Here is a 56,284-nt window from a genome sequence, read left to right as displayed (position 1 = left end):
GCACGCGAGGGCCGCACCGTGGAGGACATGCGGTTGCGGCTGCTGCTCGACACCGTGCTGGACGCGGCGTCCGGGCTGCGCCGGGAGCTGGCGCTGCCGCCGCGCGACACCCTGGGCGTGCGCCCGGCCGACACCGTGGACGCGGTGGCGCCGGGGGCGATCAGCCCGAAGGACATCGCGCGCCGCGCGCTGTCGGAGGACGACCCGGCGCTGCTGGACCAGTTGCTCGCGCTGCCGCAGGCCCATCTGGTCATCGACGGCTACAACGTCACGAAGACCGGTTATCCCGCCCTGCCGTTGGAGAAGCAGCGGCTGCGGCTGCTGGGGGGTCTCGCGGTGCTGGCCGCGCAGAGCGGCGCCGAGGTCACCTGTGTCTTCGACGGCGCGGACCTGGACGCGCCGGTGCTGCTCGCCCCGCCGCGCGGGGTGCGGGTGCTGTTCAGCAAGGCCGGTGAGACGGCTGACGAGTTGATCCGGCGTCTGGTTCGGGCGGAACCTCCCGGTCGTCCGATTGTGGTGGTTTCGTCCGACCGCGAGGTGGCGGACGGGGTGGCCCGCGCCGGCGCCCGCCCGGTCGCATCCACCTTGTTGCTCAAGCGACTTGCCCGGGTGTGACCTGGAGCACACCGTGGGGCGGGTGGGGCGGTTTTTCGGAGCTCTGCGTCAACTCACCATCACTGCGCGTGCGATGTGTGTAAAGAAAACGCGAGTGAATGACTTTTTTCCTTCAGAGATTTGATCCGATCACAAGATGGTCACTAGGGTCAGGCCTCGAACCTCTGCGCAGTCGATCACCCAATCAGGGTGACAGCAGAGGTCCCGCCGATCCGAAGTGGCGTGCGTACGACGGGGGACGCCGACGCTCGGGGCCGGGGAACCGCGGTTCCCGATGCACGCGGCAGGCGGCTGGAGGAAGAAGGAGCTCGCCCGAGTGGCGTCCCACCGTCGACCCAAGCAGACCAGTCGCGCACGTGTCACTGTGCTCACCGCGACCGCCGCCGCAGCCGTGGCGCTCTCCGCCCAGGCCGCCCAGGCCGCGCCCGCCAAGCAGTCCGTCAAGAGCGTCAAGGCCAAGGTCGACGCCCTCTACGAGCAGGCCGAGCAGGCGACCGAGAAGTTCAACGGCGCCAAGGAGAAGCAGCAGCAGCTGCAGAAGCAGGTCGAGGACATCCAGGACGAGGTCGCCCGCGAGCAGGCCGGGCTCAACGACCTCCAGGACGAGCTCGGCACTCTCGCCAGCGCCCAGTACCGCAGCGGCGGCATCGACCCGACGTTGCAGCTCTTCCTCTCCGCCGACCCGGACAGCTACCTCGACAAGGCGTCCACCCTGGACCAGTTGAGCACCAAGCAGGCCGAGGGTCTCCAGCAGATCGCGGAGAAGAAGCGCACGCTCAACCAGCAGAAGGCGGAGGCGGCGAGCAAGCTCTCCGAGCTCGACGAGACCCGCACCGAACTGGGCAAGAAGAAGAAGGAAGTCCAGGGCAAGCTGGCCGAGGCGCAGCGGCTGCTCAACTCGCTGACCGCCGCCCAGCGCGCCGCGGTCGCCGCCGCGGACGCACGCGCCAGCCGCAGCAACGAGCGCGTCAACCTGGGCAACGACACGCCGGCCTCCGGCCGCGCCGCCGCCGCCCTCGCGGCCGCCCAGACCAAGCTCGGCTCGCCGTACGTCTACGGCGCCACCGGCCCGAGCTCCTTCGACTGCTCCGGCCTCACCTCCTGGGCCTACGCGCAGGCCGGTGTCGGCATACCCCGGACCTCGCAGTCCCAGGCGTACGCCGGCACGCACCTGTCGATGAGCCAGCTGCAGCCGGGCGACCTGGTGATCTTCTACGGCGACATGCACCACGTGGCCCTGTACGCGGGCAACGGCATGGTCCTGCACGCGCCGCGCACCGGCACGGTCGTCCGCTACGAGTCGATCAACAACATGCCGTTCCAGTTCGGCGTCCGCATCTGATCCGCACCCGAGCCGGATCAGAGTCCGGTCGAACCCGTCGGGTTGAACCTATCGGGTGATCTCGTACGGTGACGGCCGGGCGGTGACCTGCGCAAGTGGGGCGTCGCCCGGCCTTCGCGCGTCCCGCGGTCTTTGAACTCCGCGTGCACGGCTGACTACTGTCGGCCGACGTGCCTTCCCATCGACGCATTCCGCAGCCCGGCCAGGGCCCCCGTACCGCACGGGTCACGGTCCTGACCGCCGCTGCCGCCACCGCCGCGGCGGTGGCGGGCGCCGCCTCCGCGACGAGCGCGCAGGCCCGGCCCGCGGACACCGCGACCGACGTGGCCACCCGCATCGACCACCTCTACGAGCAGGCGGAGCGGGCGACCGAGCAGTTCAATGCTGCCAAGGAGCACTCGGAGCAACTGCGCGACCAGGTGGAGGTCCTGCAGGACCGCGCCGCACGCGGCCAGGAACGGGTCAACGGGCTCCGCAACGACCTCGGCATGCTCGCCGGCGCGCAGTACCGCAGCGGGGGAGTGGACCCCACCCTCGCCCTGCTGCTCTCGCCCGACCCCGGCACCTACCTCGACCGGGCCGCCACCCTGGACCGGATCAGCAGCCGCGGCAACGCCCGGCTCGGCGAACTGCGCGACGCCCAGCGGGTGCTGGACCAGGAGCGCACCCAGGCCGCCGGCCGGCTGGTGGAGCTGGAGCGGGCCCGCACCACGCTCAACGCGCGCAAGAAGACGGTGCAGCGCAAGCTGATGGCCGCCGCGCGCCTGGTCAACTCCCTGTCCGACGAGGAGCGGGCCCGGCTCGCCTCCCGCCTGGAGCAGCGCGCCTCCCGCTCCGGACGGATGATCGACATCCCGGACCTCGCGGCGTCCTCCGCACGCGCCGCCGCGGCCGTCGCGGCCGTGCGCTCCGTCGTCGGCGCCCCCTACGCCTGGGGCAGCACCGGCCCCGGCGCCTTCGACTGCTCCGGGCTCATGGTCTGGGCGTACCGGCAGGCCGGTGTCGGGCTGCCGCGCACCTCCCAGGCACAGATGCACGCCGGGCGGCAGGTGCCGCTCAGCCAGGCACGCCCCGGCGACCTGGTCGTCTACCGGGGCGACGCCAGCCATGTCGGCATGTACGTAGGGAGTGGCCAGGTCGTGCACGCCCCCTACCCTGGCGCACGCGTGCGCTACGACCCGATCGGGATGATGCCGGTCGCGGCGGTGACCCGGCCCGCGTGACCCGGCCCACGCGGCCCGGTGCACGTGACCGCGGGACCGTACGATCGGCGGCGTGGCCCGCATCCGTCGTCCCCTCGTCCGCCTCGCCGCCGCCGCGCTGTGCTGCGCGGCGGTGCTGGCGGGCTGCAGGCCCGTCGGCGCCTCCGGCGACCGCCTGGACCGTACGTCCGTGCAGCGACTGCTGGACGGACGGGCGGCGGCACTGCTGGACCGGGACGAGCGGGCCTATCTCGCCGGTGCGGTGCCCGCCCGGCGGGCCGCCGAACGCCAGGTCTTCCGCAACCTGGAGGACGTGCCGCTGGCCTCCTGGTCCTACCGGGTCCTCTCCGTGGACGGCGGCGACCGGCCGTCCGCCCGCGTCGAACTGGACTACCGCGTCAAGGGGTACGACAGCGCGCCCGTCGCCACCCAGGAGTCGGTGCGGCTGGGACGGGGCGGCGACGGCCGATGGCGCGTCGCCGCGGAGGGCGCGGACGGCGACCAGTTGTGGGAGCAGGGCCCGGTTCGGGTGGTGCGCGGCACCTACAGCCTCGTCCTCGGCACCGTGGGCACGGCCTCTCTGAAGTCGTACGCCGCCGACGCCGACCGGGCGGTCCCCGCGGTGCTGCGGGCGTGGGGGACCCGTGGCTGGAGCGGCAGGATCGTGGTCGAGGTCCCCGCGTCACTGCGGAGGATGGGCGAACTGCTCGACGCCCCCGCCGACGCCTACCAGGGCATCGCCGCGGTCACCACGGGCGAGGCCGGCGGCCCGGCCTCGCACGCCCCGGGCGGCCGCGTCATCGTCAACCCCGAGGCCTTCGGGGAGCTGTCCGCCTTCGGACGCCGCGTCGTGCTGACCCACGAGGCCACCCATGTGGCGACCCGCTCCGCCACGGCCCCCGGCACCCCGCTCTGGCTCTCCGAGGGCTTCGCCGACTGGGTCGCCTACCGCGGCACCGGCCGCTCCGCACCGGACGTCGCCCCCGAACTCGCCCGCGACGTCGCCGCGGGCCGCGTGCCCCGGGCGCTCCCCTCCGACGCGGACTTCGGCACGCGGGCCGCCGGGCTCGCGCAGGCCTACGAGGGCGCGTGGCTGGCCTGCCGGTTCATCGCGGAGCAATGGGGCGACGCCCGCCTCGTCGCCCTGTACCGTGCCGGTGCGGACACACGCCGTGTGCTGGGGATCGGCACGGACGAGCTCACCGCGCGCTGGCGCGCCTACGTCGAGCGGGAGTTGGGATGACCGAGGACTTCAGCCCCGCCGAGACCGCACGCGGCAGGGCGCTGCGCCGGGCCCAGTCGCCGCCCCTCATGGCCGGCCGCCTGGCCGGTCTCGCCCTCCTGCTGTCCCTCGGCCTCACCCCCGCGGGGGCCGCCCTGACCGGGGTGTTCGGCGGTGCGTGGGGGCTGCGCGTCCTGGCCGGCGGGCTCCTCCTGGTCCTGCTCCGACAGGCCGTCACGCTGCCCTTCTCGGCCCGCGTGAGGGTCGTCCGCCGCCGCTACGGCCTGGTGACCCAGGGCTGGGGCGGCTGGGCGGCCGACGTCGCGCGCGGCCTCCTGGTCTCCGTCCCGCTCGCCCTCGCCGCCCTGTACGGCTTCTACGGGCTCGGCTGGGCCTGGGCCGCCCTCGGCGCGGCCTGCGCGGCCGTGGCGCTGTCCTGGCTCGCCCCCGTCGTCCTCGAACCCCTCTTCAACCGCTTCCGGCCCATGGACGCCGGGCCGTTGCGCGACGCGCTGCTGGAACTGGCCGCACGCGACGGCGTCCCGGTGCGCGACGTCCTGGTCGCGGACGCCTCACGGCGCACGACCGCCCTCAACGCGTACGTCTCCGGCTTCGGCAGGACCCGGCGCATCGTCGCCTACGACACGCTCCTGACGACCGCCCCGGCCGGCGAGGTGGCGCTCGTCGTCGCCCACGAACTCGGCCACGTCAAGCACCGCGACGTCCTGCGCGGCACCCTCTTCGGTGCCCTCGGCGCGGCCGCGGGCGTCTGTGTCCTGGCCGCTTTCCTCGCCACCGCCTCCCCCTACGCCGCCGACGACCCCCGCGGCCTCTTCCTCCTCGCCGCGGCGGCCGCCGTCGGCTCCGCCCTGGCCGGCCCCCTCGGCTGCGCCGTCAGCCGCCGCGCCGAACGCCGCGCGGACCGGCACGCCCTCGAACTCACCCGCGACCCGGCCGAGTTCATTGCCATGCAACGCCGCCTCACGGTCGCCAACGTCTCCGACCCCGACCCCCCGCGCGCGCTCCACCTCCTGTTCGGCACCCACCCCACCGCCGTCCAACGCATCGCCGCCGCCCGCGCGTTCACCACGCCCACCCCCTGACCCGCTGAGCACGTGGCCTGCCGAGGCTCCGCGGCGGCCCTCGCCAGCGGGCCTGCGATTGGACCGCGCCCGCGCTTCGTGGGGCACCTGGTGACGCGTGCCCAGGCGGGCCCCCGCGGTTGCCGGGGCAGGGGTGCGGATGCACCAAGGGGTTCGCGGCCGGCGCCGTGCGGCGGTGCGTGCTCCGATGGGTGGAGCGGTCGCTCCGCGCGGCCCCGCGCCGTGGTCTCCTCGGCGCGAGTTCCTGCTCGCCTGGTGCTGCGCCAAGGCGGGTCGGCGTGGCCTGAGGGTGCGCGGCAGGCGCCGTGCTCCGTGCCAGCCCTGCCATTCGGCCGCGCCCGCGCTTCGTGGAGCGGGGGCGTCTGGTGACATGTGCCCGGGCGGGCTCCCGCGGTTGCCGGGCGGTGAGTCCCCGGGGCAGGGGTGCGGTGTCTCCCGGCGAGGGTTTCGCGGCCTGCGCCGCTCGGTGGACCCCTGGCCGGTGTGCGGATCGTGCTGCGGGGTCGCGCTGCGTGGCCCCGCACGCGGGGGGTCTCCTCGGCATGGCCGACTGGTGGGCGCTGGGGAGGGCTCCTGGCCTGCCCACGGGACTGCGTCCGCGTTTCGCGGAGCAGGAGGCGCCGGGTGCCGTGCGCCCAGGCGGGCCGGCGTGTTGCCTGAGCGCACATCGGCGGGGGTGATGAGCCCCGTCAGGGGTGCGGATTCGCCAGGTGAGGGGTTCGCGGCCGGCGCCGTGCGGCGATGCGTGCTCCGATGGGTGGAGCGGTCGCTCCGCGCGGCCCCGCGCCGTGGTCTCCTCGGCGCGAGTTCCTGCTCGCCTGGTGCTGCGCCAAGGCGGGTCGGCGTGGCCTGAGGTTGCGCGGCAGGCGCCGTGCGGTGGACCCGCTGGGCCGGTGTGCGGATCGTGCTCCGCTCGGACGAGGGGTCGCTCTGCGCGGCCCCGCGGGGGTGAACTCGGCACCGGGCGGGCTTGCTACTGGGCCGTGCCCGCGCCCGGGCGGGCCAGTGCGGCCCGTGGTCGCCGGGGCGGCGTCACCAGGTGAGGAGCCGACCGCCGTCGGGCTCCGGCTCCGCCTCCGAGGGGGAAGGGTCCGCCTGGGCGGCGGGGAAGGGGCCGGGGTCGCGGGCCGTGGCGGCCCACAGGCGCCGGCAGGCGATGAGGCAGGCGGCGACGAGCAGGCCGTTGCGGAGCACGAGGAGCGTGATCCCGAGCGGGCTGCTGCTGACGACGTCGCCGAAGCGGATCGGGAACTCGTACAGGGTGACCGCGGTGGCGACGACCACGAGCCCCGCGGGCAGGGCCATGACGCTCGCGCGCAGCGTGAGGCAGACGGCGGCCATGCCGATCAGCCAGATCATGTACTGGGGGCTGATGACGCGGCTGGTCGTGGTGAACAGCAGGACCGCCGTGAAGGCCGCGTCGAAGGGCGTCGCCGCTCCGAGGGCGCGGGCCCGCACCCGCCACAGCAGCAGCCAGGCGAAGGCCGTGACCGTGAGCGTGAGCGCGATGTCGCTGACCAGGCCGACGTAGGGGCCGAGGAACTCCACGGAGCCGTAGTTGAGCAGCACCTGGCCCTGCCAGCCGTGGTGCCGGGCGAAGTGGAAGACCAGCGAGCCCAGCGACTCGATCTCGGTGCCGCGCTCGCCCTGGAACCGCAGGAACGCGAAGGCCCCCGGCATCCACAGCCAGAAGCCCAGCGCGAGGACGCCCGCGCCGGCCACCGCGGCCGCCCACACCCGCCGGTCCCGAACCCCGGTGAGCAGCAGTACCGGCCAGACCTTGAGCATCGCGGCGAACGCGATGAGCGCGCCGGCGACCCTGGGGTGCCGCACCGTCGCCAGCATCGCGGCCACGGCGACGGCGGTGACCATGACGTCGTACCGGGCATAGGAGGTCGGTCCCAGCAGCGGCACGCCGACCACCCAGACGTAGACGCCCGCCTGCCTGCGCCCCTCGCCGCGCGAGCCGCGCAGCAGCACGGCGAAGGCGGCGGCGTCGGCCGCGCAGGCGAGCCAGAAGAAGGCGGTGGTGTAGTCGAGGAACGGCAGCAGCCCGGGGGAGAGCACCGCCAGCGCGGCGGCGGGCGGGTACTGCCAGGTGACGTCGTGGAGCGGGAAGGTGCCGGAGCGCAGCACCTCGTACCAGCCGTGGTAGATCGCCGTGACGTCGCTGGTGACGTCGAGCGGCGACACGCTGAACACCTTGAACACGCACAGCAGCAGCACGATCCGGGTGATCACCCAGGCGAGGACGGGTCCCACCGGGGACCTCCCGCCGTTACTGCCTGCCATGTCCACCTCGTCGTTTCGCTTCTGCAGAGATGATGCACGATGCCGGTCGCGCCTGTGGACGGGCCCCGGTTGTCAAGGACGCATTCGCGGCCGCGGTCGGTTGCCGGGGCCGGCAACCGCTACGCTCGGCGCCGTATGGACAAGACCCTGATCGTCACGAATGACTTCCCGCCCCGCCCCGGGGGCATCCAGGCCTTCGTGCACAGCATGGCGCTGCGCCTGGACCCCGGGCAGGTCGTGGTGTACGCCTCCACGTGGCGCGACGGCTCCGAGGTCGCCCGGTTCGACGCCGAGCAGCCCTTCCCCGTCGTCCGCGACCGCACGTCGATGCTGCTGCCGACCCCGCGGGTGACCGCGCGGGCCGCCGGGCTGCTGCGGGAGCACGGCTGCACGTCGGTGTGGTTCGGCGCGGCGGCGCCGCTGGGCCTGATGGCGCCCGCGCTGCGGAAGGCCGGGGCCCGGCGGATCGTGGCGACGACGCACGGCCATGAGGCGGGGTGGGCGCAGTTGCCCGCCAGCCGTCAATTGCTGCGGCGGATCGGCGAGGGCACCGACACGATCACCTATCTGGGTGAATACACCCGGTCGCGGATCGCCCCCGCGCTCACCCCGCGCGCCGCGGCCCGCATGGTGCAGTTGCCGCCGGGGGTCGACGAGAAGACCTTCCACCCCGCCTCCGGCGGCGACAAGGTCCGGGCCCGTCTCGGGCTGGCCGACCGGCCGGTGATCGTGTGCGTGTCCCGCCTGGTGCCGCGCAAGGGCCAGGACACCCTGATCCTCGGGCTGCCGCGCATCCTGGCCGTCCAGCCGGACGCGGTGCTCCTGGTCGTCGGCGGCGGCCCGTACGCGAACGAGCTGAAGCGGCTCGCGGCGCAGACCGGGGTGACCGACTCGGTCGTCTTCACGGGGGCGGTGCCCTGGGAGGAACTGCCCGCGCACTTCGGTGCGGGCGACGTCTTCGCCATGCCCTGCCGCACCCGGCGCCGCGGGCTGGACGTCGAGGGGCTCGGCATCGTCTACCTGGAGGCGTCCGCGACCGGGCTGCCGGTCGTGGCCGGCGACTCCGGCGGCGCTCCGGACGCGGTGCTGGACGGCGAGACCGGCTGGGTGGTGCGCGGCGGTGTGCCGGAGGACGCGGCGGACCGCATCCTGGCCCTGCTCGGCGACGCGGAACTGCGGCAGCGGATGGGCGAGCACGGGCGCAAGTGGGTCGAGGACGCCTGGCGTTGGGACCTGCTCGCCGACCGGCTGAAGGCGCTCCTGTAGAGGCTCCTCGGCGGCAGGCGGAGGCGCAGGCGCAGGCTCGGAGGCCCTCGGGCCCGCGAACGCCGCCGGCCGCCGCACGCGCGAGGCGTACGGCGGCCGTGGTCAGGTCACGAACGCGCGGGACTCACCTGGCGTAGATCGCGGCGACCTCGTCCGCGAACTCCCGCAGCACCACGTTGCGCTTCAGCTTCAGCGACGGCGTCACGTGCCCGGACTCCTCGGTGAACTGGGTCGCCAGGACGCGGAACTTCTTCACCGACTCGGCCTTGGACACCGCGGCGTTGCCGTCGTCGATCGCCGACTGCACCTCGGCCAGCAGCTCCGGGTCCTCGCGCAGCTCCGCGGCCGTGCGGCCGGCCTTGCCGTGCTGCTCGGCCCAGCGGGGCAGGAACTCCTCGTCCAGGGTCACCAGCGCGCCGATGAAGGGCTTGCCGTCACCGACCACCATGCACTCCGCGACCAGCGCGTGGGCGCGGATGCGGTCCTCGATCACCGCCGGGGCGACGTTCTTGCCGCCGGCCGTGACGATGATCTCCTTCTTGCGGCCGGTGATGGTGATGTAGCCGTCCTCGTCCAGCGCGCCGATGTCGCCGCTGTGGAACCAGCCGTCGGTGACGGCCTCCGCCGTCGCGGCCTCGTTGTTCCAGTAGCCGCTGAACAGGTGCTCGCCGTGGAGCAGCACTTCGCCGTCGTCGGCGATGCGGACCGTGGAGCCGGGCAGCGGCTGGCCGACGGTGCCGATCTTCGTACGGTCCCAGGGGTTGAAGGCCGTGGCGGCACAGGACTCCGTCAGGCCGTAGCCCTCCAGGACGGTGAAGCCGATGCCCCGGTAGAAGTGGCCGAGCCGCTCGCCGAGCGGCGCGCCGCCGGAGATGGAGTACTCGGCGCGGCCGCCGAGGACGGCGCGCAGCTTGCTGTAGACCAGCCGGTCGAAGACCTTGTGCTTGAACCGCAGGCCGAGCGAGGGTCCGTTCGCCGAGTCCAGCGCGCGGCTGAACTCGATCGCGACGTCGGACGCCTTGTCGAAGACCTTGCCCTTGCCGCCCGCCTGCGCCTGCGCGCGGGCGGAGTTGTAGACCTTCTCGAACACGCGCGGCACGCCCAGCAGCATCGTCGGCCGGAACGAGGAGAGCTCGCCGGTGAGGTTCTTGATGTCGCTGACGTGCCCGAGCTTGATCGGGGCCATCACACTGGCCACCTCGACCAGCCGGCCGAAGACGTGGGCCAGCGGCAGGAAGAGCAGCACCGAGGAGTCGCCGGTCCGGAAGAGCGGCTTGAGCCGTTCCACCACGTTGCCGCACTCGGCGAAGAAGGCGCGGTGGCTGAGCACGCAGCCCTTGGGGCGGCCGGTGGTGCCCGAGGTGTAGACGATCGTGGCGGGGGAGTCGGCCTTGGCGGACGCGCCGCGCTCGTCGACCGTCGCCTCGGCGATGTCGGTGCCGGTGGCGGTCAGCGTCTCCACGGCGCCGCCCTCGATGCGCCAGACGTGCTTCAGCTGCGGCAGGCGTTCCCGGACGGACTCCACCGACTTCTCGTGCGCCTCGCTCTCCACGACGACGGCGACGGCGCCGGAGTCGGAGAGGATCCACTCGATCTGCTCGGCCGAGGAGGTCTCGTACACCGGGACGGAGACCGCGCCCGCGCTCCAGACGGCGAAGTCGAACAGCGTCCACTCGTACCGGGTGCGGGAGATCAGGGCGACCCGGTCGCCGGGCTGCACGCCCGAGGCGATCAGGCCCTTGGCGACCGCGCGGACCTCGGCGAGGAAGGCGGTGGCGGTGACGTCCGCCCAGTCCCCGGCGGCGGTCTTGCGGGCGATGACGGCAACGTCCGGGTGCTGAGCGGCGTTGCGGCGGATGAGATCCGTCAGATTGCCGTCCGCGGGGACCTCGTAAAGAGCCGGAAGGCTGAACTCGCGCAAGACTGCTGCTCCTCATCGGCGCCGGCGGCGGTGCTGGCTGCGTCCACTGCGGGGGTTGAACAGTGGGGCGGACTGCCCGGACGTTACCCACCGGTAAAGCTCGAGCGGTAGGGGGTGCCGTGTAGATGTTTTGTGTGTCACACCGTCGTCACACACCGGCGGTCCGCCGCGGCGCAGCGCGTATCCACTGGTTGGGAGCCTAGTCGAGGCCCTTGATGACCCGCAGGTAACAAGCGTCCCGGCACGAGCGGCCCGCGGCGGGGCCCGGCGTCCTAGAGTGATCGTCATGCGGGTCCATGTCGTCAGTGATGTCCACGGCGCCGCCGAGGCGCTCGCCAAGGCCGGGGACGGGGCCGACGCCCTGATCTGTCTCGGCGACCTCGTCCTCTTCCTGGACTACGCGGACCACTCGCGCGGCATCTTCTCCGACCTGTTCGGGGCCGAGAACGCCTCCCGCATGGTCGCCCTGCGCACCGCCCTGCGCTGGGACGAGGCCCGCGCCCTGGACCGCGAGCTGTGGGACGGCCTCGGCACCGACCGCCGCACCGCCATCGAGGCCGCCGTGCGCCGCCAGTACGCCGAATTGTTCGCCGCCTTCCCCACACCGACGTACGCCACCTACGGGAACGTCGACATCCCCGCGCTGTGGGAGGAGTACGCCGGACCCGGCACGACCGTGCTGGACGGCACCACCGCCGAGATCGGCGGCCTGGTCTTCGGGTTCGTCGGCGGCGGCCTGCGTACGGCCTACCGCACCCCGTACGAGATCGACGACGAGACCTACGCCGCCAAGGTGGCCGCCCTCGGCGAGGTCGACGTGCTGTGCTCGCACATCCCGCCCGCCGTGCCCGAGCTCTGCTACGACACCGTCGCCCGCCGTTTCGAACGCGGCAGCGAGGCCCTGCTCGACGCGATCCGCAGCATCCGGCCCAAGTACGCGCTCTTCGGGCACGTCCACCAGCCGCTGGTGCCCCGGATGCGGATCGGCACGACCGAATGCGTGAACGTCGGCCACTTCAACTCCAGGAGAACGCCGTGGGCGCTGCAATGGTGACCGCCCCGGAGGTCTGCGGGCGCCCGACCAGGCGGTAGCCTTCACCGGCAGGCACACGACAGCAGGCACAGGCAGCGACGTCCCGGAGGGGCCACGGAGATGGCGGAACACACGAGGTCCAGCATCACGATCGACGCGGCCCCGGCCGATGTCATGGGTGTCATCTCCGACTTCGCCCGCTACCCGGAGTGGACCGGGGAGGTGAAGGAGGCCGAGATCCTCACCGCCGACGCCCAGGGCCGCGCCGAGCAGGTCCGCCTCCTCCTCGACGCCGGTGCGATCAAGGACGACCACACGCTCGCCTACACCTGGGTCGGCACCAGCGAGGTGCACTGGACGCTGGTCAAGTCCCAGATGCTGCGCGTCCTGGACGGCGCCTACATCCTCGCCCCGGTCGAGGACGGCAAGCGCACCGAGGTCACCTACCAGCTGACCGTCGACGTCAAGATCCCCATGCTCGGCATGATCAAGCGCAAGGCCGAGAAGGTCATCATCGACCGGGCGCTGGCCGGCCTGAAGAAGCGCGTCGAGTCCCAGGGCTGACGTGCGCACGGTCCTGGTCACCGGCGCGGGCGGCGCGGGCCGCACCACCGTCGCGGCCGCCACCGCCGTGTCCGCGGCCGCCCCGGGGCGCCGGGTGCTGGTGCTGTCCGCGGACCGCGGCGGGGCGCTGGAGCGAGTCCTCGGCACCGCCACCGGAGCCGCCGCCGTCCCCGGCGGGTCCGTCCCGAGCGCCGACCGCGCCGTCTTCGCGGCCCCTGTCCCCTCCGCGCCGGGGCTGTGGGCCGGCCGGATCGACCCGGCCGCCTCCTTCCGCGCCGACGCCATCGAGCTCCAGGGCCGGGTCGGCGCGCTGCTCGAACTGCTCGGCGCCGCGCCGCTGGACCCCGAGGAACTCACCGAACTCCCCGGCGCGGAACCGCTCGCCCTGCTGCGCGCCCTGCGCGACACCGCCGGCCGCTGGGACCTGGTCGTGGTCGACCTCCCGCCGGTGGGCGACGCCCTCGCCGCCCTCGCCCTGCCGGAGCAACTGCGCCGCTACCTCGCCCGGCTGCTGCCCGAGCAGCGCCAGGCCGCCCGCGCCCTGCGCCCGATGCTCGCCCAGCTGGCGGGCGTCCCCGCGCCCGGCCCCTGGGCGTACGAGGCCGCCGCTCGCGCCGACCGCGAACTGGCCGCCGCCCAGGCCGTGGTGGAGGACGCGGCGACGACCGTACGGCTGGTGGTCGAGCCCGGCGCGCACGCCGCCGAGGCGGTGCGCCACGCCCGGGCCGGTCTCGCCCTGTACGGCCACCGGCTGGAGGCGGTCGTGGCCAACCGGCTGCTGCCCGCGCACTCGCCCGACCCGTGGCTGGCCGAGCTGTCCGGCCTGCAGCGCAAGGAACTGCGCGCCCTGCGCGCCGAGATCGCGGGTAGTGGGACAGGCCTGCACGAACTGCCGCACCTGGGACGCGAACCGCGCGGCACCGGGGACCTGGCGCGGCTCGCGGCCGAGCCGCCCGCCGCGGCCGCCGAGGGTCCCGCCGCGCCGCCCTGGACCACCGAGGACCGGCTCGCCGCCGAGGGCCACTTCCGGTGGCTGCTGCCGCTGCCCGGCGCGCTGCGGCACACCGTGGACCTCGTCCGTCGCGGCGACGAACTCGTCGTGGACGCCGAGGGCCACCGGCGTGTCCTGCCGCTGCCCTCCGCGCTGCGCCGCTGCACCGTGGAGGGCGCCGCGCTGCGCGACGGTGTGCTGCAGGTCCGGTTCGTCCCCGATCCCGCCGTCTGGCCCCGATGACGGCGATCGCCCCCTGAACGCACCGGCTTCGTTCGGGTAACGTCGTAGTCAAAAGCCGGAGCGCCCTACGGAGCCCACCATGAGCGAATCCACGGACCGTACCGACCGCCCCGAGGCCGATCACGACGCCTGGGCCAAGGCGAGCGCGGAGGACATCGCCGCGGAGAAGGCCCGCCGCCGGCAGCAGTCAGGACAGGAGCCGGGCAGCGCCGCGGAGGAACTGCGACGACTCGCCGAGGCCGTCGCCGAGCGGATCTCCCTGCTCCGCAGCCCCGCGGCCGAGATGGCCGCCCAGGGGATCATCGCCCAGGTGAAGCAGGCCGTCGAGCCCGTCGTCGAACGCAACCCCGAGGTCTTCGACCACCTCGCCGCGGCCGGCGCCGAACTGCTTGCCGCCTATCGAGCCGCCGTCAGCCGCCAGGAACGGCGCTGGACCTCAGGCGACGGCGGGCCCTCCAGCGAGCGCATTGACCTGGACTGAACGCGAACTGAACAAAGGGCCGAACGGGGCGCACCTCGCCCTCCGGTACGGTTGGACGCAGCGGGGATCGACCGAATACTGAGGGACACATGGGACTCACCATCGGCGTCGACATCGGCGGCACGAAGATCGCGGCCGGCGTGGTCGACGAGGAAGGCTCGATTCTCGAAATCGTCAAGGTGCCGACTCCGTCGACCTCCGAAGGCGTCGTCGACGCCATCGCCGCCGCCGTCCACGACGTCAGCACGAGCCACACGGTCGAGGCCGTCGGCATCGGCGCCGCCGGCTACGTCGACGACAAGCGGGCCACCGTGCTCTTCGCGCCCAACATCCGCTGGCGGCACGAGCCGCTGAAGGACAAGGTCGAGCAGCGCGTCGGCCTCCCCGTCGTGGTGGAGAACGACGCCAACGCCGCGGCCTGGGGCGAGTACCGCTTCGGCGCCGGCCAGGGCCACGACGACGTCATCTGCATCACGCTCGGCACCGGCCTCGGTGGCGGCATCATCATCGGCAACAAGCTGCGCCGCGGCCGCTTCGGCGTAGCCGGCGAGTTCGGCCACATCCGCATGGTGCCGGACGGCCTGCTGTGCGGCTGCGGCAGCCAGGGCTGCTGGGAGCAGTACGCCTCTGGCCGCGCCCTGGTGCGCTACGCCAAGCAGCGCGCCGTGGCCCAGCCCGAGAACGCGGCACTGCTGCTCTCGCTCGGCGACGGCACCCCCGACGGCATCCAGGGCCAGCACATCAGCCAGGCCGCACGCGGCGGCGACAGCGTGGCGGTGGACTCGTTCCGCGAGCTCGCCCGCTGGGCCGGCGCGGGACTCGCCGACCTCGCGTCGCTGTTCGACCCCTCCGCCTTCATCGTCGGCGGCGGTGTCTCGGACGAGGGCGAACTCGTCCTCGACCCCATCCGCAAGTCCTTCCGCCGCTGGCTGGTCGGCGGTCAGCTGCGGCCGCACGCCCAGGTCCTCGCCGCCCAACTCGGCGGCAAGGCGGGACTGGTCGGCGCCGCCGACCTGGCCCGCCAGGGCTAGCGCGGCCGGCCGCCGCCTGCCGGTGCCCCCGTACCCCGCTTCGCCGGAGTACGGGGGCACCGGCGTTCCGGCCGGGTAGGGTGACGGCGTGAGCGAGGTCCCGCGGCCGGATCTGCCGGCATCCCGCACGGAGCCGGACGGCTCCGCCGTCATCCGCGTCCTGAGCTACAACATCCGCTCGATGAGGGACGACGAGGCCGCCCTCGCCCGGGTCGTCCGCGCCTGCGCACCCGACATCGCGCTCATCCAGGAGGCTCCCCGCTTCTTCCGCTGGCGCAAGGCCGTCGCCCGGCTCGCCCGCGACGCGGGGATGGTGACCGTCACCGGAGGAGCGACCGCCGCCGGCCCGCTCGTCCTGTCCTCGCTGCGGGTCCATGTGGAGCGCACGGAGGACGTCCTGCTGCCGCGCACCCCCGGACTGCACCAGCGCGGCTTCGCGACCGCCGTGGTCCGCGTCGGCGGCGCCCGGCTGTCCGTGCTGAGCTGCCATCTGTCGTTGCGGGCCGACGAGCGCTACGAGCAGGGCGGGATGCTGCTGGACCGGCTCGCCGCGATGGGCGAGACCCACGCGGTGGCCGGCGGCGACCTGAACGACCGCCCGCAGGGCCGCACTTTCCGCCGGCTCGCCGGCGCGCTGCAGGACGCCCGGGCGGTACGGCCCTGGGGCGGCGAGTACACCTCCACGCCCGGCGACCCCCACCAGCGCATCGACGCCGTCTTCGCCACGTCCGGCATCGAGGTCCTCGGTTGCGGCGTCCCGGAGCCGCTGCCCGGCATCACCCGGAACGACCTGAGGGCGGCCACGGACCATCTTCCGGTCCTGGCCGCCCTCAGGGTGCCGTCGGTGCCGTGACCGCGGTCAGACGACCGCGCCGCCGCCCGGCAGGTCGTCGTCCTCGTCGCCGCCCGGCCGCATCCGCGTGACCAGGGTGGCGAAGCCGCCGAGGAAACCGCCGACGCCGACCGTGACGGCCCACCACGGCATCTCCTCCTGGAAGAGGATGAACGCGAAGATCAGCAGCGGACCGCCCAGCGCCGCCAGCCAGGCGAACTTCGTGGTGACGTCGGCGTTCGGCAGCGGCGGCGGCTCCGGCGGCACGAAATGGCCCTCGTCCTCGTCCTCGTCGAGTTCGTAGTCGCGGGGGCCGGAGATGACGGGGTGGATCACGATGGAGGTCGTCTCGGGGGTCGTCGGCACGACCAGGGGGCCGGGCTTCGAGGAGCCCTCGGCGACGTCCTCGGCCTCGGGCCAGGACGCCGTGCCGGGCTCCGGGTCGGCGTCGTACCCCGCCACGATCTGCGCCCAGGCCTCGGCCTCGTCGACCGGCTTGGGCTCGGGCTCGCCGCCCTCGGGCAGCGGACGGCGGTCGTCCTCGGGCTCAGCCACGTGCGGCGTCCTCCTTCTCGTTGCTCTCGTCGTCGCCCGCGGCCGGCCCGGTGCCGGTGAGCCGGCCCACGAACGCGTACGACTGCTCGAAGATCGTCTCGGCGTCGTGGTCGAGGGTGGCCACGTGGTAGCTGCGCTCCAGCACGGTCTCCGTCACGTCCGTCGACGAGACACGGCCGAGCACGAGCGCCGAGTTGGACGGGTGGACGACGTGGTCGACCCGGCTGCGCAGGAGCAGCAGCGGCTGGGTCACCTGGGGCAGGTCGCGCCGCACCAGGTTCCACAAGCGGCTCAGGGAGTGCACCGCGTGCAGCGGGGTGCGGTCGTAGCCCACCTCCACGGAACCCTCCTTCGCGATGTCGCTGGCGATGCCGGGCACCGAGGGCACGAAGTGCCTCAGCACCGGCACGGCCTTGAGTTGATGGCTGTCGGCCTTGACCGAGGGGTTCACGAGGGCGATGCCGCCGACCGCCGCGCCGTGCCGGGCGGCGAGGCGCAGTGCCAGCGCACCGCCCATGGACATTCCGAAGACAAACACGCGGTCACAGCGTCCGGACAGCGCGCGGAATTCCCGGTCCACCTCGGCGTACCAGTCCTGCCAGCCGGTGACCTGCATGTCCTGCCAGCGCGTCCCGTGCCCGGGCAGCAGCGGTGCCGACACGCTCAGACCGCGCCCGGCCAGGTACTCGCCCCAGGGCCGCATGGACTGCGGAGTGCCGGTGAAGCCGTGGCACAGCAGGACGCCGATGTCGCCGCCGTCGTGGCGATAGGGCTCGGCCCCGGGCATGAGCGGCACCGTAGGTCTCCTGTTCGGTGGAATGCGCGGAAAGCGATACCTCACAGTACGCGGACGGCTCACACCGGGGGAGAGCCCTGCCCGATCTGGCGTTAAGGTCTTCCCGTCAGACACAGGAGGTCATCGGTTGTTGTACGGCGTGATGAAGATCGCGATCGGCCACCCCCTGCGAGCCGCCTTCCGGCCGTGGGTGGAGGGCATGGAGAACATCCCCAAGCAGGGACCCGCGATACTGGCGAGCAACCATCTGTCCTTCTCCGACTCCTTCTTCCTGCCCGCCGTGCTCGACCGCAAGGTCACCTTCATCGCCAAGGCCGAGTACTTCACCACCCCGGGCGTCAAGGGCAAGCTCACCGCGGCCTTCTTCAAGGGCGTCGGCCAGCTGCCGGTGGACCGCTCGGGCGCGCGTGGCGCCGGCGAGGCGGCCATCCGCAGCGGGATAAAGGTCATCGAGTCCGGCGAGCTCTTCGGCATCTACCCCGAGGGCACCCGCTCGCCCGACGGGCGCCTCTACCGCGGCAAGCCCGGCGGCCTGGCCCGGATCGCGCTCGCGACGGGCGCCCCGGTGATCCCGGTCGCCATGATCGACACCGAGAAGATCCAGCCGCCCGGCAAGGTCGTGCCCAAGCTCATGCGGCCCGGCATCCGGATCGGCAAGCCGCTCGACTTCAGCCGGTACCAGGGCATGGAGCAGGACCGTTTCATCCTGCGCTCGGTCACCGACGAGGTGATGTACGAGATCATGAAGCTCTCCGGCCAGGAGTACGTGGACGTCTACGCCTCGGCCGCCAAGCGCCAGATCGCCGAGGCGGCGAAGAAGCAGCAGGCAGAACCCGGGGCGTAGCCCCGGGCAGGGGGAACGGGGAGGGCCCATGGCCAGGGACACGGCCGGCGGGCCGGACGCGCGCACGGCCGCCGGGACGGCCGGGCGCCCGCCGGGGCGCGTCGTGCGCATGTCCGTCGAGCAGCCGCTGTGGCGCGCGCTGACGGGCTACCGGGTGCTCACCGCCGGCTACGCCGTCGCGCTGTTCGTCGTCGGCTACGAGGACCATGTCCGTCCGGTGCCCGGCATGGCCTTCATGGCGGTGCTCGTGGTGTGGACGCTGGCCACGCTCGGCAAGGTCACCTCGCCCCAGCGGTGCACCCGGGGCTTCCTCTTCGTGGACCTCGGTATCGCGCTCACCGGCATCCTCCTCACCCCGGTCGTCGAGACGCACCAGCGCATCGTCGACGGCGGGCCCACGCTGCCGTCGATATGGACGGCGGGCTCGGTCCTCGCCTTCGCCATCAAGGGCGGCTGGCGCTGGGCGGCGGCCGCGTCCTGCCTGGTCGGCGGCGCCAACATGGTCGAGCGCGGGGAACTCGCCCGCGACACCGTCCACAATGTGCTGCTGGTGGCCATCGCCAGCATCGCGATCGGCTACGTCGTCGAGGTCGCCCGCGCCAGTGAGCGCACCCTCGCCCGCGCGCTGCAGATCGAGGCCGCCACCCGTGAGCGGGAGCGGCTGGCCCGCGACATCCACGACAACGTGCTCCAGGTGCTCGCCATGGTGCAGCGGCGCGGCACCGAGATCGGCGGCGAGGCCGGAGCGCTGGGCACGATGGCCGGCGAGCAGGAGGCCGCGCTGCGCGCCCTGATCAGCGGCGGACCCACGGCGCCGGCCTGGGTTCCCGGCCCGCGCGGCGCGGACGGGGACCCGGACCCGGACGTCCCCCGCGACCTGCGGGTCCTGCTCACCCCCTTCAGCGGCACCCGGGTCACCGTGGCCGCCCCCGGCACCCCCGTGCTGCTGCCCGCGCACGCGGCCGCGGAACTCGCCGCCGCGGTGGGCGCCGCCCTGGAGAACGTGCGCAAGCACGCGGGGGAGCGGGCGCACGCCTGGATCCTGGTGGAGGACGCGCCCGACGCGGTCCTCGTCAGCGTCCGCGACGACGGCCCCGGCATTCCCGAGGGCCGGCTCGCCGACGCCGAGGCGGAGGGGCGGCTCGGCGTCGCCCAGTCCATCCAGGGGCGGCTGCGCGACCTCGGCGGCACGGCCGAGCTGGTGTCGGTGCCGGGACAGGGGACAGAAGTCGAGTTGAGGCTCGGCAAATGAGAGAGGAGATTGGGCTCATGGCCGTAAAGGTGATGGTGGTGGACGACCACCCCATGTGGCGGGACGCGGTCGCGCGCGACCTCACCGAAGCCGGGTACGTCGTGGTGGCGACCGCCGGCGACGGCCCGGAGGCGGTGCGCCGCGCCAAGGCCGCCCTCCCGGAGGTGCTGGTCCTCGACCTCAACCTGCCGGGTCTGTCCGGCGTCCAGGTCTGCAAGGACGTCATCGCGGAGAACCCGGCCCTGCGGGTGCTGGTGCTGTCGGCCAGCGGCGAGCACGAGGACGTCCTGGAGGCGGTGAAGTCCGGGGCCACCGGCTATCTCCTGAAGTCCGCCGGCCGGGACGAACTCCTCGACGCCGTGAGCCGCACCGCCGTCGGCGACCCCGTCTTCACCCCGGGCCTGGCCGGCCTCGTCCTCGGCGAGTACCGCCGGCTGGCCTCGGACCCCGCGCCCGCGGCGGCCGACCGGCCCGAGGCGCCGCGGCTCACCGACCGGGAGACCGAGGTACTGCGCCTGGTGGCCAAGGGCCTGAGCTACAAGCAGATCGCCGAACGGCTCGTCATCTCGCACCGCACCGTGCAGAACCACGTGCAGAACACCCTCGGCAAGCTCCAGTTGCACAACCGTGTCGAGCTGGTCCGCTACGCCATCGAGCGCGGACTGGACGAGGAATAACCCGTCGGCGCGATCACGGCATTGGTCCGCCTGCCGCACTCGGACGAGTGAATCCGGAGCTCCAACCCGCCCGCACGCCAAGGGATTTCACCGAACGGCCCATCCCACATGTGACGCCGGTCACGCTAGCGTCGTTGGCGCAGGCAAATGGTGCGAACGGGAAGGGGAAGGATCATGCGAGTTGGCGTGCTGACCGGCGGCGGTGACTGCCCCGGGCTCAACGCGGTCATCCGTGCCATCGTGCGCAAGGGTGTCCAGGAGTACGCGTACGAGTTCGTCGGATTCAGGGACGGCTGGCGCGGGCCGCTGGAAGGGGACACCGTGCCCCTCGACATCCCCGCCGTCCGTGGCATCCTGCCGCGCGGCGGCACGATCCTCGGCTCCTCGCGCACGAATCCGCTCAAGGTGGACAACGGTGTGCGCCGGGTCAAGGAGAACCTCGCCAAGTTCGAGGTGGAGGCGCTCGTCGCGATCGGGGGCGAGGACACGCTCGGTGTCGCGACCGCCCTGTCGGACGAGTACGGGATCCCCTGCGTCGGCGTACCGAAGACCATTGACAACGACCTCGCCGCCACCGACTACACCTTCGGCTTCGACACGGCCGTCAACATCGCCACCGAGGCGATCGACCGTCTCCACACCACCGCCGAGTCGCACATGCGGGTCCTGGTGGTCGAGGTCATGGGCCGGCACGCGGGCTGGATCGCCCTGCACTCGGGCCTGGCCGGCGGCGCCAACGTCATCCTGGTGCCCGAGCAGCGCTTCGACGTGGACCAGGTCTGCGCCTGGGTGGAGAGCCGTTTCAAGATCCGGTACGCGCCCATCGTGGTGATCGCCGAGGGCGCCATGCCCAAGGACGGCGACATGGTGCTGAAGGACGGCACCCTGGACTCCTTCGGCCACGTCCGCCTGTCCGGCGTCGGCGAGTGGCTGGCCAAGGAGATCGAGAGCCGCACCGGCAAGGAGGCCCGCACCACGGTGCTCGGCCATGTCCAGCGCGGCGGCACCCCCAGTGCCTTCGACCGCTGGCTGGCCACCCGCTTCGGCCTGCACGCCATCGACGCGGTCCGCGACCGCGACTTCGGCAAGATGGTGGCGCTGCGCGGCACGGACATCGTCCGGGTCCCGCTGGCGGACGCGACCAAGCAGCTCAAGACGGTCGACCCGAAGCTCTACGCCGAGGCCGGCGTCTTCTTCGGGTAAACACCTCGTTTCCCTGCCGTCTCCTGGGCTTTCCCCGCTTGCCATGGGCGATCACGCGGCCGTACATTCCCTCCACCCGGCTTGTCCGGCCGCTTCGTTTATCCCCCTTGAGCACATGAGGAGCGCCCGGCATGACGGGTGTACTGGCGGTCGCAGGCGGCACCGCATCCGGTAAGTCCACGCTTGCCGAAGCGCTGTCGCTGACGTGTCCCGAGACCATCGCACTGATCCACCTGGACGACCACTACGTGCCCGCGCACGACCCGCTGAGGGGCGTGTGGACGGTGAGCGCCGGCGGGCACGCGGTCCTGGACTGGAACCACCCCGGCTCCATCGACGAGACCGCTGTCGGCGAGGCCATCGACGCGGCGCGGCTGCGCCCCGGGGTGCGCCTGGTCGTCGTCGAGGGGCTGTTCGCGCTCACCCTCCCGGCCGTCCTGTCACGGGCGGCCTGGCGGGTGTACGTGGACGCCCCCGACGACGTCCGGCTGGCGCGCAAGATCCTGCGGAAGATCGAGGTCCAGCGGCAGGACCCGCGGCTGTCGCTGCGGAACTACCTGCAGACCGGCCGGGACCGCCATGCCGCCCATGTGGCCCCCTCCCGGGCCCGGGCCGACCTGGTGGTCGACGGCACCGCCGACGGCCCCGAGATGCTGGCCGCCGTCCTCGGCCTGGTCGGCCCCGTCCTGACTCCCGCCCCGGAGCCGGTCCCGTCCGTCCGCCCCCGGCGGTCCCGCGCGGCCGCCCGGACGCACCAGTTGCCCGCGGCTGCCGTCTGAGGGTCCTCACACGTTGCAGGCCTCGATGTGCACGTCGGCCGTGCCGTCGCCCGGTGCGTCACGGTGACGCCCGTGGACCGGGACAGCGCGCGGTCCCTTCACCGGTCGTCGTGGCCGCCCTCCGCGCCGGTCAGCCGGGGATACGCCGTGGTCAGGGTCCGCCGAGTGGTCGCGTTCCACGACTCCGCCGTCGTCCCGGCACCTGATGTCCGTGGCCTCGGCGGGGATGGCGCCGCCGAGGAAGGAGCCGGTCTCCTCGCAGTCCACCGGATGCGGTCGCCCCGCCGCCCGGAGGAAGAAGGCGGCATGGGAGGGGCCGTCCGTGCGGGACGGGGCGGGTGTGCGCGGACTCGGTGTGCCGTTCGACGTCCCCACCCACCCCGTCCGTGCGGCCGCCCCGGCCGGGCGGAAGCTGCCACGCCCGCTGCCGGGCCCACGGCCGCGGGCCTCCCGGCCGTCAGCCGGCGACCACCACCGACGCCAGCAGCTCCGTCACGATCGCCGTGCCGTTCAAGGTGAGCACCGACTCGGGGTGGAACTGCACCCCGGCGAAGCCAGGACCGCGCATCGCGTGCACGTCGCCCGTGGCCGGGTCGCGGCTCAGCTCGACGCGGTGCATGGCCAGCTCCTCCGCCGTCCTGGAGTCGCAGCGCGCGGTGAAGGAGTTGTAGAAGCCGACCGTCTCGGTGCGCCCGAACAGGTCGACCGCCGTCTGCGCCCCCTGGAACGGCACGTCCTTGCGCTCGATGGCGAGCCCCAGTTCGGCGGCGATCAGCTCGTGGCCGAGGCAGACGCCCAGCAGCCCGTGCCGGTGGTCGCGCACCAGGCGCGCGGCGAGGGCGCGCAGGAACGCCATCTTGGGGTCCGTGGTGTCCGCCGGATTGCCCGGGCCCGGGCCGAGCACGACCGGGCCGCGGTGGGCGAGGACGGCCTCGCGCAGACCGGGCTCGTCGTAGCGGCGCACCGTCACCTCCAGCCCCGACGAGCGCAGGACGTGCGCCAGCATCGCGGTGAAGGTGTCCTCGCCGTCGACCACGAAGGCGTGCCGGCCGGCGAGCGGCCCCGGTCGCTCCTGCTCACCCGCGGGGGTCTGCATCCGCAGCCAGAACGGCGCGAGGTTGCGGCGGCGTCCCGTGAGCGCGGCCTGCACACGCGTGTCGTCGCCGAGCCGGCGCCGCGGCCCGCCGGGCCCGCGCGCCGCGCCCGGCCGGACCCCCAGTGCCGCCAGTACGCCCGCCGCCTTCGCGTGCGTCTCGGCGACCTCGCCGTACGGGTCCGAGCGGCGTACCAGCGTCGCCCCGACCGGCACCTTCAGCCCGCCCGCGGCGTCGACGTCCACGGTGCGGATCAGGATCGGGGAGTCCAGGGTCTGGACCCCGCCGCCGTCCCGTCCGATCAGCGCCAGCGCGCCGGCGTAGTACCCGCGGCCCCCGGGCTCGTACCGCTCGATGACCCGGCAGGCGTTCTGCACCGGCGAACCGGTGACCGTCGCGGCGAACATCGTCTCGCGCAGCACGTCGCGGACGTCCATGGTGCTGCGGCCGCGCAGCTCGTACTCGGTGTGCGCCAGGTGCGCCATCTCCTTCAGGCGGGGGCCGACCACCACACCGCCGAGGTCGCCGACGGTGCACATCATCTTCAGCTCCTCGTCGACCACCATGGTCAGCTCCTCCATCTCCTTCACGTCGCGGAGGAAGCGGAGCAGCCCGTCCATGTCCGGTCCCTGCGCCGGATAGCGGTAGGTGCCGCTGATCGGGTTCATCACGACCGTGCCGCCCGCCATGCGCACGTGCACCTCGGGGCTCGCCCCGACCAGCGTCCGCTCCGGTGTGCGCACCACGAACGTCCAGTACGCGCCCCGCTCGCCGTCCAGCAGCCGCCGGAACAGCGCGAGCGCGTCCGCCGCGGAGAAGTCCGGGATCCGCCCGCGGAAGGTCCGGCGGATGACGAAGTTCGCGCCCTCGCCGCGGCCGATCTCGTCCTCGATGACCCGGTCCACGATCCCGGCGTAGGTGTCGTCGTCCACGTCGAAGCCGCCGTGCTCCACGTGCACCCCGTGGCCGGGCAGCGCCCGCTCCAGGTCCGGCAGGGGGAACTCGTACGCCTCCCGCGGGTGCAGGACCGCCAGCGGCGTCCCGTCGTCCCGCGCCTCGAAGCCGCGCTCCCTGATCTGCCGGAACGGCACCAGGGCCAGCGCGTCGGCGACCGGCCGTCCGCCCTCCGGCGCACCCTTCGGCAGTGCGATGTCCGTCAGGCGCTCCACCGTGGACACCGGGCCGAGCAGCACGTCGACCGTGTCCGTGTCGCGCCCCGGCGTCCTGCGCCGGATCAGCGCGAACGGCGGGCATGCCGGGTCCAGCAGCCGTTCCACGAGCGCTGCGGCGGAAAGCGGGTTCTTCTCGTCGTCCACGGCGGATCCTTCCGATCGGGGGAAGGGACGGCCGCGCAAACACCGAAGGCCGCCCCTGGGGCGGCCTTCGCGTCAGTCAGTGCGTACGCGTCACGAGTGGGCCGCCGGATCCGCGGTCCACCACCACTGCAGGTGCGTCTGCTGTGCGTACATGCTCTGCACGATAACGCATTCCGCCGCCGCGCACGGCCCTCACCTCCGGTCGGCCCCCGGCGCGGCGAGCTCCCACAGCGAAGCCCATTGCTGTGCCGTGAGGTGCTTGGGCAGCGCGGCCGGCGCCGGGTGCTCGGCGCGCAGCCAGGCGTGCAGTTCCCGGCGGTCGAAGTGGCCGGTCCGCGCCAGGACTTCGCGCACACCGCGCCCCGGCCCGGTGAAGACCCGCCGGACGAACTCCTGGTAGGGGCCCCGGCGGTCCGGCGCGACGAGCGGGTCCTGACGCCGGACGACCGTCAGCAGGCCGCCGTCGACGGACGGCGCCGGGCGGAAGGCCCGCGCGGGTACCCGGGAGTGCAGGACGAAGTCGTACCAGGGCCACCAGGCGGCGGTCAGCATGCTGGCTCCGCCGACGCCCGCGCGGCGGCGGGCGACCTCCCACTGGACGAGCAGCACGGCGGACTGCCAGCCGCCGGCGGACAGCAGCCGCCGCAGGATCGGGGTGGTGAGGTGGAAGGGGAGGTTGCCGACGACGACGTGCGGCTCGCTCGGCAGGCGGTAGCGCAGGACGTCGGCGTTGACGACCCGCGCGCCCGGCGGCAGCCGCCGGGCCAGGCGCCGTGCGCGCCGGGGATCGATCTCGACGGCCGTCAGGTGACGGCCGGTCCGGCTGAGGGGGACGGTCAGTGCGCCGTCGCCGGGCCCGATCTCGACGATGGGGCCGCTGGTGCGGGCGACGAGGGCCTCGATGGAGGCGATGACCGTGCGGTCGGTGAGGAAGTTCTGGCCGAGCTCGTGCCGGCCGCCCACCAGGGAATGGTGGTCAGACATGGGTGTGTACTCCGCGACATGTGGACTGGCTCCGACGGTGGACCCGATGCCGCGGCGGTGTGCGCCGCGGGTTATGCCCGGCGCATCCGGATGTAGTACGTGCAACCCATGGGCGGCACGCTAGCGGGGGCCGGCGCCGCGGCGCACCCGGTTTTTCACAGACGTCGTGTGGACGCTCGCGTATGGGAACGAGCCTCCCGGCCATGTCCCGTCTCGCCGTGCCGGACCTTCACTGGTGCCATGACATCCCGAGACGCAGTCCTCGCGGCGGCCGCGGTCGCCACCGGTCTGATGGCCGGTCTCTTCTTCGCCTTCTCCGTCGCCGTCATGCCCGGCCTCGCCCGGACCGGTGACCGCACCCTGGTCGACGCCATGCAGCGGATCAACGCGGCCATCCAGAACGGGTGGTTCCTGCTCGTTTTCGCGGGCGCCCTCCTGCTCGGCGCCGCCGCAGTGGTGCTCTGCGTCCGCGACGGCGCCCGGACCGTCCTGCCCTGGGTCGTCGCGGGCACGGTCTGCTACCTGCTCGTCCTCGTCGTCACCTTCGCCGTCAACATCCCGCTCAACGACCGGCTGGACGCCGCCGGACCACCGGACGCCGTCGCCGATCCCGCCGCGGTGCGCGAACGCTTCGAAGCCGCCTGGGTCCGGTGGAACCTGGTGCGCACCCTGCTGTGCACCGGCGCCCTGGCGTGCCTCGGCTGGGCTCTGGTGCTCAGCGGGCGGGCCGGTGCGGCCGGATCGTGACCCGGACCCGCCGGCCGCCGACCGGCTGTACGCGATGTGGAATCGCCGTCTCATTCACTGGTCCGGTGCGCCGGGCACCGGACACAACCACGTAATGTGGGGTGCGTGACCGTGAACGCTGATTCTCTCGCCGGGCGCAACACCTGGCGCTCTCTGCCCGCGGCCCAGCAGCCCGAGTACCCCGACACCGAGGCGCTGAGCCGAGTGATCGCGGAACTCGAGTCGTATCCCCCCCTCGTCTTCGCCGGCGAGTGCGATCAGCTGCGCGACCGTATGGGGGCCGTGGCGCGCGGTGAGGCGTTCCTGCTCCAGGGCGGCGACTGCGCCGAGGCCTTCGACCACGTCGGCGCCGACCAGATCCGCAGCAAGCTCAAGACGCTGCTGCAGATGGGCGCGGTGCTCACCTACGCCGCCTCCGTGCCGGTGGTGAAGGTGGGCCGGATCGCCGGCCAGTACAGCAAGCCGCGCTCCAAGCCGACGGAGACCCGCGACGGGGTGACCCTGCCCACCTACCGCGGTGACTCGGTCAACGGCTTCGACTTCACCGAGGCGTCCCGGGTGCCGGACCCGGACCGGCTGAAGCGGATGTACCACGCGTCCTCCGCCACGCTGAACCTGGTGCGCGCCTTCACCACCGGCGGCTACGCGGACCTGCGCCAGGTGCACGCCTGGAACCAGGACTTCGTCAAGTCCTCGCCGTCCGGGCAGCGTTACGAGGCGCTGGCCCGTGAGATCGACCGCGCGCTGAACTTCATGCACGCCTGCGGCGCGGACCCGGAGGAGTTCAAGACCGTCGAGTTCTACTCCTCCCACGAGGCGCTGCTGCTCGACTACGAGAGCGCGCTGACCCGCGTCGACTCGCGGACCGGGCGGTTGTACGACGTCTCCGCGCACATGGTGTGGGTGGGCGAGCGCACCCGGCAGATGGACCACGCGCACATCGAGTTCGCGTCCCGGATCCGCAACCCGCTCGGGGTGAAGCTCGGCCCGACGACCACGCCCGAGGAAGCGCTGGCGCTGATCGACCGGCTGGACCCGGACCGCGAGCCGGGACGGCTGACCTTCATCACGCGCATGGGCGCGGGCAAGGTGCGCGACCTGCTGCCGAACCTGGTGGAGAAGGTCACCGCCTCCGGCGCCCAGGTGGCGTGGGTGTGCGACCCGATGCACGGCAACACCTTCGAGGCGGCCTCCGGGCACAAGACCCGTCGCTTCGACGACGTCCTGGACGAGGTCAAGGGCTTCTTCGAGGTGCACCACGCCCTCGGCACCCACCCCGGGGGCATCCACGTCGAGCTGACCGGCGAGGACGTCACCGAGTGCGTCGGCGGCGGCGACGAGATCTTCGTCGACGACCTGCACCAGCGCTACGAGACGGCCTGCGACCCGCGGCTCAACCGTAGCCAGTCGCTGGACCTGGCCTTCCTCGTGGCGGAGATGTACCGCGGGCAGTGACCCGCCGGCCCACGGCGGTGGGCACCCAGGCGAAGGGGCGCGGATCACACCGATCCGCGCCCCTCGGCGGTTTCCAGCCACGCGATGGCCGGGTAAGGTTAGGGTAACCTCAGCCGGAACCGAGACGTGGGGGTGAGTCCGCGTGTACGTCTGCTCATGCTTCGGCATCACAGAAGAGCAGGTCAAGCAGCATGCGGACGCCGGCCGCTGCACCCCGCGCCAGATAGCCTCCGCCTGCAAGGCGGGCACCGACTGCGGTTCGTGCGTGCGCCGCATCCAGGCGCTTCTCGGCCGCGGCGAGAGCTGGGCCGGCCGTACCGTGCCCGCCGCCGGGAGTTCCGCGCCGGAGCCCGTGTCGCGCCCCGCCGCCCTGCCGGCCGTGTCGCCCGCGCCCGCGGCGGTACCGGCCGCGGCGAGCGCCGCCTGACCGGACGGCTCAGCTGTCCGGCTGCTCGATGACCTGGGCGATGTACAGCGGCTCGCCGAGCTTCTCGATGAGTTCGAGCTGCGTGTCGAGGTAGTCGATGTGGTGCTCCTCGTCCGCGAGGATGTCCTCGAAGATGTTGGCCGAGGTGATGTCCCCCTTGGCCCGCATGACCTCGATGCCGCGCCGGAGCCGGTCGATCGCCTCCACCTCGACCTGGCGGTCGGCCTGGAACATCTCGGTGACGGTCTGTCCCACCCGTACATGGAAGAGCCGCTGGTAGTTCGGCAGGCCTTCGAGGAAGAGGATGCGGTCCGTCAGCACCTCGGCGTGCTTCATCTCGTCGAACGACTCGTGCCGCGTGTACGTGGCGAGCTTCGTCCAGCCGAAGTTCTCCTGCATCTTGGCGTGCAGGAAGTACTGGTTGATGGCGGTGAGCTCGCCCGTCAGCTGCTCGTTCAGGAACTCGATGACCTCGGGGTCGCCTTGCATGGCAAACCCGTCCTTTCGGGAGTAATCGACGCGATGCGGGCATCCTCCCACCGCCGGGTGAGGGTGATCCAGTAAGTCGACACTTACTCCGATGGCCCGGGCCCGGTTGTCGGTGCCCGACCCGTGGCTGGTCGGTAGCACTGCATCCGGTCTGTCACCATGGACGTATGGGTCGGTCCGAACGCCACGAAGGAGCGCTTCCTCCGGGGCAGCGGCTCCAGCGGGGCTGGCCGGTGACCCACTACGGTCCGGTGCCGCGGTTCAAGCCCGACCGTTGGGACTTCCAGGTTTTCGGTGCCACGGCCGACGGCGGCAAGCACGCCTGGAACCACGAGGAGTTCTCGGCGCTGCCGTACACGACGGTCATGGCCGATTTCCACTGCGTGACCAAGTTCAGCATGCTCGGTGTCGAGTGGGGCGGCGTCGCCGCCGCCGAGCTGCTGCGGCTCGCGCCGCCCGCGCCCGAGGTCAGCCATGTGATGGTGTGGGCCGAGTACGGCTTCAGCTCCAACCTGCGGCTGTCCGACTTCGCCGCCGGTACCTCCATATTCGCGACCCACCGCGGCGGCGAGCCGCTGACCGCCGAGCACGGGTTCCCGGCCCGGCTGGTCGTGCCCCATCTGTACGCCTGGAAGGGCCCCAAGTGGGTCCGGGGCGTGGAGTACATGACCGCCGACCGCCGCGGCTTCTGGGAGGAGCGCGGCTACCACAACCTCGGCGACCCCTGGTCGGAGCAGCGCTACTCGTACCAGGAGGAGCCCGGCGACGGGCCGGAGCTGTAGCCCCCGCCCCGGTGCTCAGTGGTACTGGTGGACGACCGCGTGACCCTTGCCGCGGCCGAGCATCCACTTGTTGACCGGCGTGGTGACCAGGAACGCCACCACGAAGGACAGCGCGAGGCTGACCCAGAACAGTGCGTCGGCGAGCGTCGCGTCCATGGCGCCCGGGAAGACCGCGATCGTCGCGTTGTCGGCGAGCTCCATGAAGACGATCGAGACGGTGTCGGCGGCGAGCGCCACCCGCACCGCGGTGCGGAAGTCCACGCCCGCCCGCAGGACCCCGCGCATCGTGAGCGAGTAGCCGAAGGCGAAGGCCAGCACGATGGCCAGGATCATGGTCGGCACGTTGTGCCAGCCGAGTGCGGTGCCCACGGCCATGCCGACGACCTCGCCGATGGCGCAGCCGGTCAGGCAGTGCAGCGTCGCCCGGACGGCGTCGGTCCAGCCGGCCGGCGGCGCGGGGTGGTGGTGCGCGGAAGAGGTGTGCGGCTCCTGCGGATGTTCGAGGTGCTGCATGGTGCATCTCCCTCACGTGCGGAGTCCGGAGGACGGGACCGTTGCCCAGCGCACCAACAAGATACCCCCACGGGGTATTTCGGCGCAGGCGGTCACCCGTCCCGGAGCGCCTGAAGCGCCGCCACGTCCCTGGCCATCCCCGTCCTGTCCGGGCCGTCCGGCGTCTCCACGATCAGCGGGACACCGGCGGCCGCGGGATGGCGGAACAGCTCCGCGAAGGCCGCGGCGCCGATGTGGCCGGCACCGATGTTCTCGTGACGGTCCTTGTGGGCGCCGACGACGTCCTTGGAGTCGTTGGCGTGGACCAGCCGCAGCCTGCCCGGTCCGACGGTGGCGACCAGTTCGTCCAGTACGGCCTTCACGCCGCCGGCCGCCGCGAGGTCGTGCCCGGCGGCGAAGACGTGGCAGGTGTCCAGGCAGACCCCGAGCCGCGGGTGGTGGTCGAGCGCCTCGAAGTACGGGCCCAGGTCCTCGACGAGCGAGCACAGCGAGAAGCCCTGCCCCGCCGTGGGCTCCAGCAGCAGCCAGGGGTCGTCCTCGTGCGTCAGCTCGTCCAACAGCGGCCGCATCCGCTCCCGCACCTGCGCCAGAGCGGTCTCCCGGGCGCGTCCGCCGGTCGCGGACCCGGTGTGCACCACCGTGCCGAGCGCCCCGATGTCCCTGCCCCGGCGCAGCGAGTGCCGCAGGGAGACCACCGAGTGGTCCGCGGTGGCCTCGGTGTGCGAACCGAAGTTGATCAGGTAGGGGGCGTGGACGTAGACCGGCATCCGCTCCGCGGCGCAGCGCTCGCGGAACAGCTCGTCCTGCCGCGGGTCGCCCGCCGGGGTGGCCCAGCCGCGCGGATTGGCGACGAAGACCTGCACGGCCTCCGCCCCCAGCCGCGTGGCGGCCGCGAGACCCGTGGCGGCCAGGCCCCCGGCGACGGGCACGTGGGCACCGACCGGATTGCGCACGACGGCGGGTGCACGGGACTCGCTCAGCGCACCCACAGCGTGATCGTGCTCCCCTTCGGTGCCTGGCTGCCGGCGGCCGGTGACTGGTTGCTGACCTCACCGGTGAAGAAGAAGCGGATCACGCGCACGTCGAACCCGGCGGCCTTGAGCTCCTGGCGGGCCGTCTCGACGTCCTTGCCCCCGACGTCCGGGACGTCGACCATCTGCTGGCCCTTGGACACGGTCAGGGTGACCGTGTCGCCGGCCGCCAGCTGCTGCCCCGCGTCCTTGCTCTGGGCGGCGACCCCGCCCTCGTCCGCCTGGTCGGAGAAGACCCGCTGCGGCGCGACCTTCACCCGCAGCCCGGCCTCCTGCAGCTCCCTGCGGGCGTCCTCCAGCGGGGCGCCGACGACGTCGGGCACGTCCACCGGCGCGCCCTTGCTGACCACGAGCGCCACCGCGGAGTCCGGCTTGCGGGTCGTCCCGCCGCCCGGGTCGGTGGAGATCACGTCGCCCTGGGGGACGTCGTCGCTGAACTCACGGGTCACCCGGCCCGCCGTCAGGCCGGCGGACGCCAGGTCCTGCCGGGCCCGGCCCAGCGACCTGCCCGTCACATCCGGCACCTTCACCTGCTCCGGGCCCTTGGAGACGGTGAGGGTGACCGTGCCGTCGTCGCGGATCCGCGTGCCCGGGCCGGGATCGGTGTCGCTGACCCTGCCCTTCGGCGTGGCCGCGTCGAACGCCTCGACCACCTCGACCTCGAGCCCGGCCGCGCGCACCTGCTTCTCGGCGTCCGCCCGCGCCAGGTTCAGCACCGCGGGGGTCCTGGTGAACTGGCCGTCGTTGATGTACCAGACGCTGCCGCCGATGCCGGCGACGAGCAGCAGGGCGACGACCACGGCGATCATGCCCGGCCGGGCCCGCAGCCGGGCGCCGTCGGGGGCCGCGTGCCCGGGGCCGGGGACGGGCCGGCGCCGCGCCGGCTCCGGCGGCATCTCCAGCCGTGCGGTGCGGTGCACAACAGCGGTCGCCTCCTCCGCCCCGGCCGGCCGCGGCGCCACCGGGGGCGCGGGCGCGTGCGCCGTGGGCGGTACGGCGTCCAGCTGGGCGGGGCTCAGAGCGGCGCGTGCCGTGTGCAACCGGGCCAGCAGTTCCACGGCGTCCGCGGGACGCAGCGCGGGCTCGCGGGCCGCCGCGCCCGCCACGAGGACGTCCAGCTGCGGCGCCAGTCCCGGCACGGTGGCCGACGGCGCGGGGATGTCCTCGTTCAGGTGCTGGTAGATCACCTGCATCGGCGTGCCGCCCGCGCGGGGCTTGCCGCCGGTGAGCATCTCGTAGAGCAGCACTCCGCAGGCGTACACGTCGCTGCGCGGATCGGTCGTGCCGCTCTCGATCTGCTCCGGTGCCATGTAGGACACGGTGCCCAGCACGACGCCGGTGGTCGAGGTCGTCGTGGTGTGCGCGTCCACGGCCCTGACCAGGCCGAAGTCCGCCACCTTCACCCGGCCGTCGTCGCCGATGAGGACGTTCTCCGGCTTCATGTCGCGGTGCACCAGGCCCGCGCGGTGCGCCGCGCCGAGGGCCGCCAGCACGGGCTCCAGGATGTCCAGCGCCGCGCGGGGCGGCAGCGCGCCCCGGTCGCGCAGCAGGTCGCGGAGCGTGCAGCCGGCGATGTACTCCATCGCCAGGTACACGTACGAGCCGTCCGCGCCCTGGTCGTAGATCTGCACCACATTGGCGTGGTCCAGCCGCGCCACGGACTTCGCCTCACGGATGAAGCGCTCCACGAAGCCGGGCTCGGCGGCCAGTGCCGGGTGCATCACCTTCAGCGCGAGCACACGGTCCAAACGGGTGTCCAGTGCTCGGTAGACCGTCGCCATCCCGCCGACCGCGATCCGGGCCTCCACCCGGTAGCGGCCGTCGAGCGTGCGCCCGACCAGCGGGTCTTGAAGGGTCATATCCACAAACGTGCAGTTTACGGTGTTCGCCTTACCCGCTTGGGCTAACGCGGCAACGTTGTGTCGCGGTCGTGCGGTACCGACACGGAACCGTGACGCGGTGCTCCGGCCGCCCGCCGGACCACCGCGCGGCACCTCAGGCGCCGAAGGCCGGCCGCTCGGGGTCGAAGGCCGCGACGCCCTCGGACGGCGAGGAGGCCAGGGCGTGCCGGCGCCGCGGGATGCGCCCCGCGCGGTGGGCGAGGCGCCCGGCCTCCACGGCATGGCGCATGGCGTCGGCCATGAGCACCGGCTCCTGGGCCCGGGTGACGGCGGAGGCGAGCATGACGGCGGCGCAGCCCAGCTCCATCGCGAAGGCCGCGTCGGAGGCCGTGCCCGCTCCCGCGTCGAGGATCACCGGCACGGAGGCCCGCTCCACGATCAGCTCGAAATTGTGCGGGTTGCGGATGCCCAGGCCGGAGCCGATGGGCGATCCCAGCGGCATGACCGCGGCGCAGCCGAGGTCCTCCAGCCTGCGGGCCAGCACGGGGTCGTCGTTGGTGTACGGCAGCACCGTGAAGCCGTCGTCGACCAGGACCTCGGCCGCGTCCAGGAGCTCGACCGGGTCGGGCAGCAGGGTGCGCTCGTCCGCGATCACCTCCAGCTTCACCCAGTCCGTGCCCAGTGCCTCCCGGGCCAGCCGGGCGGTGAGGACGGCCTCGCCCGCCGTCCGGCAGCCGGCGGTGTTGGGCAGGACGCGGACGCCGTGGCGGGCCAGCACCGACAGCACGGAGCCCTTGACCGTGGGATCGAGCCGCCGCATGGCGACCGTGGTGAGCTCGGTGCCGGAGGCGAGCAGCGCCTGCTCCAGCACCTCCAGGCTCGGCGCGCCGCCGGTTCCCATGATCAGACGGGAGCCGAACGCCGTTCCTGCGATGGTCAGCGGATCGTCGGCCATGCGGGTCAGCCCCCCTGCACCGCGGTCAGGACCTCGACGCGGTCGCCGTCGCTCAGCGCGGTGGCGGGCCACTGCCCGCGGGGCACCACGGTCTCGTTGAGCGCGGCGGCGACACCGGAGGGGGCGGTGGTCAGCCCGGCGACCAGCCGGTCCAGCGTGAGGCCCGGCGTCACCTGGCGGGGCTCGCCGTTGACGGAGACGGTCATCGCGTTCATGCGTACTGCTCCTGAGGAGTGAATCGGCCGGGGGAGAAGGGGCGGGCCACCTCGGGCAGGTCGCCGCCGGTCAGCACCTCGGCCATCACGTCGCCGGTCAGCGGGGTGAGCAGCACGCCGTTGCGGTGGTGCCCGGTGGCCATGAGCAGGCCCTCCAGCGCGCTGCGGCCCAGCAGCGGGGCGTTGTCGGGGGAGCCGGGGCGCAGCCCGGCCACCGTCTCCACCAGCGGCAGCTCGGTGATGCCCGGTACCAGGTCGTGGGCGTCGCGCAGCAGCTCGTACACGCCGCCGGCCGTGACGGTGGTGTCCCAGCCCGTCTCCTCGCTGGTGGCGCCGACGACCAGCTCGCCGTTCTCCCGCGGCACCAGGTAGACATGGCCGCCGCGCACCACGGCGCGCACCGTGCGGGACAGGAAGGGCGCGTACGCCGCGGGCACCCGCAGCCGCAGGACCTGGCCCTTCACCGGGCGCACCGGCGGCAGCAGGCGCTCCGGCAGGCCGCCGAGCCGGCCGCTGCGGCTCCCGGCGGCCAGCACGGTCTGCCCGGCGGCCAGCACGCTGCCGTCGTCGAGCAGGACCCCGCGCGCCCGGTCGCCGGTGATGTCCACCCCGGTCACCGCCGCGCGGCGGAAGGTCACCCCGGACAGCTCGCAGGCCCGCAGCAGCGCGGCCACCAGCCGTCGCGGGTCGACCTGGTGGTCGCCGTCGACGCGCAGGCCGCCGCGCACGCCCGGCGCGAGCATCGGCTCCAGGCGGCGGCACTCGCGTCCGCTCAGCCACTCCGCCGAAAGCCCCAAGGAGGTCTGGAAGGCGTGCAGTTCGCGCAGTTCGGCGCGGTCGTCGGCGTCCAGGGCCACGGCGAGGGTGCCGCACGCCCGGTAGCCGGTCTCCAGACCCGTGGCCTCCTCCAATTCGGCCGTGAACGCCGGATAGCGGTGGATCGCGGCGAGGTTGAGGTCGAGCAGGGCCCGCTCGCCGTACTGCAGCTCGGTGACGGGGGCCAGCATCCCGGCGGCCACCAGGGCGGCGCCGCCGCCCGGATCGGGGTCGGCGACCACCGTGCGCAGCCCGCGCTGGGCCGCCCGCCAGGCGGTGACCAGGCCGATGATCCCGCCACCGATGACGACGGTGTCCGGCACGTCATGACGGTGCATCGGTGTACCGCTCCTCCCTTCGCCGGCATGACCCGGATCAGGTTCGTACGGTCGGCGGCCGGCCAGCCGCCCTCTCAGCCCGGTGCGCCGGGCTCCCGCGAGTGCATTCGTCCGCCACTTTAGTACGCACCACTGACGGCGAGTAGGGCGCCGGTACCGGGGTGCGCGCCGCGCGGCGTTACGGTGATCAGCGTGACCAGCAGCAGCGAGCAGCGCGTCGTCGTCGTCGGGGCCGGGATGGCCGGGGTGCAGACCGCCGTGTCCCTGCGGGAGCAGGGGTGGGGCGGCGCGATCACGCTGCTCGGCGCGGAGCGGCATCCGCCGTACGACCGGCCCCCGCTGTCCAAGGGCGTCCTCTTCGGCGCCGACGAGGGTCCGGGCGCGCTGCTGGACGTGGACTTCGGCGGCATCGGCGTCCAGCTGCTGCTCGGCCGGCACGCGAGCGCGCTGCGCCCGGACGAGCGCCAACTGCTCACCGACGCGGGCCCGGTGGAGTACGACAAGCTGGTCGTGGCCAGCGGCGCCGAGCCGCTGACGCTGCCGGGCAGCGAGGGCGTGCCCGGCGTGCACGTGCTGCGCACCCTGGACGACGCCGCCCGGCTGCGGCCGGTCCTGGAGGCGCGGAACACGGTCGTCGTGGTCGGCGCGGGCTGGATCGGCGCCGAGTTCGCCACCGCCGCCCGGCACGCGGGCTGCGCCGTGACCGTCGTCGAGGCCGCCGACCGGCCGCTGGCGGGCGTGCTGCCCGAGCGGATCGCCGACCGGATGCGCGGCTGGTACGCGGAGGCCGGCGTCGACCTGCGCACGGGCGCCGCCGTCGCCGGGGTCGAGCCGGGCGCCGTGCGGCTCGCCGACGGCAGCGTGATCGCCGCGGAGGCCGTCGTCGTCGGCATCGGCGCCCGGCCGGCGACGGGCTGGCTGGCGGGCTCCGGGGTCGACCTCGGCCCGGACCGGTCGGTCCTGGCCGACGACCGGCTGCGCACCTCCGTACCCGACGTGTACGCCGTCGGCGACTGCGCCTCCTTCCCCTCCGCCCGGTACGGGCAGCGGCTGCTCATCCACCACTGGGACAACGCGGTCCAGGGGCCCCGCACCGCGGCCGCCAACATCCTGGGCGGCGACGAGGTCTACGACCCCGTCCCGTACTTCTGGTCCGAGCAGTTCGGCCGCTTCGTCCAGTACGCGGGGTACCACGTCGACTCCGACGAAATGCTGCTGCGGGGCGACCCGGACGGCCTCGCCTGGTCCGTGCTGTGGCTGCGCGACGGTGTGCTGGTCGCCCTCTTCGCGGTGGGCCGTCCGCGCGACCTCGCCCAGGCCCGCAAGCTCATCGCGCGGGAGGCCCGGGTCGACCGGGCCCTGGTGGCCGACCCCGCCGTGCAGCTGCGGACCGCCGTCGTCTGACGGCCGCCGAGCCGCGCGGCCGGCCCCGCGGAACGCCCCGCATGCCCCTGGTGGACGCCACGAGTACCGCGGTACGGGTCCGGGATGGCACGCTTGTCCTGTGACCGAGATCGACGCAAAGATTGATGCCCTCGTACCCTCCTGGCTCAACGTCCCCGACATCGCCGAGCAGCTCGACGTGGAGGTGACCCGGGTCCGCCAGCTGATCAAGGAAGGGCAGCTCATCGCGGTGCGCCGCGGGGAGAACAGGGTGCTGATGGTCCCCGCCGACTTCATCGGCGACGGGAAGATCGTGAAGGGCCTCGCCGGCACGCTCAACCTGCTCAAGGACGACGGGTTCAGCGACGAGGAAGCCCTGGAGTGGCTGTTCACCCCGGACGAGAGCCTGCCCGGCACGCCGGTGCAGGCCCTGCGCGAGAACCGCGGGACCGAGGTGAAGCGCCGGGCCCAGGCGCTGGCCGTCTGAGCCGTTCGACCAGCGCACCCGGCGCGCCGAGCGCGCCCAGCGCATATCACCGCACGTACCGCTGGTACGGCACGTACCGCACCCGAGGGGGACCCACCGCATGAGCATCCGCGCGAGGCTCGCCGACGCCCGGCTCTACCTGTGCACCGACGCCCGCCGGCGCCAGGGCGGCATCGCGGAGTTCGCGGCCTTCGCGGACGCCGTGCTGGCGTCCGGGGTGGACATCGTGCAGTTGCGCGACAAGGGCATCGAGGCCCGCGAGGAGCTGGAGTACCTCGCGGTCCTCGGTGACGCGTGCCGGCGGCACGGCGCACTGCTCGCCGTGAACGACCGCGCGGACGTGGCGCACGCGGCCGGGGCCGACGTCCTGCACCTCGGGCAGGGCGACCTGCCGGTGCCGGCCGCGCGGGCGATCCTCGGCTCCGGCGCGGACTCCCCGGTCGTCGGACGGTCGTGCCACTCCGAGTCCGAGGCGGCCGCGGCCGCCTCGGAGCCCGGTGCGGACTACTTCTGCACCGGGCCGGTGTGGCCGACCCCGACCAAGCCGGGCCGCCCCGCGCCCGGGCTGGGCCTCGTCCGCTACGCGGCGGGGCTCGGCACGGACCGGCCGTGGTTCGCGATCGGCGGCATCGACCTGGACAACGCCGAGCAGGTGCTGGAGGCGGGCGCACGGCGGATCGTCGTCGTACGGGCCGTCACCGAGGCCGACGACCCCGGCGCGGCCGCCGCGGAGCTCGCCAAGCGGGTCCGCTCCTACACCGGCTGACCCCGCGGGCCGGCGGCCCGGACGGCCGACCGCTCGTCGGCCGGGCCCGGCGTGTCCAGGGAGTGAACATTTCCCCGCGTCCTGTTGGGGCCCTCCGGCCCCCGCGGCTAGCCTGAGGCGCATGGCCCTCGGAACCGCTTCCACCAGGACCGATCACGCGGTCACCATTCGTGAGCTGCTGGCCTCGGGGCAGCGCTCGTACTCCTTCGAGTTCATGGCGCCGAGGACCGAGAAGGGCGAGCGGACGCTGTGGGACGCCATCCGCCGCATCGAGGCGGTGGGCCCCACCTTCGTCTCCGTCACCTACGGCGCGGGCGGCACCTCGCGGTCCGGCACCGTCCGGGCGACCGAGCGCATCGCGTCCGACACCACCCTCACGCCCGTGGCGCATCTGACCGCGGTCGACCACTCCGTCGCGGAACTGCGCAACATCATCGGCCAGTACGCAGACGCCGGGATCCGCAACATGCTCGCGCTGCGCGGCGACCCGCCCGGCGACCCGATGGGGGAGTGGCAGCGGCACCCCGAGGGGGTGGACTACGCCTACGAACTCGTGCGGCTCATCAAGGAGTCGGGCGATTTCTGCGTCGGCGTCGCGGCCTTCCCGGAGATGCACCCGCGCTCGAGCGACTGGGAGAGTGATACGCGTCACTTCATCGAGAAGTGCCGCGCGGGCGCCGACTACGCCATCACCCAGATGTTCTTCGACGCCGAGGACTACCTGCGGCTGCGTGACCGGGTCGGGAAGGGCGGTTGCGAGACGCCCATCATTCCGGAGATCATGCCGGTCACGAACGTGCGGCAGATCGAGCGCTTCGCCCAGCTCGGCAACGCGCCTTTCCCGCCGGAGCTCGCGGACCGTATCCTCGCGGTCAAGGACGATCCGGCCGCGGTGCGGGCGATCGGGGTCGAGTACGCGACGGAGATGTGCCGGCGGCTGATGGCCGAGGACATTCCCGGGCTGCACTTCATTACCCTTAATCACTCCACGGCGTCGTTGGAAATCTACGAGAATCTGGGACTGCACCAGAGGTCGTGAGGGCGGAGCCGCCGCCCCGGTGGGCCGACGACGGTGAACGGTGAGGAAGTGCTCTCATGGCCTACACAGTGCTCTACATCGCCTTCGGCGTGGTCGCGCTGTGGCTGCTCGGCGAAGTGCTGCTCCAGTACAAGGCCCGGCTCAGGTGGCGGCTGCTCGCCTTCGCGGGATTCATGGGCGTCGTCCTCGGCGTCTACCTGCCGTCCGTCGTGGTGATCGTGCTGGGCGCGCTGGCCTTCGGCACCGGCCAGACCTTCGTGACGCTCTCCTACCGGCGGGGCTTCGTCGAGGGCTGGGCCCTCAAGGCCCCCAAGGGCGACGACCTCGACGACGACGACGCCGCCGACTCCGACGACGACCCGGCCGAGCCCGAGCCCGCCTCCCGGCGCGCCGGCGGACGCCGCGGCCGGGGCGGGCGCGGCGAGGCGGCCGAGGGCTACGGTGCCGAGTCCGTGACGCAGGGTCCGGCCGAGGAGCACAACTCCGGCGTGCCGGAGGCCGCCGGCGTCGGGCAGTCGTACGACGCCTACGCCGGGGCCCGGGGCGCCGGGGCGCCGGAGGCGCACGGCATGGACTCCACGCAGGTCTACCAGCCCATGCCCATGCACGAGGACAGCGGCGAGTACCCGACGTTCGACGGGCAGCAGCCCGGCTACACCCCCGACCCGTACACCAGTGGCGGCTACGAGGGCTACGGCACCACCGGCTACGGCGACTGGAACAGCGGGGCGCAGCAGCAGCCTGCCGCGGCCGCGTACGACGCCTACGGCCAGCCGCAGCAGACCGGCGGCTGGGAGACCCAGCAGGCCTATGGCACCTACGGCGGCTACCAGGACCCCTACCAGCAGGGGCAGCAGGGGCAGCAGGGCGCCGGAGCCCCGCAGCAGCAGGGGTACGGCTACGACACGCCCGCGGGGGGCGTCTGGGTGCCGCAGCAGGGCGGCGAGCAGCAGCCGTACATCCCGCAGCAGCAGAACTCCTACGACCAGCAGCAGCAACAGCAGCCGCACGAGCAGCAGCAGGGCCAGGGGCAGGGGCAGTACGACCCGTACGACCCCTACCGCTACAACTAGCGGCTGCCGCCGGGGCCGCCCATGATCAGGTCGGCGGTGACGGCTGCGGACATGCCGGTGTGAGCGAGCCCGCCACCGGGGTGGGACCAGCCGCCGACGAGGTGGAGGCCGGGGACCGGGGTGCGGTTGTCCGGGTGGAGGTGCGCTCCGTCGGCGCCGGCCAGGGCCGGCCGGGGGAGCCGGCCGCCCGGGAGCCCCGTCTCCCGCTCGGTGTGGGCCGGGGTGTGCACCATGCGCCACAGCAGCCGTTCGGCGAGGTCCGGCAGGGCGGCGGAGGCCGCCGCGAGCACCGCGTCCGCGTAACGGTCCGCGACACCGGGGGCGTTCCAGTCGAGCCCGTGGGCGCCCTGCGGCGGCACGGTCGCGCTGACGGTGACCGCCTCCGACCGGTCGTCAGGGCGCAGGGTGTCGTCGTCGGGCCGCAGCACCGTGACGGTCATCCGCTCGTGCAGCTCACCGCGGGCCAGGGCGGCCGCCTCCGCCGCCTGGTCGGGGGCGTGGACGACCGTGCGGTGCGGGGTACCGGCGGGCCGGGCACCGCGTAGCGCCAGGCACACCGTGAGCCGGCCGGGGCCCGCGCCGTCCAGGCCCTGCGGCGCGGGACCCGCGGCGCCGGGCAGCAGTGCCGACAGCGCCAGGGGCGCGACGCCCGCGACGACCTGTTCGGCCTCCGCCCTTGTGCCGTCGGCGAGTTCGAGCCCCGCCGCGCGTCCGTCCTTCTCCACGACCGCCGTCACGTCCGCGCCGAAGTGGAACGCCACGCGCCGCTCCAGGCACCGCTGGTGCACGGCGTCCGCCAGGGCGCGCATGCCGCCGCGCACGTACCAGGAGCCGAAGGTCTGCTCGATGTACGGCAGCACGGCGGCGCTCGCGGGGGCGGTCCGCGGGTCGAAGCCGTGGGCGAGGGCGTAGGAGCCGAGCAGACCGGCGAGCCGCGGGTCGCGCAGCTCGCGCGCGGCGGTCTCGGCCAACGTCGGTGCGCCCCGCCGGAACAGGCCGCGGCGGACCGGAGCCGCCGGGTACGGGTCGCGGCCCAGGACGTCCGGGTCGGCGGCGAGCGCGTCCTCCAGCAGGGGCCGGCGGGTGGCGTCCCACACGTCGCGGGCGCGCACCAGCAGGTCGCTCCAGCGCTCGCCCGAGCCCGCCCCCAACGCGGCGTCCAGCGCGGCCACCACACCGCCGCGCGAGGCGTTCGGCAGCACGACGTCCGTGCCGTCCGCGAACAGATGACGGCCGGCGGGGTCGACCTGGGACAGCGCGACGCTCTGCTCCAGGCTCTTCTTGCCGGTCTTGAGGAACAGGTCGCGGTAGACCGCCGGGAGATGCAGCAGGCCGGGACCGGTGTCGAACCCGAAGCCGTCGCGCTCGTACCGGCGGACGGCACCGCCGTGCGTGTCCGCGCGCTCGTACACCGCCACCCGGTGCCCGCCCGTGGCGAGCCGGGCGGCGGCCGCCATGGCGCCCATACCCGCGCCGATCACCGCAATCCGTGCCATGTCGAGGACCCTATCCCCACCCGCTGACAGTGCCGGGACCGGACCTGCGCTGACGGCGGCGCTCCCGCCAGCGACGCCAGTAGCGGCGGATCCGGGACATCACGAAGAACACCGTCACCGTGCCGAGCGCGAGCAGCGTCGCCGCGACGGCCGCCGCCGCGACCGGGTGGAACAGCGCGAGCACGATGACCCCGGAGACGCCGATGTCCTCGGCGAGACTGACCACGATGTTGCTCGCGGGCTCGGGCGAGGTGTTGACCCCCATCCGCAGTCCGGCCTTCACCAGATGGCTGACCAGTGCCGTCGTGCCGCCGACCGCCCCGGCCGCCAGCTCCGGCAGCGAGCCGTCGTGGCCCGCGAGCAGCGCGGCCACGACGGTGCCCGCGACGGGCCGGATCGCGGTGTGCACGGCGTCCCACGCCGTGTCGACGTAGGGGATCTTGTCCGCCACCGCCTCGCAAAGGAAGAGCACGCCCGCGGCGATCAGTACGTCCGGGCGCTCCAGCGCCGGGGGCACCTCGTCGCTGATCCCGGTGGCGCCCATCAGGCCGAGCAGGAAGACCACGGCGTAGGCATTGATCCCGCTCGCCCAGCCGCTGGTGAATACGAGCGGAAGAACCGACATGGGCGCTGATGCTAGCGAAGCCGCGCCCAGGGCTTTGAGCGGTACCGCCCAGTACTGAGTATCCGTACCTAGACGCGCACTTGAGTACGCGCGCGGATGAGCGGAACCCCGTCGGGACGCCAAGGTGGTGTCAACGGACGGGCAAGGCGCCGGAACCGCCGGCACGGGGCGGCGGAACGGCGCGGCGCCCGGACGGGAACGGGGGCACCACGGGGGAGCGTCGCCCCGGCACGGCCCGACGGGGGATCGGGTCGCACCGGGGCGGCGCGCTCCTGTTGTTTTCCGGCTCTAGGCGCGGGCCTGGCCCGCGACCCGGCCCTGCAACAGCCGGGACAAGGCGGCGTGCACGTCGTCGATCGACCGCTCCGGCTGGAACGACAGCCAGTCGAGCGCCGCCACCAGCACCATGCCGAACAGGGCGGCCGCCGTCAGCGGCACGTCGATCTCGTCGCTCAACTCGCCCGCCTCCACGGCCGCCTGCAGCGTGCGCTCCACGACGGCCACCGCCTCCTTGCGCAGCACCATGAGCGTGTCCTGCCAGGCCCGGTTGGTGCGCCACAACTCGGCCACGTACAGCTGCGTGAACGACGGGTACTCCGCGATGAAGGCCAGGCCCGCGCGGATCATCGCGTCGATCGCGTCCACATGGGAGCCGCCGCGCGCGGTCACGGTGTCGCCCGCCTCCTGCAGCGAGGTGGTGAGCAGGCCGACGCCGTGCCGCAGCAGCTCCTCGAAGAACTCGTTCTTGCTGGTGAAGTTGTAGTAGACCGTGCCCTTGGCCACGCCGGCGCGCTCGGCGATCTCGTCCACCGTGGTGGCGGAGAAGCCCTGCTCGGCGATGAGGGTGACCGCGGCCTGGAAGAGCTTCTGCCGGGTGGCCTGCCGTCGTGCACTGTTCATGACGTCGATTGTCTACGGCCGCGCCGCACCGGCGTCACAGGGACAGCTCCGGGTGCAGCCGGGCCGGCGTCCATACCTGCTTGCGGAGCGCCGACCACGCGGTGAGCGCCAGCGCGCCCGCCGTGAAGGCCGCCAGCACCAGGCAGGCCCGCCACACCGGCCACAGGCCGCCGCCCGTGATGAGGTGCCGCAGTCCCTCGACGACGTAGCTCATCGGCAGGAACGGGTGGACGGCGTTGAAGAAGCCCGGGCTGGTCTGCACGGGGTAGGTGCCCCCGGCCGAGGTCAGCTGGAGCATGAGCAGCGCCAGCACCAGGACGCGGCCCGCCGGGCCGAAGCGGGCGTTGAGCCACTGCACGATCGCGCCGAAGCAGGCGGTCACCAGCGCCAGGAAGCCGATCGTGCCCCCGGCGCGCGCCATGTGGAGGCCGATGGCCCAGTGCAGCACGGCCATGAGCGCGAGCGCCTGCAGGACGCCGATGGCGACCACCGGCAGCCAGCCCGCCACCGCGATGCGCCACGCGGGCGCGCCTGCCGCCAGGGCGCGCTTGCTCAGCGGCTGCAGCAGCATGTAGGCGACCATGGCGCCCACCCAGAGCGAGAGCGGGATGAAGTAGGGGGCGAAGCCGGTGCCGTAGTTGGGCGCCTTGTGCAGCGCGCCCGACGCCAGCCGCACCGGGTCGGCCATCACCTCGGTGCGGTCGTCGCGGTCCTTGGTGCCGTAGTCGGGGATCCGCGCGGCGCCGTCGTGCAGGCCGTCGGCGAGCCGCGCGCTGCCGTCGGTCAGCCGGGTCAGGCCGCCGGTCAGCCGGTTGCTGCCGTCCGACAGCCGGTACATGCCGCCGGCCAGGCCGTTCGCGCCGGAGGACAGGCCGGTCAGTCCGCTGTCGAGGGTGCCGGCCCCCGACGAGGCGGTGTGCAGACCGTTCGAGACCTTCCTGGCACCGTCGTTGAGTTCGTTGACGCCGTCGACGGCGCTCTGCAGCCTGCCGGCCAGGTGCGGGTCGGACAGGTCCGTGGCGACCGAATGCAGCGTGCCCAGGTCGCCGCGGAGGCCGTCCAGTTGCGCGCCGTGGGTGCGCACATAGGTGTCGAGCCGGCCGGCGACCCCCACCACCTCGTCCGCGGCGTCCCCGGCCCTGTCGAGCGCCCGGCATTCGGGGGTCGCCGCGCCGAGCGGGCACTGCTGCGCGTAGGCGCTGTGCACCTGGGCGGCGGCGGCCCTGGCGTCGGTGACGGCGCGCTCCGCCTGCCCCGGCAAGTCGCCGAGACCGTCCTGCGCGGCCCGTGATCCCCGCGCGACGAGTCGCGCCACCGCGTTGATCTCCTTGACGTGCCTCTTGACGAAGGCGAGTTCGTCGGACGCGCCGTTCACCTCGTCGGCCAGCGTCTGGGTGCCGGCCGCGACGCGGCCGGCACCGGCGTCCAGCGTGTCCAGCCCGGTGGCGAGGGCGTGGCTGCCCTTCTTCGCGTCACGCAGCCCGTTGGCCAGCCGCCGTGCGCCGTCCTCGGCGCTGTCGATGCCGTCACCGAGTTCCTTGGAGCCCGTGCGGGCCGTTCCGGCTCCCTTGGTGACGTCGTCCGCGCCGTCGGCTGCCTTCACCGTCCGGTCGTGGAGGTCGGAGAAGGAGACGAAGATCTTGTCGTAGAAGCCGCGCGAGGCCTTGGTGGAGGCGGCCGAGCGCACCTCGGAGAACACCGTGCGGGAGATCTGGCCGACGATGTAGTTGTTGGCGTCGTTCGTGCGCACCTGGAGGGCGCCGGTCTCGGGCCGCCGGCCCGCGCTGGAGCCGATCCGGGCGCTGAAGTCGGACGGGATGGTCAGCGAGAGGTAGTAGGTGCCGTCCTCGACGCCGTCGGCGGCCTCGGCGGCGGTGGTCTCGTGCCAGTCGAAGGTGTCGCTGCGGCGCAGCCCGTCGACGATGGAGTCGCCCGCGGCGAGCCGGTCGCCGTCCACGGTGGCGCCCTTGTCGGCGTTCACCAGGGCGACCGGGATCTTGTCCAGCCGCCCGTACGGGTCCCAGAACGACCACAGGTACAAGGCGCCGTAGAGCAGCGGCAGGAGCAGCAGCGACACCATCGCGGCGCGGGGCAGCCGCCCCCTGCCGAACCTCCTCAGCTCAAGCGCTGCCAGCCGCGGCGTGCGCATCCGACGCCCCCTCCTCGCTCGTGGGGACGGCGTTCCCGCCGGCCCCGGTCCCGATCCCGCTTCCGGTGGCGCTGTCCGGGCCGCCCGCGGCCACGGGTGGGTGCGTGCGGACCACGACGGCGTCGTCCTCGGGCGCCTGTGTGCAGACCGCCAGCACGGTGGTGCCGCCGGCGGCGACACCGCGCAGCATCGCCCAGGCCAGGTCGCGTTCGGCCGGGCCCAGCTTGTGGTCGGCGTCGTCGACGGCCAGGACCCGGGGTCGGCCGAGCAGCGCGAGCGCGGTGCCCAGGCGCAGGGCCTCGAGCCGTTCCAGGTCGCGGGCGGCGGTGCGCTCGGCCTTGGGCAGCGTGGCCGGGTCCAGCCCGGCCGCCTCCAGGGCCTCCGCGACGCGGAGCCGGCCTGCGGCCTGCCGCTCGGCGCGCGGTCGCACCAGTTGGCGCAGCGAGTCGCCGAACCGCTGCTGCAGCAGGACCCGTTCGCGCAGATGCTCGCCCACGGTGAGCGCGGGGTCGAGTTCGAAGACCCCGTCGACCGGGCCGAGCGCGGCGACCCGCCGGACGGCGGCGAGCTGCCGGGGCAGCCGGTACCCGGCCACCTCGGCGTGTCCCTCGCCGGCCCGCATGCGTCCGGTGAGCGCGAGCAGAAGACTCGTGCGGCCGGACCCCGAAGCTCCCTCGACGGCGATCAGGCTGCCGGCCGGAGCCGTGAAGGTGACGTCCCGGAACACCCAGCCCCGAGGTCCCTCGAGCCCGAACCCTTCCGCGGTGATCACTCGCCCGCCCCCGTCTTCGTAATTGAACTGACTGGTCAGTGCAAAAACTGTAGCGCACTCCGGCGCCGCCCATCGAACGCGCAGGTCAGGGCGATTGTCAGAGGTGTGCTTCACGATGAGTTGCGAAGGGCCAGGAACTGTCGGACACGTCATACGAAGACAGGAGGTACGTGATGACCGCGCCAGCTCGCAGGACCGCCGCCGGCGGCGGTGCCACCGACGTCCATCCCGTGCTGCGCAGGGCGGGCGCGCCCGCGGCCGCGCTCGATCTGCTCGCCCAGGCCGCGCGAGGGCTGCAGGAGGCCGCCGTGCTGGAGGCCGCCAACGACCGCTACGCCACCGCCCATTTGGCCGCGCTGCGCACCGCGGCCGCCGTGCTCGCCGTGCGCGGCCGGCCGGAACCGACCAAGCGCCGCCGGCAGCGCATCCGCAGCGCGTGGGAGGTGCTGCCCGAGGTCGCGCCGGAACTGACGGAGTGGAGCGCCCTGTTCGAGGCGGGCGCGCAGCGCCGGGCCCTGGCCGAGGCCGGGATACCGGGTGCCGCCACCCGGCGGGACGCCGACGATCTGGTCCGGGCCGCCGGGATGTTCCTGCGGCTCGTGGAGCGCATGCTCGCACTGCAGCCCGCCCTGCCGCGCCGGCAGGTGGACCGCCCGGCTTGATCGGGAGGCTTCGCGCGGCCCACTAGAGTGGGTGCCAGGCCGGGCCCACCGGTCCCGAGCCCCGACCGCCCGCGAGGAGCCGTCCGCATGTCCCGTCCAGGAGGGGCCGAACCGCTGCGTCCCCGCGCAGCCCTGCGTACTGCCGTGGTCTGGGAGGTCCTGCGCGAGGCGCTGGACCGGCAGGCCAAGGCCGTCGGCCGCGACGTCCTCGACGTGCTCGACACGGGCGGGGGCACCGGCAACTTCGCGGTGCCGGTGGCCAGTCTGGGTCACCGCGTCACCGTCGTCGACCCCAGCCCCGACGCGCTCTTCGCCCTGGAGCGGCGCGCCGCCGAGGCCGGCGTGACCGAACGCGTCCACGGCGTCCAGGGCGACGCCCACGGACTCCTGGACGTCGTGCCCGCCGGCAGCCAGGACGTGGTGCTCTGCCACGGCGTGCTGGAGTACGTGGACGATCCCGCCGAGGGCGTCCGCAACGCCGTCGGCAGCCTGCGCCCCTCCGGGACCCTGAGCCTGCTCGCCGCCGGCCGCCACGGGGCGGTGCTCGCGCGTGCCATCGCCGGTCACTTCACCGAGGCCCGGCAGACCCTCGACGACGCCGACGGCCGCTGGGGCGAGGGCGATCCGATGCCGCGCCGCTTCACCGCCGAGGAACTGACCGGCCTGGTCGCCGACGCGGGCCTGCGGGTCGGCGCGGTGCACGGCGTGCGGGTCTTCGCCGATCTGGTCCCCGGCGTCCTGGTGGACACCGAACCGGGCGCCCTGGAGGCGCTCCTGCGACTGGAACTCGCCGCCGCGGAGCAACCCGCTTTTCACGCGGTGGCCACCCAACTGCACGTGCTGGCCGAGCGCGGCTGACACCGTCCCCCGGGCCGGGGGGCCTTACACCTTCCGGTCACCCAGCGGGAGGAGTCGGTCACACGCCCCCCGAGAAGCGGTTCCGGGCCGTATGCTGGCATGACGTGGCGTTCGACGGGGAAAACCTCCCCCGTCGGATTGGCGCAGTGGGGCGGGTTTCACGGGGGCGATTCCCTGCCTATCCTGGAAGGGTCGTAACGGTCGCTCCCCCGCGACCGACGAGTAGGAGGACTCCGTGCCGCTCTCGGAGCACGAGCAGCGCATGCTCGAGCAGATGGAGCGAGCGCTGTACGCCGAAGATCCCAAGTTCGCGTCGGCGCTTGAGGGAAGCGGGCTGCGCACCTACACCAGGCGGCGGGTCTACCTGGCTGTGGCGGGCTTCCTGGTGGGCATCGGGCTGCTGATGGCCGGCATGATCGCCCAGCAGCCGTGGATCAGTGTCGTGGGCTTCCTGGTCATGCTCGGCTGTGCCGTCCTCGCCGTCACCGGCTGGCGTCGCGCTGCGCGGCCGGGTTCCACCGCGGCCCCTGCAGGACATTCTCATCCGGGCACCCCGGGCCGTGCACGTCGTCAGTCGCGCCGCGGCATGATGGACCGCATCGAGGAGCGGTGGCAGCGCCGCCGCGACGAACAGGGCCAGTGAGCCACGGCCCACCGACCTCCACCGTCTTCGCCCATGGGGGCGGGATCCCGACCGGGACCCCGCCCCCATCCGCGTCCCCGGGGCCGATCGGCGGCCGGCGCGGCGTCCCTGCCGCCCGAGAGGCGGCGGCGTCTCGGAGCCGCCCACGGACGGCGGAGGGGCGGCCTCCCTGCCGGGAATGCCGCCCCTCCGCCGTCCGTGGACCCCGCTAGGGGGCGTCGCGCCGCAGCGGGCGGCGCAGCGCGTCACCGGCGTCCCGGAAACGCTCGGCGGCGCGGACCCGCCGGTCGGCCCAGGCCTCGCTCAGCCGCCACACGACCCTCACCGCTGAACGCGGCAGCAGCAGCGCCCGCAGCCGGGTGAGACGGTCGGCGGAGTGCCGCAGGCCGTCCGTCACCAGGCGCACGTCGGCCGCGCTCCCCACGGCCGCGACCGGCCGCGGCGAGAACAGGGCCTGCTCCACGGCGCCGGCGAGCCGCCTGGCCGCCTCCTCCGCGGGGCCCTGCAGCCCTCCGACCCCGGCCAGCCGGGCCACCACCGCGCGCGGCGTCTCCGAGTCGTCGGGTGGCAGTCCGTAGTCCCAGGCGGTGTCGGTGAGCTCCTGCCAGGCCGCCAGCGTGCGCGCGCCCTCATGGACGCCCGGATCGGACGGGTCCCGTCCGGTCAGCCGCAGCCACGCCGCGACAGCCGCCGGGTCGCTCCCGCGGGTCAGCCGGCGCACCCGCAGCCGGTGCCGCCACAGCAGCGGCGCGAAGAACAGCAGGACCAGCAGCGCGAGCACGATCCCGGCCCCGAACCACACGCTGGCCAGCATGTCCCGCACGTCCTGCCAGAAGCCGCCGTCCGGCGAGGTGCTGTCGGCGGACCCGGCCAGCGGGTCGCAGTCGCCGAGCTGGATGTCCTTGGCCCGGCAGGTCGGCGAGGCGGTCGGACCGGCGCTCGGCGCGGTGGTCGCGCTCTGCTGCGGGGTGTCCGTGGCGGCACCGGCCGGATCCGAGGCCGAGGTCTCCACCGTGTAGTCCGGGGTGGTGCCCCGGGTCGGGGTGGGCTCGAAGCGGGTCCACCCCACGCCTTCGAAGTACAGCTCGGGCCAGGCGTGCGCGTCCTTCAGCCCCACCGAGTACGTGCCGTCGGACTCGGGAGTGCCCGGGGTGAAGCCCACGGCCACCCGGGCCGGGATGCCGAGCGTGCGGGACATCGCCGCCATGGTGAAGGCGAAGTGGATGCAGAAGCCTTCCTTGTTCTTCAGGAACCGCGTGATCGCCTGCACCCCTGTGCCCGACCGCACCGAGGTGTCGTACGTGAAGGCGCCCGAGGTGAACCAGCGCTGCAGCGCCACGGCCCGCTCGTAGTCGTTGGTGGCGTTCTTGGTGATCTCCAGCGCGGTGCGGTTGACCTCGTCCGGCAGCGAGTCCGGCACCTTGGTGTACTCCGCGCGCAACTTGGCCGGTGCCGGAGGGGCGGCGGCCAGTTGCTGAGCCGTCGGCTGCAGCCGCAGGCTGGTGACCTCGTAGCTGGCACCGGAGGTGTTCTGCCCGCGGTCGCCGATGATGGTGCGACCCTCGGGCTCGTACCGCCACCGGCCGTCGATGCGCACCTTCTGGGCCGGGTACGGCATCGGCAGCCACATCTGCACGTAACCGCGGTCGGCCACGACCGAGGTCTCGGTCAGCGAGGTGGCGATCTGCGGACCGAGCCCCTGGGGGACCGGCAGCACCTTGGGAACGTCGGTGAGGGCGCGCTGCGAGGGCTCCCACTTGTCGCCGGTGAACTGGTCGAGGGAGACGATGCGCAGGTACATGTCCGCGGTCGTCTGGGCGTTGGTGCGGTAGCGGAGGACCTCGCGGTCGTCGGGCTGGTTCAGGTTGTCCTGCAGGGCGACCACCGGGTTGACCGCGGCGATCGTCCCGCCCCCGCCCCCGCCGCCCTGGCCCGCGCCCGTGGCGCCGAGCAGCCCGCCGCCGAGCCCGGGTGCCAGGCCCGCCAGGAGCGCCACGCCCAGGGCGACCGCCCCGATGCGGTGCCCGGTGCGCACCGGTGCCACCGGGCCGCCGGCCGACAGTGCCGCGGGGCCGTTCCCGCCGCGCGGCGCGCCGCCCGCACCGCCGAATATCCGGCCCCAGCGTGAGAGCCGGTCCCGGCCCTCGGCGAGCAGGAGCAGCAGGTAGCCCACGCCGGCCAGGAGGAAGAGCCACCACTTGCTCGCGCCCCCGGACAGCCCGGCCGCGACCGAGTACAGCGCCAGCAGCGGCAGCCCCGCCGGGGCCGCGCTGCCGTAGGTGACGGCCAGCGCGTCCACGACCAGCCCGATGAGCACGACGCCGCCCACCAGCAGCAGGCGGATGCCCTCGGTGACCGGTGCCGGGATCGCGAACTGGCCCACGTCCTGCACGCCCGCCGTCAGCAGGCGCCCGAACTCGGTGAAGGCCGGCGGTCCGGGGAACACCCCGAGCACGGCCTGGTCGTGGACGAAGAGCAGGGTCAGCGCCAGCAGCGACACGATCGCCTGCGCCCCGATCGTCAGCGGCCGGGCCAGCGGCACCCGCCGGGCCGCCGCGCCGACGCCGGTCTGCAGCAGCACCAGGACCATCGCCTGCAGAATCCACGAGCTCGGCGTCGCCAGCGGGGTCAGGGCGAAGGAGGTCAGGATCGTCGCCAGTGCCGCGAACGCCGCGATCCGTGCGCGTCCGCTCATCATCGGGTTCCCGCCTCCTCCTGGGCGCGGCGCCGGTCGGCGCGCTGCCACAGCTCCGCCAGACCGTCACCGTGGGAGACCGTCAGCACCGTCCAGCCGGCCTCGCGCAGCAGCCGTGCGCCGCGCGCGCTGCCGTCCTCGGCGCTCTCCGGGCCCGCCGACGGGTCGGGCAGCCCCGCGCCGTAGTACGCGTCGCCGGTGTCCGCCCCGCCCCAGGCCTCGCGGCTCATCAGGAAGGCGACGGCACCGCCGGCCCGCTGGCGCATCCGGGCGGCCATCGCGGCCTGCTCCTCGTCCAGGTCGCCGAAGAACGCCACGAGCAGCCCCTCGGTGCCGGCCCGCAGCACGTCGAGCGCCCGCGACAGCCCCGCGCCGTCGGAGTGGTCGATCACGGCCAGCGTGTCGAGCAGCACCCCGGCCGCGTCCGAGGTGTCCGAGCCGAAACCCTCGTTGCCGGGCACGGTGCTGCCGTTGTCGGTCAGCAGCCGTACCGTGTAGCCCCGCTCCAGCATGTGCACCGCCACGGATGCGGCCCCGGAGACCGCCCACTCGAAGGCGGAGTCGGGCCCGGCCCCGAAGTAGGCGAGCTCCCTGGTGTCCAGCAGGACCGTGCAGCGGGCCCGGTGCGGCTGCTCCTCGCGGCGCACCATCAGCTCGCCGTACTTGGCGGTGGAGCGCCAGTGCACGCGGCGCAGGTCGTCCCCGTAGCGGTAGCCGCGCGGGATCACGTCGTCCTCGCCGGCCAGCGACAGGGCGCGGGTGCGGCTCTCGCCGTATCCGGAGGAGTCGCCCTTGAGCTTGACCGCGGGCAGCGACTCGACCCGGGGCACCACGGTGAGGGTGTCCTGCGCGCTGAAGGAACGCGTCAGTTCGCACATGCCGAAGGGGTCCGTCAGCCGCAGCTGCAGCGGTCCCAGCGGGTAGCGGCCCCGCAGGTCGGAGCGGACCCGGTAGGAGACCTCCCGGTGTCCGCCGGGCTCCACGCGGTCCAGCACGAACCGCGGCCGCGGCCCCAGCACGTACGGCACCCGGTCCTGGAGCATCAGCAGCCCGGTGGGCAGCCGCGACACGTTGTCCACCCGCAGGTGGACACGGGCCTCCGACATCGCCGGCACCCGCGACGGAGTCAGCCGGCGGCTGCCCGCGACGCGGTACCGCGTCCGGTGGAGCACGGTCACGCACAGCAGCGGCAGTACGGCCAGCAGCAGGCCGACGCGCAGCAGGTCGGTCTGGCCCAGCACGAACGCGCAGACCGCGGCGGCCACGCCCGCCGCGAGGAAGGAGCGGCCTCGGGTGGTGAGGCCGCCCAGGGCGGCGCGGAGGCCGCCTTCACGCTCGGTCACGCGATGCCTCCTGCGCCCCGCCCCGTCTCGGATTCATCGGCTGCCGTACGGGTCGGGTACCGGGGTGCGCTGCACGATCTCGGCGACGACCTGTTCCGGCGTGCGCCGGTTCAACTGGGCCTGCGCCGTGGGCAGCAGACGGTGTGCCAGGACCGTGGAGGCCAGCGACTGGACGTCGTCCGGGAGGACGAAGTCCCGGCCGTCCAGGGCCGCCGCCGCGCGGGCGGCGCGCACCAGGTGCAGCGTCGCGCGGGGGGAGGCGCCCAGGCGCAGGTCGGGATGGTCGCGGGTGGCGGAGACCAGGGAGACGGCGTAGTGCCGCACCGCGGCCGACACGTGCACCGTGCGTACCGCCTCGACCAGTTTGACGATCTCGTGGGCGTGGGCCACCGGCTGGAGGTCGTCCAGCGGGCTGACGCCCGCGTGCACGTCCAGCATCTCCAGCTCCGCCTCCAGGCTCGGGTAGCCGATGGAGACCCGGGCCATGAAGCGGTCGCGCTGCGCCTCGGGCAGCGGGTACGTCCCCTCCATCTCCACCGGGTTCTGGGTGGCGATGACCATGAAGGGGCTCGGCAGCGGGTAGGTGCTGCCGTCGATGGTGACCTGCCGCTCCTCCATCGACTCCAGCAGCGCCGACTGCGTCTTGGGCGACGCCCGGTTGATCTCGTCGCCCACGACGATCTGCGCGAAGATCGCGCCCGGCTTGAACTCGAAGTCGCGGCGCTGCTGGTCGAAGACGCTGACGCCGGTGATGTCGGACGGCAGCAGGTCGGGCGTGAACTGGATGCGCCGGACCGAGCAGTCGATCGACCGGGCCAGTGCCTTGGAGAGCATCGTCTTGCCGACGCCGGGGACATCCTCGATCAGGAGGTGTCCCTCGGCGAGCAGCACCGTCAGGGCAGTCCGTACGACCTCGGGCTTGCCCTCGATCACGTTCTCCACCGACCGTCGTACGCGGTCCGCCGTGGCGGTCAGATCGCTGAGGCTTGCTCGCGACTCATAGGTCGTCACCCGGTTCTCCTCGGCCCGTTCCTAGGGTCGCGGCCATCCCTGGACCGGCCCTCCCCGTGTTCATGGAGCATTCTCTCCTCAACTATGCTCCGCGTCACTCGGCTTCCGTTACTCGTTCGTGATTTCCCGGAGCAGGCCGGTGTGCACGTCGAAGACAAATCCCCGCACATCGTCCGTATGGGCCAGGAACGGCGAGGTCCGCACGCGCTGCATGGACTGCCGGACGTCCTGGTCGACGTCGCGGAACGCCTCCACCGCCCAGGTCGGCCGCTGGCCGACCTCGTGCTCCAGCTCGGTACGGAAGTCCTCGGTCAGCGACTCCAGGCCGCAGCCGGTGTGGTGGATCAGCACCACCGAGCGGGTGCCGAGGGCGCGCTGGCTGATGGTGAGCGAGCGGATGGTGTCGTCGGTGACCACGCCGCCCGCGTTGCGGATCGTGTGGCAGTCGCCGAGCTCGAGGCCGAGCGCGGCGTGCAGGTCGATCCGGGCGTCCATGCAGGCGACCACGGCGACCTGGAGGACCGGCCGGGCGTCCATGCCGGGGTCGCTGAACCGCGCCGCGTAACCGCGGTTCGCCTCGACCAGGCGTTCGGTGACGGAGGAGGTGCCGGTGCCGGCGCGGTCCGCCGGCTGCTGCGCGTTTGTCGACATGGGACGACCGTAGACGGCGTGGGGCCGACACACCCGCTGCCGGGTCCGGCAAAACTCGGTCAAACACCCGCAGTGTGAGGTAACCCACAGGCGCCGTCGCCGATCGCCCATGCGAGTGATTCCGATGCGGCCGCACCCCTGTACGCCCGTGCCGGGGCGGGCTTCTCGTTGACCGTGGGGCCCGGTGGAGTAAAGTGGCGCGAAGTGGGTCGCCAGCCAGTGGCCGGTCAAGCGGGAGGTGCGGATGTTCCTCGGGACGTACGCGCCGCGGCTGGACGACAAGAGCCGGCTGGTCCTGCCTGCGAAGTTCCGCGAGCAGTTCGCCGACGGCCTGGTCATCACCAAGGGGCAGGAACGCTGCCTCTGTGTCTGGCCCGTGGCGGGCTTCCGTGCCCTGACCGAGGAGCTCGGCAGGGCGCCGGTCACCTCGAAGGCGGCTCGGGACTACATGCGCGTGCTGTTCGCCGGCGCCCACGACGAGGTGCCCGACAAACAGGGCCGGGTCACTCTTCCGCAGCCGCTCCGCGACTACGCCGGCCTGCGCCGGGACTGCGCCGTCATCGGTGCCAACACCCGGGTGGAGGTGTGGGACGCGACCGCCTGGGAGGAGTACCTGTCCGCCCAGGAGGACGCCTTCTCGGCGCTGTCGCAGGAGGTGCCGCCCGGCCTACTGTGACCCCGCCCGTTCCGGCCCCGCCCCACCGCACACCGAACCTTCCGAGGAGCCGCGCACACCCCCTGATCTAGCCTGATGGCTCACGTACGAGTACGTGACGCTCGGCCTCCTCCCGCTCTCCGGTCCGCCGGCACTCCTTCCCCGGTGCCAGGGGTCCGTCCACGAGCGGGCGGGGACCCAGTGGTACGTCCCCGGAAGTACTTGAGAAGGGCCCCATGAGCACCACCCCCTCCGAGCCACGCCACGTCCCGGTCATGCTGGACCGCTGCCTGGACATGCTGGCCCCCGCCCTCGGCGCCCCGGGCGCCGTGGTCGTGGACGCCACCCTCGGCCTCGGCGGGCACAGCGAGGCCCTGTTGCGGCGCTTCCCGGAGGCCCGGCTCGTCGCGGTGGACCGCGACCCCGCCGCGCTGAAGCTGGCGGGGGAGCGGCTCGCCCCCTACGGCGACCGGGCCACCCTTGTGCACGCCGTCTACGACGAGCTGCCCGAGGTGCTCGACCGGCTCGGCGTCCCCCGTGTGCAGGGCGTCCTGTTCGACCTCGGCGTCTCCTCCATGCAGCTCGACGAGGCGGACCGGGGCTTCGCCTACGCCCAGGACGCGCCGCTCGACATGCGGATGGACCAGAGCAGGGGCATCAGTGCCGCCGAGGTGCTCAACACCTATCCGCCGGGCGAACTGGTCCGCGTCCTGCGCGAGTACGGCGAGGAGAAGTTCGCGCGCAAGATCGTCGAGGCGGTCGTCAGGCAGCGGGCCCACGAGCCCTTCTCGCACAGCGCGCGGCTGGTCGAGCTGATCCGTGAGGCGCTTCCCCAGGCCGCCAAGCGCACCGGGGGCAACCCGGCCAAGCGCACCTTCCAGGCGCTGCGCATCGAGGTCAACGGCGAGCTGACCGTGCTCGAGCGGGCGATCCCGGCCGCCGTCGCGGCGCTCGCGGTGGGCGGCCGGATCGCCGTGCTGTCGTACCACTCGCTGGAGGACCGCCTGGTCAAGGGGGTCTTCGCGGCCGGCGCGGCCACCACCGCGCCCCCGGGGCTGCCGGTCGTCCCCGAGGAGTACCAGCCCCGGCTCAAGCTGCTCACGCGCGGCGCCGAACTCCCGACGGAGGACGAGATCGCCGCCAACCGCCGCGCGGCCCCCGCCCGGTTGCGCGGCGCGGAGCGGATCAGGGAGGCCCGGGCATGAGACGGCGCACGGCGGCACGGTCGCCCTTCGTCCTGCTGATCGTGCTCCTGCTCGGTGGCGGCCTGATCACCCTGCTGCTGCTCAACTCCGCGGTGAACCGGGACTCCTTCAAGCTCAGCGAGCTGCAGAAGGAGACCACCCAGTACACCGACGACGAGCAGGAGCTGCAGCAGGAGGTCGACCAGTACTCCGCCCCGGACGCCCTCGACCGGCGCGCCCGCGAGCTCGGCATGGTGCCCGGCGGCAACCCGGCCTTCCTCGCCCCCGACGGCTCCGTGCTCGGCGACCCGGGCAACGCGACCGACGCCCCGGTGCCCCCACCGTCCCCGAGCACCGCCCCGGCGACGGTGGCCCCCAGCGGCTCCGCCGCCGCCTCCCTCGGCCCCGTGCCCTCCGTCGGCCCGTCGGGGGGACCGACCGCCAGTTCGTCCGCCAGTCCGTCCGTCACCCCCCAGGAGACGCCGTGACCCCCGCCCCCGCCCCCGCACCGGGACGCCGGCGAACCCCGCCGTCCCGCGCCGGTGAAGGTACCGCCGCGTGGTGAGCCACGACGGCGAACCGCCCCGCAGGCGGCCCGCGCCCGGCGCCGGCCGCGAGGCGGCGGGGCGCCGCCAGCCCCCGCGC

At 73.5% G+C, this 56,284-nt stretch carries 54 protein-coding genes and 1 riboswitch (1 of these 55 cut by a window edge); of the genes, 32 read left to right on the top strand and 22 right to left on the bottom strand.

The genetic code is table 11. From position 1 onward, the window contains the following. From PV364_RS23125 to PV364_RS23105, 5 genes are all read left to right on the top strand, one after another. A protein-coding gene (locus PV364_RS23125; RefSeq protein WP_401974768.1) for an NYN domain-containing protein crosses the window boundary here: on the top strand, positions 1-615 show its end. It extends 789 nt beyond the left edge of the window; the window shows 615 of its 1,404 coding nt (coding positions 790-1,404); its start codon lies beyond the left edge, outside the window; the stop codon is at positions 613-615. Positions 616-931: 316 nt separating this feature from the next. Continuing rightward, a complete protein-coding gene (locus PV364_RS23120; RefSeq protein ID WP_319662120.1) occupies positions 932-1,957 on the top strand; it encodes an NlpC/P60 family protein in 1,026 nt (341 codons plus the stop codon). 170 nt (positions 1,958-2,127) lie between these two features. Next, positions 2,128-3,180 (top strand): NlpC/P60 family protein, encoded by a 1,053-nt coding sequence (locus PV364_RS23115; protein ID WP_319662119.1) that lies wholly within the window; start codon positions 2,128-2,130, stop codon positions 3,178-3,180. Between the two features lie 52 nt (positions 3,181-3,232). Beyond that, on the top strand, positions 3,233-4,402 hold the full coding sequence (locus tag PV364_RS23110; RefSeq protein ID WP_319662118.1) for a hypothetical protein: 1,170 nt from the start codon (positions 3,233-3,235) through the stop codon (positions 4,400-4,402). Next, entirely contained in the window at positions 4,399-5,484 is a 1,086-nt protein-coding gene (locus tag PV364_RS23105; protein WP_319662117.1) for a M48 family metalloprotease, read from the top strand. Before PV364_RS23110 ends, PV364_RS23105 begins: the two co-directional genes overlap by 4 nt. A 1,032-nt stretch (positions 5,485-6,516) precedes the next feature. Here the strand turns inward: PV364_RS23105 and PV364_RS23100 are convergent. Then, on the bottom strand, positions 6,517-7,776 hold the full coding sequence (locus PV364_RS23100; protein WP_319662116.1) for a glycosyltransferase 87 family protein: 1,260 nt from the start codon (positions 7,774-7,776) through the stop codon (positions 6,517-6,519). A 135-nt stretch (positions 7,777-7,911) separates the two neighbouring features. Between PV364_RS23100 and PV364_RS23095 the strand changes: the two genes are divergently transcribed. Beyond that, on the top strand, positions 7,912-9,042 hold the full coding sequence (locus PV364_RS23095) for a glycosyltransferase family 4 protein (protein ID WP_319662115.1): 1,131 nt from the start codon (positions 7,912-7,914) through the stop codon (positions 9,040-9,042). 124 nt (positions 9,043-9,166) lie between these two features. On the opposite strand, the gene PV364_RS23090 is transcribed toward PV364_RS23095, so the two are convergent. Further along, on the bottom strand, positions 9,167-10,963 hold the full coding sequence (locus PV364_RS23090) for an AMP-dependent synthetase/ligase (protein ID WP_319662114.1): 1,797 nt from the start codon (positions 10,961-10,963) through the stop codon (positions 9,167-9,169). Between the two features lie 286 nt (positions 10,964-11,249). Here PV364_RS23090 and PV364_RS23085 point away from each other — a divergent pair, with 286 nt between their 5' ends. From PV364_RS23085 to PV364_RS23060, 6 genes are all read left to right on the top strand, one after another. After that, entirely contained in the window at positions 11,250-12,017 is a 768-nt protein-coding gene (locus PV364_RS23085; protein WP_319662112.1) for a metallophosphoesterase family protein, read from the top strand. A gap of 99 nt (positions 12,018-12,116) precedes the next feature. Beyond that, on the top strand, positions 12,117-12,560 hold the full coding sequence (locus PV364_RS23080) for an SRPBCC family protein (RefSeq protein ID WP_319662110.1): 444 nt from the start codon (positions 12,117-12,119) through the stop codon (positions 12,558-12,560). Between the two features lies 1 nt (position 12,561). Continuing rightward, positions 12,562-13,794 carry an ArsA family ATPase gene (locus tag PV364_RS23075; RefSeq protein WP_319662108.1) on the top strand — a complete coding sequence of 411 codons (1,233 nt, stop codon included), beginning with the start codon at positions 12,562-12,564 and terminating at the stop codon, positions 13,792-13,794. A 79-nt stretch (positions 13,795-13,873) separates the two neighbouring features. Further along, on the top strand, positions 13,874-14,275 hold the full coding sequence (locus tag PV364_RS23070; RefSeq protein WP_319662106.1) for a DUF5304 family protein: 402 nt from the start codon (positions 13,874-13,876) through the stop codon (positions 14,273-14,275). Positions 14,276-14,364: 89 nt separating this feature from the next. Beyond that, complete coding sequence (locus PV364_RS23065; RefSeq protein ID WP_319662104.1) at positions 14,365-15,306, top strand: ROK family glucokinase; 942 nt, start codon at positions 14,365-14,367, stop codon at positions 15,304-15,306. A gap of 88 nt (positions 15,307-15,394) precedes the next feature. Then, the gene (locus tag PV364_RS23060) at positions 15,395-16,159 is read left to right on the top strand and encodes an endonuclease/exonuclease/phosphatase family protein (RefSeq protein WP_319662102.1); all 765 of its coding nucleotides are present in this window, start codon (positions 15,395-15,397) and stop codon (positions 16,157-16,159) included. Between the two features lie 6 nt (positions 16,160-16,165). Here PV364_RS23060 and PV364_RS23055 read toward each other — a convergent pair whose 3' ends face one another. After that, on the bottom strand, positions 16,166-16,693 hold the full coding sequence (locus PV364_RS23055) for a hypothetical protein (protein WP_319662100.1): 528 nt from the start codon (positions 16,691-16,693) through the stop codon (positions 16,166-16,168). Next, positions 16,686-17,489 carry an alpha/beta hydrolase gene (locus PV364_RS23050; RefSeq protein WP_319662098.1) on the bottom strand — a complete coding sequence of 268 codons (804 nt, stop codon included), beginning with the start codon at positions 17,487-17,489 and terminating at the stop codon, positions 16,686-16,688. The genes PV364_RS23055 and PV364_RS23050 overlap by 8 nt, the downstream gene beginning before the upstream one ends. A gap of 127 nt (positions 17,490-17,616) precedes the next feature. Here PV364_RS23050 and PV364_RS23045 point away from each other — a divergent pair, with 127 nt between their 5' ends. From PV364_RS23045 to PV364_RS23025, 5 genes are all read left to right on the top strand, one after another. Further along, entirely contained in the window at positions 17,617-18,333 is a 717-nt protein-coding gene (locus tag PV364_RS23045) for a lysophospholipid acyltransferase family protein (protein ID WP_319662095.1), read from the top strand. Between the two features lie 109 nt (positions 18,334-18,442). After that, positions 18,443-19,585 (top strand): MacS family sensor histidine kinase, encoded by a 1,143-nt coding sequence (macS, locus tag PV364_RS23040; protein WP_319662270.1) that lies wholly within the window; start codon positions 18,443-18,445, stop codon positions 19,583-19,585. Positions 19,586-19,602: 17 nt separating this feature from the next. Then, positions 19,603-20,262 (top strand): response regulator transcription factor, encoded by a 660-nt coding sequence (locus PV364_RS23035; RefSeq protein WP_319662094.1) that lies wholly within the window; start codon positions 19,603-19,605, stop codon positions 20,260-20,262. 174 nt (positions 20,263-20,436) lie between these two features. Beyond that, a complete protein-coding gene (locus tag PV364_RS23030) occupies positions 20,437-21,465 on the top strand; it encodes a 6-phosphofructokinase (protein ID WP_319662093.1) in 1,029 nt (342 codons plus the stop codon). Positions 21,466-21,596: 131 nt separating this feature from the next. After that, positions 21,597-22,244, top strand: coding sequence for a hypothetical protein (locus PV364_RS23025; protein WP_319662091.1), 648 nt, complete (start codon positions 21,597-21,599; stop codon positions 22,242-22,244). A gap of 457 nt (positions 22,245-22,701) precedes the next feature. On the opposite strand, the gene PV364_RS23020 is transcribed toward PV364_RS23025, so the two are convergent. Both PV364_RS23020 and erm read right to left on the bottom strand, forming a co-directional pair. Continuing rightward, positions 22,702-24,654: an anthranilate synthase family protein gene (locus PV364_RS23020; RefSeq protein WP_319662090.1), complete on the bottom strand. Its 1,953-nt coding sequence runs from the start codon at positions 24,652-24,654 to the stop codon at positions 22,702-22,704. 192 nt (positions 24,655-24,846) lie between these two features. Beyond that, a complete protein-coding gene (gene erm / locus PV364_RS23015) occupies positions 24,847-25,638 on the bottom strand; it encodes a 23S ribosomal RNA methyltransferase Erm (RefSeq protein WP_319662089.1) in 792 nt (263 codons plus the stop codon). Between the two features lie 240 nt (positions 25,639-25,878). Here erm and PV364_RS23010 point away from each other — a divergent pair, with 240 nt between their 5' ends. The 3 genes from PV364_RS23010 (at position 25,879) to PV364_RS23000 (ending at position 28,267) form a co-directional block, all read left to right on the top strand. Then, positions 25,879-26,385, top strand: a complete 507-nt coding sequence (locus PV364_RS23010; RefSeq protein ID WP_319662088.1) for a DUF1772 domain-containing protein — start codon at positions 25,879-25,881, stop codon at positions 26,383-26,385. A 105-nt stretch (positions 26,386-26,490) separates the two neighbouring features. Then, positions 26,491-27,840, top strand: coding sequence for a class II 3-deoxy-7-phosphoheptulonate synthase (locus tag PV364_RS23005; protein ID WP_319662087.1), 1,350 nt, complete (start codon positions 26,491-26,493; stop codon positions 27,838-27,840). A gap of 142 nt (positions 27,841-27,982) precedes the next feature. Further along, the gene (locus PV364_RS23000) at positions 27,983-28,267 is read left to right on the top strand and encodes a (2Fe-2S)-binding protein (RefSeq protein WP_319662086.1); all 285 of its coding nucleotides are present in this window, start codon (positions 27,983-27,985) and stop codon (positions 28,265-28,267) included. Positions 28,268-28,276: 9 nt separating this feature from the next. On the opposite strand, the gene bfr is transcribed toward PV364_RS23000, so the two are convergent. Next, positions 28,277-28,756, bottom strand: coding sequence for a bacterioferritin (gene bfr / locus PV364_RS22995; RefSeq protein ID WP_319662085.1), 480 nt, complete (start codon positions 28,754-28,756; stop codon positions 28,277-28,279). A gap of 167 nt (positions 28,757-28,923) precedes the next feature. Here bfr and PV364_RS22990 point away from each other — a divergent pair, with 167 nt between their 5' ends. Next, positions 28,924-29,538, top strand: a complete 615-nt coding sequence (locus PV364_RS22990; protein WP_319662084.1) for a sulfite oxidase-like oxidoreductase — start codon at positions 28,924-28,926, stop codon at positions 29,536-29,538. Between the two features lie 15 nt (positions 29,539-29,553). Here the strand turns inward: PV364_RS22990 and PV364_RS22985 are convergent, their stop codons facing one another. From PV364_RS22985 to thiO, 6 genes are all read right to left on the bottom strand, one after another. After that, positions 29,554-30,051 carry a DUF4396 domain-containing protein gene (locus tag PV364_RS22985; protein ID WP_319662083.1) on the bottom strand — a complete coding sequence of 166 codons (498 nt, stop codon included), beginning with the start codon at positions 30,049-30,051 and terminating at the stop codon, positions 29,554-29,556. A 92-nt stretch (positions 30,052-30,143) separates the two neighbouring features. After that, the gene (locus PV364_RS22980; RefSeq protein WP_319662269.1) at positions 30,144-31,004 is read right to left on the bottom strand and encodes a deoxyribonuclease IV; all 861 of its coding nucleotides are present in this window, start codon (positions 31,002-31,004) and stop codon (positions 30,144-30,146) included. A 23-nt stretch (positions 31,005-31,027) separates the two neighbouring features. Next, complete coding sequence (gene pknB / locus PV364_RS22975; protein ID WP_401974749.1) at positions 31,028-32,941, bottom strand: Stk1 family PASTA domain-containing Ser/Thr kinase; 1,914 nt, start codon at positions 32,939-32,941, stop codon at positions 31,028-31,030. A gap of 136 nt (positions 32,942-33,077) precedes the next feature. Then, a complete protein-coding gene (locus PV364_RS22970) occupies positions 33,078-33,878 on the bottom strand; it encodes a thiazole synthase (RefSeq protein WP_319662081.1) in 801 nt (266 codons plus the stop codon). Positions 33,879-33,883: 5 nt separating this feature from the next. Next, a complete protein-coding gene (thiS, locus tag PV364_RS22965) occupies positions 33,884-34,084 on the bottom strand; it encodes a sulfur carrier protein ThiS (RefSeq protein ID WP_319662268.1) in 201 nt (66 codons plus the stop codon). A 5-nt stretch (positions 34,085-34,089) separates the two neighbouring features. After that, positions 34,090-35,247: a glycine oxidase ThiO gene (thiO, locus tag PV364_RS22960; protein ID WP_319662080.1), complete on the bottom strand. Its 1,158-nt coding sequence runs from the start codon at positions 35,245-35,247 to the stop codon at positions 34,090-34,092. Beyond that, a riboswitch (TPP riboswitch) is annotated at positions 35,245-35,356 on the bottom strand. (Overlaps the previous gene by 3 nt.) 83 nt (positions 35,357-35,439) lie before the next feature. Between thiO and PV364_RS22955 the strand changes: the two genes are divergently transcribed. From PV364_RS22955 to PV364_RS22935, 5 genes are all read left to right on the top strand, one after another. After that, a complete protein-coding gene (locus tag PV364_RS22955) occupies positions 35,440-36,651 on the top strand; it encodes an NAD(P)/FAD-dependent oxidoreductase (protein WP_319662079.1) in 1,212 nt (403 codons plus the stop codon). 100 nt (positions 36,652-36,751) lie between these two features. Then, entirely contained in the window at positions 36,752-37,117 is a 366-nt protein-coding gene (locus PV364_RS22950) for an Rv2175c family DNA-binding protein (RefSeq protein WP_319662078.1), read from the top strand. A 100-nt stretch (positions 37,118-37,217) separates the two neighbouring features. Continuing rightward, the gene (thiE, locus tag PV364_RS22945) at positions 37,218-37,883 is read left to right on the top strand and encodes a thiamine phosphate synthase (RefSeq protein ID WP_319662077.1); all 666 of its coding nucleotides are present in this window, start codon (positions 37,218-37,220) and stop codon (positions 37,881-37,883) included. A 121-nt stretch (positions 37,884-38,004) separates the two neighbouring features. Then, complete coding sequence (gene metF, locus PV364_RS22940) at positions 38,005-38,922, top strand: methylenetetrahydrofolate reductase [NAD(P)H] (protein ID WP_319662075.1); 918 nt, start codon at positions 38,005-38,007, stop codon at positions 38,920-38,922. A gap of 56 nt (positions 38,923-38,978) precedes the next feature. Further along, positions 38,979-39,995, top strand: coding sequence for a hypothetical protein (locus tag PV364_RS22935; protein WP_319662074.1), 1,017 nt, complete (start codon positions 38,979-38,981; stop codon positions 39,993-39,995). On the opposite strand, the gene PV364_RS22930 is transcribed toward PV364_RS22935, so the two are convergent. The 5 genes from PV364_RS22930 to PV364_RS22910 form a co-directional block, all read right to left on the bottom strand. Further along, the gene (locus PV364_RS22930; protein WP_319662073.1) at positions 39,992-41,491 is read right to left on the bottom strand and encodes an NAD(P)/FAD-dependent oxidoreductase; all 1,500 of its coding nucleotides are present in this window, start codon (positions 41,489-41,491) and stop codon (positions 39,992-39,994) included. The genes PV364_RS22935 and PV364_RS22930 overlap by 4 nt on opposite strands. 10 nt (positions 41,492-41,501) lie before the next feature. Further along, the gene (locus PV364_RS22925; RefSeq protein WP_319662072.1) at positions 41,502-42,116 is read right to left on the bottom strand and encodes a DUF4126 domain-containing protein; all 615 of its coding nucleotides are present in this window, start codon (positions 42,114-42,116) and stop codon (positions 41,502-41,504) included. A gap of 288 nt (positions 42,117-42,404) precedes the next feature. After that, complete coding sequence (locus tag PV364_RS22920) at positions 42,405-43,016, bottom strand: TetR/AcrR family transcriptional regulator (protein ID WP_319662071.1); 612 nt, start codon at positions 43,014-43,016, stop codon at positions 42,405-42,407. 34 nt (positions 43,017-43,050) lie between these two features. Further along, a complete protein-coding gene (locus PV364_RS22915) occupies positions 43,051-45,165 on the bottom strand; it encodes a YhgE/Pip domain-containing protein (RefSeq protein WP_319662070.1) in 2,115 nt (704 codons plus the stop codon). Continuing rightward, on the bottom strand, positions 45,137-45,937 hold the full coding sequence (locus tag PV364_RS22910; RefSeq protein WP_415924591.1) for an ABC transporter ATP-binding protein: 801 nt from the start codon (positions 45,935-45,937) through the stop codon (positions 45,137-45,139). The genes PV364_RS22915 and PV364_RS22910 overlap by 29 nt, the downstream gene beginning before the upstream one ends. 173 nt (positions 45,938-46,110) lie before the next feature. On the opposite strand from PV364_RS22910, the gene PV364_RS22905 reads away from it, so the two are divergent. The 3 genes from PV364_RS22905 (at position 46,111) to PV364_RS22895 (ending at position 48,100) form a co-directional block, all read left to right on the top strand. Beyond that, complete coding sequence (locus PV364_RS22905) at positions 46,111-46,599, top strand: SAV_6107 family HEPN domain-containing protein (RefSeq protein ID WP_319662068.1); 489 nt, start codon at positions 46,111-46,113, stop codon at positions 46,597-46,599. 87 nt (positions 46,600-46,686) lie between these two features. Beyond that, entirely contained in the window at positions 46,687-47,457 is a 771-nt protein-coding gene (locus PV364_RS22900) for a methyltransferase (RefSeq protein WP_319662067.1), read from the top strand. 235 nt (positions 47,458-47,692) lie between these two features. Continuing rightward, the gene (locus PV364_RS22895; protein ID WP_319662066.1) at positions 47,693-48,100 is read left to right on the top strand and encodes a DUF3040 domain-containing protein; all 408 of its coding nucleotides are present in this window, start codon (positions 47,693-47,695) and stop codon (positions 48,098-48,100) included. A 208-nt stretch (positions 48,101-48,308) separates the two neighbouring features. Here PV364_RS22895 and PV364_RS22890 read toward each other — a convergent pair whose 3' ends face one another. The 4 genes from PV364_RS22890 to PV364_RS22875 all read right to left on the bottom strand — a co-directional run bounded on the left by PV364_RS22890 (position 48,309) and on the right by PV364_RS22875 (position 53,800). Beyond that, entirely contained in the window at positions 48,309-50,795 is a 2,487-nt protein-coding gene (locus PV364_RS22890) for a DUF3488 and transglutaminase-like domain-containing protein (protein ID WP_319662267.1), read from the bottom strand. Further along, on the bottom strand, positions 50,795-52,138 hold the full coding sequence (locus tag PV364_RS22885) for a DUF58 domain-containing protein (protein WP_319662065.1): 1,344 nt from the start codon (positions 52,136-52,138) through the stop codon (positions 50,795-50,797). Before PV364_RS22885 ends, PV364_RS22890 begins: the two co-directional genes overlap by 1 nt. A gap of 33 nt (positions 52,139-52,171) precedes the next feature. Continuing rightward, positions 52,172-53,149, bottom strand: a complete 978-nt coding sequence (locus tag PV364_RS22880; protein ID WP_319662064.1) for a MoxR family ATPase — start codon at positions 53,147-53,149, stop codon at positions 52,172-52,174. Between the two features lie 108 nt (positions 53,150-53,257). Then, positions 53,258-53,800 (bottom strand): carbonic anhydrase, encoded by a 543-nt coding sequence (locus PV364_RS22875; protein ID WP_319662063.1) that lies wholly within the window; start codon positions 53,798-53,800, stop codon positions 53,258-53,260. A 244-nt stretch (positions 53,801-54,044) separates the two neighbouring features. Between PV364_RS22875 and mraZ the strand changes: the two genes are divergently transcribed. The 3 genes from mraZ to PV364_RS22860 all read left to right on the top strand — a co-directional run bounded on the left by mraZ (position 54,045) and on the right by PV364_RS22860 (position 56,127). Next, a complete protein-coding gene (gene mraZ, locus PV364_RS22870) occupies positions 54,045-54,476 on the top strand; it encodes a division/cell wall cluster transcriptional repressor MraZ (RefSeq protein ID WP_319662062.1) in 432 nt (143 codons plus the stop codon). 215 nt (positions 54,477-54,691) lie between these two features. Beyond that, the gene (gene rsmH, locus PV364_RS22865; RefSeq protein ID WP_319662061.1) at positions 54,692-55,660 is read left to right on the top strand and encodes a 16S rRNA (cytosine(1402)-N(4))-methyltransferase RsmH; all 969 of its coding nucleotides are present in this window, start codon (positions 54,692-54,694) and stop codon (positions 55,658-55,660) included. Further along, positions 55,657-56,127, top strand: coding sequence for a septum formation initiator family protein (locus PV364_RS22860; protein ID WP_319662060.1), 471 nt, complete (start codon positions 55,657-55,659; stop codon positions 56,125-56,127). Before rsmH ends, PV364_RS22860 begins: the two co-directional genes overlap by 4 nt. Positions 56,128-56,284 lie beyond the last annotated feature (157 nt).

Origin of the sequence: Streptomyces sp. MI02-7b (genome assembly GCF_033793585.1) — a bacterium.
Classification (GTDB): Bacteria; Actinomycetota; Actinomycetes; order Streptomycetales; family Streptomycetaceae; genus Actinacidiphila.
This window is presented reverse-complemented; position numbering and strand designations above follow the sequence as displayed.

Bases quoted from the DNA above. Each gene is read 5' to 3' on its own strand.
- PV364_RS23100 (WP_319662116.1), bottom strand. From the start codon at position 7,776: ATGGCAGGCAGTAACGGCGGGAGGTCCCCGGTGGGACCCGTCCTCGCC.
- bfr (WP_319662085.1), bottom strand. From the start codon at position 28,756: ATGCAAGGCGACCCCGAGGTCATCGAGTTCCTGAACGAGCAGCTGACG.
- PV364_RS22935 (WP_319662074.1), top strand. From the start codon at position 38,979: ATGGCCTACACAGTGCTCTACATCGCCTTCGGCGTGGTCGCGCTGTGG.
- macS (WP_319662270.1), top strand. From the start codon at position 18,443: ATGTCCGTCGAGCAGCCGCTGTGGCGCGCGCTGACGGGCTACCGGGTG.
- PV364_RS22985 (WP_319662083.1), bottom strand. From the start codon at position 30,051: ATGCAGCACCTCGAACATCCGCAGGAGCCGCACACCTCTTCCGCGCAC.
- PV364_RS22920 (WP_319662071.1), bottom strand. From the start codon at position 43,016: ATGAACAGTGCACGACGGCAGGCCACCCGGCAGAAGCTCTTCCAGGCC.
- pknB (WP_401974749.1), bottom strand. From the start codon at position 32,941: ATGACCCTTCAAGACCCGCTGGTCGGGCGCACGCTCGACGGCCGCTAC.
- PV364_RS22925 (WP_319662072.1), bottom strand. From the start codon at position 42,116: ATGTCGGTTCTTCCGCTCGTATTCACCAGCGGCTGGGCGAGCGGGATC.
- PV364_RS22875 (WP_319662063.1), bottom strand. From the start codon at position 53,800: ATGTCGACAAACGCGCAGCAGCCGGCGGACCGCGCCGGCACCGGCACC.
- PV364_RS22905 (WP_319662068.1), top strand. From the start codon at position 46,111: ATGACCGCGCCAGCTCGCAGGACCGCCGCCGGCGGCGGTGCCACCGAC.
- PV364_RS23010 (WP_319662088.1), top strand. From the start codon at position 25,879: ATGACATCCCGAGACGCAGTCCTCGCGGCGGCCGCGGTCGCCACCGGT.
- PV364_RS22860 (WP_319662060.1), top strand. From the start codon at position 55,657: ATGAGACGGCGCACGGCGGCACGGTCGCCCTTCGTCCTGCTGATCGTG.
- erm (WP_319662089.1), bottom strand. From the start codon at position 25,638: ATGTCTGACCACCATTCCCTGGTGGGCGGCCGGCACGAGCTCGGCCAG.
- PV364_RS22915 (WP_319662070.1), bottom strand. From the start codon at position 45,165: ATGCGCACGCCGCGGCTGGCAGCGCTTGAGCTGAGGAGGTTCGGCAGG.
- PV364_RS22890 (WP_319662267.1), bottom strand. From the start codon at position 50,795: ATGAGCGGACGCGCACGGATCGCGGCGTTCGCGGCACTGGCGACGATC.
- PV364_RS23035 (WP_319662094.1), top strand. From the start codon at position 19,603: ATGGCCGTAAAGGTGATGGTGGTGGACGACCACCCCATGTGGCGGGAC.
- PV364_RS22930 (WP_319662073.1), bottom strand. From the start codon at position 41,491: ATGGCACGGATTGCGGTGATCGGCGCGGGTATGGGCGCCATGGCGGCC.
- PV364_RS22900 (WP_319662067.1), top strand. From the start codon at position 46,687: ATGTCCCGTCCAGGAGGGGCCGAACCGCTGCGTCCCCGCGCAGCCCTG.
- thiS (WP_319662268.1), bottom strand. From the start codon at position 34,084: ATGACCGTCTCCGTCAACGGCGAGCCCCGCCAGGTGACGCCGGGCCTC.
- PV364_RS23095 (WP_319662115.1), top strand. From the start codon at position 7,912: ATGGACAAGACCCTGATCGTCACGAATGACTTCCCGCCCCGCCCCGGG.
- PV364_RS23080 (WP_319662110.1), top strand. From the start codon at position 12,117: ATGGCGGAACACACGAGGTCCAGCATCACGATCGACGCGGCCCCGGCC.
- thiO (WP_319662080.1), bottom strand. From the start codon at position 35,247: ATGCACCGTCATGACGTGCCGGACACCGTCGTCATCGGTGGCGGGATC.
- PV364_RS23030 (WP_319662093.1), top strand. From the start codon at position 20,437: ATGCGAGTTGGCGTGCTGACCGGCGGCGGTGACTGCCCCGGGCTCAAC.
- metF (WP_319662075.1), top strand. From the start codon at position 38,005: ATGGCCCTCGGAACCGCTTCCACCAGGACCGATCACGCGGTCACCATT.
- PV364_RS23085 (WP_319662112.1), top strand. From the start codon at position 11,250: ATGCGGGTCCATGTCGTCAGTGATGTCCACGGCGCCGCCGAGGCGCTC.
- thiE (WP_319662077.1), top strand. From the start codon at position 37,218: ATGAGCATCCGCGCGAGGCTCGCCGACGCCCGGCTCTACCTGTGCACC.
- PV364_RS23105 (WP_319662117.1), top strand. From the start codon at position 4,399: ATGACCGAGGACTTCAGCCCCGCCGAGACCGCACGCGGCAGGGCGCTG.
- mraZ (WP_319662062.1), top strand. From the start codon at position 54,045: ATGTTCCTCGGGACGTACGCGCCGCGGCTGGACGACAAGAGCCGGCTG.
- PV364_RS23070 (WP_319662106.1), top strand. From the start codon at position 13,874: ATGAGCGAATCCACGGACCGTACCGACCGCCCCGAGGCCGATCACGAC.
- PV364_RS23065 (WP_319662104.1), top strand. From the start codon at position 14,365: ATGGGACTCACCATCGGCGTCGACATCGGCGGCACGAAGATCGCGGCC.
- PV364_RS22990 (WP_319662084.1), top strand. From the start codon at position 28,924: ATGGGTCGGTCCGAACGCCACGAAGGAGCGCTTCCTCCGGGGCAGCGG.
- PV364_RS22970 (WP_319662081.1), bottom strand. From the start codon at position 33,878: ATGGCCGACGATCCGCTGACCATCGCAGGAACGGCGTTCGGCTCCCGT.
- rsmH (WP_319662061.1), top strand. From the start codon at position 54,692: ATGAGCACCACCCCCTCCGAGCCACGCCACGTCCCGGTCATGCTGGAC.
- PV364_RS23025 (WP_319662091.1), top strand. From the start codon at position 21,597: ATGACGGGTGTACTGGCGGTCGCAGGCGGCACCGCATCCGGTAAGTCC.